Annotated in this window: 50 protein-coding genes, 1 other RNA gene and 1 riboswitch (1 of these 52 running past the window's edge); of the genes, 50 read left to right on the plus strand and 1 reads right to left on the minus strand. The window is 32.3% G+C overall.

Features of this window, described 5'->3' with window-relative positions; translation table 11 throughout:
- Positions 1 to 189 precede the first annotated feature (189 nt).
- Positions 190 to 293: riboswitch (glycine riboswitch) on the plus strand.
- Between the two features lie 411 nt (positions 294 to 704).
- From trxB to ssrA, 26 genes are all read left to right on the plus strand, one after another.
- Positions 705 to 1,643, plus strand: a complete 939-nt coding sequence (trxB, locus tag C3E90_RS12290) for a thioredoxin-disulfide reductase (RefSeq protein WP_236915965.1) — start codon at positions 705 to 707, stop codon at positions 1,641 to 1,643.
- A 24-nt stretch (positions 1,644 to 1,667) separates the two neighbouring features.
- Complete coding sequence (trxA, locus tag C3E90_RS12295; protein WP_236915966.1) at positions 1,668 to 1,985, plus strand: thioredoxin TrxA; 318 nt, start codon at positions 1,668 to 1,670, stop codon at positions 1,983 to 1,985.
- A gap of 68 nt (positions 1,986 to 2,053) precedes the next feature.
- Entirely contained in the window at positions 2,054 to 3,340 is a 1,287-nt protein-coding gene (locus C3E90_RS12300; protein ID WP_236915967.1) for a glycine/sarcosine/betaine reductase component B subunit, read from the plus strand.
- 56 nt (positions 3,341 to 3,396) lie between these two features.
- Complete coding sequence (grdA, locus tag C3E90_RS12305) at positions 3,397 to 3,876, plus strand: glycine/sarcosine/betaine reductase complex selenoprotein A (protein ID WP_236915968.1); 480 nt, start codon at positions 3,397 to 3,399, stop codon at positions 3,874 to 3,876.
- A 32-nt stretch (positions 3,877 to 3,908) separates the two neighbouring features.
- Entirely contained in the window at positions 3,909 to 5,219 is a 1,311-nt protein-coding gene (gene grdB, locus C3E90_RS12310; protein ID WP_236915969.1) for a glycine reductase complex selenoprotein B, read from the plus strand.
- Between the two features lie 86 nt (positions 5,220 to 5,305).
- Positions 5,306 to 6,850, plus strand: a complete 1,545-nt coding sequence (gene grdC / locus C3E90_RS12315; RefSeq protein ID WP_236915970.1) for a glycine/sarcosine/betaine reductase complex component C subunit beta — start codon at positions 5,306 to 5,308, stop codon at positions 6,848 to 6,850.
- A gap of 10 nt (positions 6,851 to 6,860) precedes the next feature.
- Positions 6,861 to 8,045: a glycine/sarcosine/betaine reductase complex component C subunit alpha gene (grdD, locus tag C3E90_RS12320; protein ID WP_236915971.1), complete on the plus strand. Its 1,185-nt coding sequence runs from the start codon at positions 6,861 to 6,863 to the stop codon at positions 8,043 to 8,045.
- 264 nt (positions 8,046 to 8,309) lie between these two features.
- On the plus strand, positions 8,310 to 9,431 hold the full coding sequence (locus C3E90_RS12325; RefSeq protein ID WP_442870583.1) for a BMP family lipoprotein: 1,122 nt from the start codon (positions 8,310 to 8,312) through the stop codon (positions 9,429 to 9,431).
- Between the two features lie 138 nt (positions 9,432 to 9,569).
- Positions 9,570 to 11,117, plus strand: coding sequence for an ABC transporter ATP-binding protein (locus C3E90_RS12330; RefSeq protein ID WP_236915973.1), 1,548 nt, complete (start codon positions 9,570 to 9,572; stop codon positions 11,115 to 11,117).
- Positions 11,107 to 12,297 (plus strand): ABC transporter permease, encoded by a 1,191-nt coding sequence (locus tag C3E90_RS12335; RefSeq protein ID WP_236915974.1) that lies wholly within the window; start codon positions 11,107 to 11,109, stop codon positions 12,295 to 12,297. The genes C3E90_RS12330 and C3E90_RS12335 overlap by 11 nt, the downstream gene beginning before the upstream one ends.
- Positions 12,297 to 13,262, plus strand: coding sequence for an ABC transporter permease (locus C3E90_RS12340; RefSeq protein ID WP_236915975.1), 966 nt, complete (start codon positions 12,297 to 12,299; stop codon positions 13,260 to 13,262). Before C3E90_RS12335 ends, C3E90_RS12340 begins: the two co-directional genes overlap by 1 nt.
- Positions 13,263 to 13,487: 225 nt before the next feature.
- Complete coding sequence (rpoN, locus tag C3E90_RS12345) at positions 13,488 to 14,867, plus strand: RNA polymerase factor sigma-54 (RefSeq protein ID WP_236915976.1); 1,380 nt, start codon at positions 13,488 to 13,490, stop codon at positions 14,865 to 14,867.
- A 317-nt stretch (positions 14,868 to 15,184) separates the two neighbouring features.
- The gene (locus C3E90_RS12350) at positions 15,185 to 16,219 is read left to right on the plus strand and encodes a sugar-binding transcriptional regulator (RefSeq protein ID WP_236915977.1); all 1,035 of its coding nucleotides are present in this window, start codon (positions 15,185 to 15,187) and stop codon (positions 16,217 to 16,219) included.
- 37 nt (positions 16,220 to 16,256) lie between these two features.
- Complete coding sequence (gene gap / locus C3E90_RS12355) at positions 16,257 to 17,261, plus strand: type I glyceraldehyde-3-phosphate dehydrogenase (RefSeq protein WP_236915978.1); 1,005 nt, start codon at positions 16,257 to 16,259, stop codon at positions 17,259 to 17,261.
- 115 nt (positions 17,262 to 17,376) lie between these two features.
- Positions 17,377 to 18,573 (plus strand): phosphoglycerate kinase, encoded by a 1,197-nt coding sequence (locus C3E90_RS12360; RefSeq protein WP_336513040.1) that lies wholly within the window; start codon positions 17,377 to 17,379, stop codon positions 18,571 to 18,573.
- Positions 18,574 to 18,585: 12 nt separating this feature from the next.
- The gene (gene tpiA, locus C3E90_RS12365; RefSeq protein WP_236915980.1) at positions 18,586 to 19,332 is read left to right on the plus strand and encodes a triose-phosphate isomerase; all 747 of its coding nucleotides are present in this window, start codon (positions 18,586 to 18,588) and stop codon (positions 19,330 to 19,332) included.
- 15 nt (positions 19,333 to 19,347) lie between these two features.
- Positions 19,348 to 20,880: a 2,3-bisphosphoglycerate-independent phosphoglycerate mutase gene (gene gpmI, locus C3E90_RS12370; RefSeq protein WP_236915981.1), complete on the plus strand. Its 1,533-nt coding sequence runs from the start codon at positions 19,348 to 19,350 to the stop codon at positions 20,878 to 20,880.
- A gap of 48 nt (positions 20,881 to 20,928) precedes the next feature.
- The gene (eno, locus tag C3E90_RS12375) at positions 20,929 to 22,221 is read left to right on the plus strand and encodes a phosphopyruvate hydratase (protein ID WP_236915982.1); all 1,293 of its coding nucleotides are present in this window, start codon (positions 20,929 to 20,931) and stop codon (positions 22,219 to 22,221) included.
- A gap of 139 nt (positions 22,222 to 22,360) precedes the next feature.
- On the plus strand, positions 22,361 to 22,588 hold the full coding sequence (gene secG / locus C3E90_RS12380; RefSeq protein WP_236915983.1) for a preprotein translocase subunit SecG: 228 nt from the start codon (positions 22,361 to 22,363) through the stop codon (positions 22,586 to 22,588).
- A gap of 23 nt (positions 22,589 to 22,611) precedes the next feature.
- Positions 22,612 to 24,624, plus strand: coding sequence for a sodium-translocating pyrophosphatase (locus tag C3E90_RS12385; RefSeq protein ID WP_236915984.1), 2,013 nt, complete (start codon positions 22,612 to 22,614; stop codon positions 24,622 to 24,624).
- A gap of 245 nt (positions 24,625 to 24,869) precedes the next feature.
- Positions 24,870 to 25,631, plus strand: coding sequence for an alpha/beta fold hydrolase (locus C3E90_RS12390; RefSeq protein WP_236915985.1), 762 nt, complete (start codon positions 24,870 to 24,872; stop codon positions 25,629 to 25,631).
- A gap of 55 nt (positions 25,632 to 25,686) precedes the next feature.
- Positions 25,687 to 27,336, plus strand: a complete 1,650-nt coding sequence (locus C3E90_RS12395; protein ID WP_236915986.1) for a UDP-N-acetylmuramoyl-tripeptide--D-alanyl-D-alanine ligase — start codon at positions 25,687 to 25,689, stop codon at positions 27,334 to 27,336.
- A 17-nt stretch (positions 27,337 to 27,353) separates the two neighbouring features.
- Entirely contained in the window at positions 27,354 to 28,538 is a 1,185-nt protein-coding gene (locus C3E90_RS12400) for a D-alanine--D-alanine ligase family protein (RefSeq protein ID WP_236915987.1), read from the plus strand.
- A 31-nt stretch (positions 28,539 to 28,569) separates the two neighbouring features.
- Entirely contained in the window at positions 28,570 to 30,681 is a 2,112-nt protein-coding gene (rnr, locus tag C3E90_RS12405) for a ribonuclease R (protein ID WP_236915988.1), read from the plus strand.
- Between the two features lie 65 nt (positions 30,682 to 30,746).
- Positions 30,747 to 31,211: an SsrA-binding protein SmpB gene (gene smpB / locus C3E90_RS12410; protein ID WP_236915989.1), complete on the plus strand. Its 465-nt coding sequence runs from the start codon at positions 30,747 to 30,749 to the stop codon at positions 31,209 to 31,211.
- A 141-nt stretch (positions 31,212 to 31,352) separates the two neighbouring features.
- Positions 31,353 to 31,681, plus strand: a transfer-messenger RNA (tmRNA) gene (ssrA, locus tag C3E90_RS12415).
- Positions 31,682 to 32,007: 326 nt separating this feature from the next.
- Here the strand turns inward: ssrA and C3E90_RS12420 are convergent.
- Positions 32,008 to 32,415: an LAGLIDADG family homing endonuclease gene (locus C3E90_RS12420; RefSeq protein WP_236915990.1), complete on the minus strand. Its 408-nt coding sequence runs from the start codon at positions 32,413 to 32,415 to the stop codon at positions 32,008 to 32,010.
- A gap of 92 nt (positions 32,416 to 32,507) precedes the next feature.
- Between C3E90_RS12420 and C3E90_RS12425 the strand changes: the two genes are divergently transcribed.
- From C3E90_RS12425 to C3E90_RS12540, 24 genes are all read left to right on the plus strand, one after another.
- The gene (locus C3E90_RS12425) at positions 32,508 to 33,350 is read left to right on the plus strand and encodes a recombinase zinc beta ribbon domain-containing protein (RefSeq protein WP_236916049.1); all 843 of its coding nucleotides are present in this window, start codon (positions 32,508 to 32,510) and stop codon (positions 33,348 to 33,350) included.
- Positions 33,351 to 33,472: 122 nt separating this feature from the next.
- The gene (locus C3E90_RS12430) at positions 33,473 to 33,817 is read left to right on the plus strand and encodes a hypothetical protein (RefSeq protein ID WP_236915991.1); all 345 of its coding nucleotides are present in this window, start codon (positions 33,473 to 33,475) and stop codon (positions 33,815 to 33,817) included.
- Positions 33,799 to 34,104: an ATP-binding protein gene (locus C3E90_RS12435; protein WP_236915992.1), complete on the plus strand. Its 306-nt coding sequence runs from the start codon at positions 33,799 to 33,801 to the stop codon at positions 34,102 to 34,104. Before C3E90_RS12430 ends, C3E90_RS12435 begins: the two co-directional genes overlap by 19 nt.
- Before the next feature lie 249 nt (positions 34,105 to 34,353).
- Complete coding sequence (locus C3E90_RS13540) at positions 34,354 to 35,436, plus strand: Wadjet anti-phage system protein JetD domain-containing protein (protein WP_236915993.1); 1,083 nt, start codon at positions 34,354 to 34,356, stop codon at positions 35,434 to 35,436.
- On the plus strand, positions 35,423 to 36,922 hold the full coding sequence (locus tag C3E90_RS12445) for a hypothetical protein (RefSeq protein WP_236915994.1): 1,500 nt from the start codon (positions 35,423 to 35,425) through the stop codon (positions 36,920 to 36,922). The genes C3E90_RS13540 and C3E90_RS12445 overlap by 14 nt, the downstream gene beginning before the upstream one ends.
- Positions 36,906 to 37,667, plus strand: a complete 762-nt coding sequence (locus C3E90_RS12450; protein ID WP_236915995.1) for a DUF6063 family protein — start codon at positions 36,906 to 36,908, stop codon at positions 37,665 to 37,667. The genes C3E90_RS12445 and C3E90_RS12450 overlap by 17 nt, the downstream gene beginning before the upstream one ends.
- Complete coding sequence (locus C3E90_RS12455; protein WP_236915996.1) at positions 37,651 to 42,123, plus strand: hypothetical protein; 4,473 nt, start codon at positions 37,651 to 37,653, stop codon at positions 42,121 to 42,123. Before C3E90_RS12450 ends, C3E90_RS12455 begins: the two co-directional genes overlap by 17 nt.
- A 134-nt stretch (positions 42,124 to 42,257) precedes the next feature.
- Positions 42,258 to 43,193, plus strand: coding sequence for a carbohydrate kinase family protein (locus C3E90_RS12460; RefSeq protein WP_236915997.1), 936 nt, complete (start codon positions 42,258 to 42,260; stop codon positions 43,191 to 43,193).
- Complete coding sequence (locus C3E90_RS12465) at positions 43,187 to 44,110, plus strand: pseudouridine-5'-phosphate glycosidase (protein WP_236915998.1); 924 nt, start codon at positions 43,187 to 43,189, stop codon at positions 44,108 to 44,110. Before C3E90_RS12460 ends, C3E90_RS12465 begins: the two co-directional genes overlap by 7 nt.
- Before the next feature lie 63 nt (positions 44,111 to 44,173).
- Positions 44,174 to 44,683, plus strand: a complete 510-nt coding sequence (locus C3E90_RS12470; RefSeq protein WP_236915999.1) for a nitroreductase family protein — start codon at positions 44,174 to 44,176, stop codon at positions 44,681 to 44,683.
- A 60-nt stretch (positions 44,684 to 44,743) separates the two neighbouring features.
- A complete protein-coding gene (locus tag C3E90_RS12475; protein WP_236916000.1) occupies positions 44,744 to 45,247 on the plus strand; it encodes a gamma carbonic anhydrase family protein in 504 nt (167 codons plus the stop codon).
- Positions 45,248 to 45,781: 534 nt separating this feature from the next.
- Complete coding sequence (locus C3E90_RS12480; protein WP_236916001.1) at positions 45,782 to 45,964, plus strand: Flp family type IVb pilin; 183 nt, start codon at positions 45,782 to 45,784, stop codon at positions 45,962 to 45,964.
- Between the two features lie 120 nt (positions 45,965 to 46,084).
- Entirely contained in the window at positions 46,085 to 46,636 is a 552-nt protein-coding gene (locus C3E90_RS12485; RefSeq protein WP_236916002.1) for an A24 family peptidase, read from the plus strand.
- A gap of 10 nt (positions 46,637 to 46,646) precedes the next feature.
- The gene (locus C3E90_RS12490; RefSeq protein ID WP_236916003.1) at positions 46,647 to 47,063 is read left to right on the plus strand and encodes a TadE/TadG family type IV pilus assembly protein; all 417 of its coding nucleotides are present in this window, start codon (positions 46,647 to 46,649) and stop codon (positions 47,061 to 47,063) included.
- 32 nt (positions 47,064 to 47,095) lie between these two features.
- A complete protein-coding gene (locus C3E90_RS12495) occupies positions 47,096 to 48,130 on the plus strand; it encodes a pilus assembly protein TadG-related protein (protein WP_236916004.1) in 1,035 nt (344 codons plus the stop codon).
- A 24-nt stretch (positions 48,131 to 48,154) separates the two neighbouring features.
- The gene (gene cpaB, locus C3E90_RS12500; RefSeq protein ID WP_236916005.1) at positions 48,155 to 48,865 is read left to right on the plus strand and encodes a Flp pilus assembly protein CpaB; all 711 of its coding nucleotides are present in this window, start codon (positions 48,155 to 48,157) and stop codon (positions 48,863 to 48,865) included.
- 5 nt (positions 48,866 to 48,870) lie between these two features.
- Positions 48,871 to 50,043: a nucleotide-binding protein gene (locus C3E90_RS12505; protein ID WP_236916006.1), complete on the plus strand. Its 1,173-nt coding sequence runs from the start codon at positions 48,871 to 48,873 to the stop codon at positions 50,041 to 50,043.
- 14 nt (positions 50,044 to 50,057) lie between these two features.
- Positions 50,058 to 51,428 (plus strand): CpaF family protein, encoded by a 1,371-nt coding sequence (locus tag C3E90_RS12510; RefSeq protein WP_236916007.1) that lies wholly within the window; start codon positions 50,058 to 50,060, stop codon positions 51,426 to 51,428.
- Position 51,429: 1 nt separating this feature from the next.
- Positions 51,430 to 52,389: a type II secretion system F family protein gene (locus C3E90_RS12515; protein ID WP_236916008.1), complete on the plus strand. Its 960-nt coding sequence runs from the start codon at positions 51,430 to 51,432 to the stop codon at positions 52,387 to 52,389.
- Positions 52,390 to 52,401: 12 nt separating this feature from the next.
- Entirely contained in the window at positions 52,402 to 53,322 is a 921-nt protein-coding gene (locus C3E90_RS12520; protein WP_236916009.1) for a type II secretion system F family protein, read from the plus strand.
- Positions 53,323 to 53,337: 15 nt separating this feature from the next.
- Positions 53,338 to 55,272 (plus strand): vWA domain-containing protein, encoded by a 1,935-nt coding sequence (locus C3E90_RS12525; protein ID WP_236916010.1) that lies wholly within the window; start codon positions 53,338 to 53,340, stop codon positions 55,270 to 55,272.
- The gene (locus C3E90_RS12530) at positions 55,259 to 55,624 is read left to right on the plus strand and encodes a DUF192 domain-containing protein (RefSeq protein WP_236916011.1); all 366 of its coding nucleotides are present in this window, start codon (positions 55,259 to 55,261) and stop codon (positions 55,622 to 55,624) included. The genes C3E90_RS12525 and C3E90_RS12530 overlap by 14 nt, the downstream gene beginning before the upstream one ends.
- Positions 55,625 to 55,820: 196 nt before the next feature.
- Positions 55,821 to 56,966, plus strand: a complete 1,146-nt coding sequence (locus C3E90_RS12535) for a pyridoxal-phosphate-dependent aminotransferase family protein (RefSeq protein WP_236916012.1) — start codon at positions 55,821 to 55,823, stop codon at positions 56,964 to 56,966.
- A 97-nt stretch (positions 56,967 to 57,063) separates the two neighbouring features.
- On the plus strand, positions 57,064 to 57,671 hold the 5' portion of the coding sequence (locus tag C3E90_RS12540; RefSeq protein WP_236916013.1) for a M20 metallopeptidase family protein. It continues 577 nt past the right edge of the window; only the first 608 of its 1,185 coding nucleotides appear in the window; the start codon lies at positions 57,064 to 57,066; its stop codon lies off the right edge, out of view.

Raw genomic sequence — 57,671 nt, forward strand, 5'->3', positions numbered from 1 at the left:
CTAGTTATTTCTTTTTGAGTCATATTAAATATCTCCTCTCTCATATATGACATTTTATCAGAATGAATTTAATATGACATTATCATAGAATAATCATATTTTATAAAGAAAAGGGTTGTTTTAATTATATTTATATATTATAATGACAGTGAACTGTGAAAATAATATCAAACAATTATATATTGTCGGATGATAAATGCGGGAGAGACCAAAAAATTTGGCGCCGAAGGAATAAGTCATAAGATTTGCCATTTTATGATGACGATCTCAGGCAAAGGAACCGTGTTTTGACGAGACTCTGAAAAGCGTAGCACCGAAGGAGCAATCCATTTTATTTAGTGGGGAATCTCTCAGGTCATAAAACAGAGTAGAAGGCACGTAATATTTCCTTCTATTCTGTTTTTTTGTTATTTAAAAAAGTATTTTATGGGTAAAATATTTATGTATGAGATTAAAATAACGAAACTTGTTTTATTATGAAATTTTTATTATCATTATGGTATATAATAATTATCCAAATAATTATAAAATACCAAAACTTATCCAGAATAGAGGAAAACATTACATAATAAATGTGGGAATCTAACTTTTCAATAAACTGTGTTTAACATTACTTTTTACTTAAAAGAATATTTTTGAATTATTTTAGGCAAATTAAAGTAATGGATACCAACACAATAATCTTATCAAAAGGAGGAAAATCTATGATATATGATGTTGTCATTATAGGAGCAGGTCCTGCAGGATTAGCAGCTGGATTATATGCTTCAAGAGCTAGACTAAAAACCCTTATATTAGAAAAGGAAAAAGCTGGGGGACAAATCGTGTCAACAGCAGAAGTAGCAAATTATCCAGGTTCTATAGAAAATGCTACTGGTCCAACTTTAGTGGCTAGAATGGTAGAACAAGCAGAAGAATTTGGAGCAGAAAGAGTACTTGACACAATTAAAGAGATTGACCTAGAAGGGAAAGTAAAAGTATTAAAAGGAGAAAAAGGCGAATACCAAGCAAAAACTGTGATAATTGCAACAGGTGCCAATCCAAGACCTATTGGATGTCCTGGTGAAAAGGAACTGACAGGTAGAGGAGTTTCCTATTGTGCTACATGTGATGCTGCTTTCTTTGAAGACATGGAAGTATTTGTAGTAGGTGGTGGAGACACTGCTGTAGAAGAAGGTATGTACTTAACCAAATTTGCTAGAAAAGTAACTATTATCCATAGGAGAGATGAACTAAGAGCTGCAAAATCCATTCAAGAGAAAGCATTTAATAATGAAAAAATGGATTTCATGTGGGATTCAGTAGTAGAAGAGATAAAAGGCGATGGAATAGTTGAATCAATGGTAGTTAAAAATGTTAAAACGGGAGAATTGACTGAAATATTTGCTGATGAAGATGATGGAACATTTGGCATATTCCCATTTATTGGATTTATCCCAGCTACTGAACTATTTAAAGGGAAAATCACTTTAGAGAACGGATATATTCCAACAGATGCTGATATGAAGACCAGCCTTCCTGGAGTATTTGCTGCAGGAGATGTTAGAGTAAAATCATTAAGACAAGTTGTTACAGCAACTGCAGATGGTGCTATAGCAGCTGTTCAAGCAGAAAAATACATCAATGAAGTATTTGATGTTTAAAAAATAATTATAGGAGGGATACTTATGATAGAATTAGATAGAAAAAATTTTGAAGAAGAAGTTCTAAATGCAGAAGGATATGTTTTAGTTGATTATTGGGGTCCAACATGTGAACCATGTAAAGCATTAATGCCTCATGTTCACGAAATAGCAGAAAAATATGGTGATAAAATTAAATTTTGTTCACTAGACATTACAAAAGCTAGAAGAATGGCTATAAAACAAAAAGTGATGGGATTACCAGCGATAATAATATACAAAGATGGGGAAGAAGTTGAAAGATTAGCTGAATCTCAAGCCACAGCAACAGCTGTAGAAGAAATGGTTAAAAAATATGTTTAATTGGTTTTAATTCTGGGCTTCTGCCCAGAGTTAAGATATATGTTTTAAAATAAGGGGAGGTGAAATATATGCGTCTAGAATTAGGCCATGTGCTAATTAATGACGTTCAATTTGGTAAAGAAACCAAAATTGAGAGCGGGGTGCTTTATGTAAACAAAGAGGAATTGATAGCTTTAATTAAAGAAGATGAGCACCTTAAAGAAGTAGACGTAGAAATTGCAAAACCTGGTGAAAGCATAAGGATTACACCTGTTAAGGATGTAGTTGAACCAAGAGTTAAGGTTGATGGACCAGGAGGAATTTTCCCAGGAGTATTGTCAAAGGTTGATGTTGTAGGTAGTGGAAAAACTAATGTGCTAAAAGGTTGCGCAGTAGTTACTACAGGTAAAATTGTAGGTTTCCAAGAAGGGATTATTGATATGAAAGGACCAGGAGCAGATTATACCCCATTTTCAAAGTTAAATAATATAGTGTTAATCTGTGAACCTATAGATAATCTAAAACAACATGACCATGAAAGAGCAGTAAGATTTGCAGGTTTTAAAGCTGCTAAGTATTTAGCAGAAGCAGCTAAAGAGTTAACACCAGATAAGGTTGAAGTATATGAGACTTTGCCATTACTAGAAAGTGTATCAAAATATTCAGATTTGCCAAAAGTTGCATATGTTCAAATGCTTCAATCTCAAGGATTACTACATGACACTTATGTATATGGAGTAGACGCAAAACAAATAGTTCCAACATTGTTATATCCTACAGAAATAATGGATGGAGCTATAATAAGTGGTAACTGTGTTTCAGCTTGTGATAAGAATACAACTTATCATCATTTAAACAATCCAGTTGTTAAGGATTTATATGCTAAACACGGTAAGGAAATTAACTTCTTAGGAGTTATAATAACTAACGAAAACGTGTATCTAGCAGATAAAGAAAGATCATCAAACTGGACTGCTAAACTAGCAGAATATCTTGGATTAGATGGAGTTGTAATATCTCAAGAAGGTTTTGGAAACCCAGATACTGATTTAATAATGAACTGTAAGAAAATAGAACAAAAAGGCATTAAAACAGTTATTATTACTGACGAATATGCTGGTAGGGATGGGGCTAGCCAATCCTTAGCTGATGCAGACCCATTAGCTAATGCAGTTGTAACTGGTGGAAATGCCAACGAGGTTATAGAATTACCTCCAATGGACAAAGTAATAGGACATACAGAATTTATCGATATTATAGCTGGTGGTTTTGATGGTAGCCTTAAAGAAGATGGCTCCATAGTAGTAGAACTTCAAACTATAACAGGGGCAACAAATGAGCTAGGATTTAACAAAATGTCTGCGAAGGGATTCTAAGGATATAAAATACTTTGAAATAAAACAATGGAAATATTAAGAAAGGATGTGTAAAGATGTCGTTATTTGATGCTAACAAAAAAGTTATCATAATAGGCGATAGGGATGGTATACCAGGCCCAGCTATGGAAGAATGTATAAAGACTACAGATGCTGAAGTAGTTTTCTCATCTACTGAATGTTTTGTCTGAACTGCTGCAGGAGCTATGGACTTAGAAAATCAAAAGAGGGTTAAAGAGCTTACTGAAAAATATGGCGCAGAAAACATGATCGTATTAATAGGTGGAGCAGAAGCTGAAGCAGCTGGATTAGCAGCTGAAACAGTTACAGCAGGAGACCCAACTTTTGCAGGTCCATTAGCAGGAGTCCAGTTAGGACTTAGAGTATATCATGCAGTAGAACCAGAATTCAAAGAATCAGTAGACGCAGACGTTTATGATGAACAAATAGGTATGATGGAAATGGTTCTAGATGTTGATGATATCATAGAAGAAGTAAAAGGTATAAGAGAAGAATACGGTAAATTTAACGATTAATTCCCAACAAAAAAAGGAGAGGGGGGAAACTAATGGGGAAAATTAAAGTTGTCCATTATATAAATCAATTCTTTGCCGGAATCGGTGGAGAAGAAAAAGCACATATTAAACCAGAAGTTAGAGAAGAAATCATAGGACCAGGTATGGCAATAAATGCTGGATTCAAAGGTGAAGCTGAAATTGTTGCTACGATTATATGTGGTGACAGCTATTTTGGTGAAAACATTGAAGAAGCAAAAGCAGAAATATTAGAAATGGTTAAAAAATACAATCCAGATTTATTTATAGCAGGTCCAGCATTTAATGCAGGTAGATATGGAGTTGCATGTGGTACTATTACAGATGCAGTACAAAATGAATTAGGTATTCCATCGGTAACAGGAATGTATGAAGAAAACCCTGGAGCAGATATGTTTAAGAAGAGTGTTTATATAGTTTCTACAAAAAACTCTGCTGCAGGTATGAGAGATGCAGTTAAGAAGATGGTACCATTAGCTTTAAAAATTGCTAAAGGTGAAGAAATAGGTTCCCCAGAGGAAGAACATTATATACCAAGAGGAGTTAGAAAGAATTTCTTTGCTGATAAGAGAGGCTCAGAAAGAGCAGTTGATATGCTTATCAAAAAACTTAAAGGTGAAGAATTTGTTACTGAATTCCCAATGCCAGATTTTGATAGAGTTGATCCACAACCAGCAGTGAAGGATCTTTCAAAAGCTACAGTAGCTTTAGTAACTTCTGGTGGTATTGTACCAAAAGGAAATCCAGATCATATTGAATCTTCATCTGCTTCCAAATATGGAAAATATGACATAGAAGGATTTGAAAACTTAACAAGTGCTGACCATGAAACTGCTCATGGAGGATATGACCCAGTATATGCTAATGAAGATCCAGATAGAGTTTTACCAGTAGATGTATTAAGAGAAATGGAAAAGGAAGGTAAAATAGGTAAACTTCATAGATATTTCTATACTACAGTAGGTAATGGTACAGCAGTTGCAAGTGCTAAGAAATTTGCTGAAGAAATAGGAAAGGAATTAGTGGCTGATGGAGTAGATGCAGTTATACTAACTTCTACCTGAGGCACCTGTACACGTTGCGGTGCAACAATGGTAAAAGAAATTGAACGTGCAGGTCTACCTGTAGTTCATATGTGTACTGTAGTACCAATTTCATTAACTGTAGGAGCAAATAGAATTGTTCCAACAATTGCTATACCTCACCCACTAGGAAACCCAAACTTGGATTCTAAAGATGAAAAGGATCTAAGAAGAAAATTAGTTGAAAAGGCATTAAAAGCTTTAACAACTGAAGTTGAAGATCAAACTGTATTTGAAGATTAATAAATAAAAACTTAAAATGGGTGATGAAAATCACCCGTTTTATGTCTAAATATAAATTAATAGATATAATCAACGGAGGTGTAAGTATGAATTATCCTGTAGTAAAAGGGGCTGGCTATATTTTAGTCCATGCTGAAGATATGGTTATCCACAATGGAACAACCCAATCTACTGAAAGAGTTATAAATCCAGATTCCGAATATCTAAAAAAACTACCAAATCATTTACGTAGTTTTGATGAAGCAGTAAATTATCTACCAAACCAAGTTTATATTGGAAACTATAAACCAGAAGATTTAAAAAAGGTTGAACAACCTTGGCATAAAAGCCCATTAGAAGGTGCAGACAGATTTGGTAAATTCGGTGAAATTATGCCAGAAGATGAATTTATTGGACTTATCAAAATTGTGGATGTATTCGATTTGGTTAAATTAACTAAAGAATTTACTGGAGAAGTAAAAGCTAAATTGGAAGCTCATCCTTTGATTAAAGAAAGGAAAGATTTAATAGCTAGGCTTAAAACTGGAGATGAACTGTCTGATATTGAGAAGTTAATAGATGAACAAGGAGCTGAAGCTCTTATTACTGGCGGGAAAACTGTTGGATGTATAAAAAGAGCTCATGATGTAGATAGTAACCTAAGTGCTCATGTATTATTTGAAAATCTTGTATCCAAAGCTTCAGGAGTTTTAGCAGGCTTAAATCTTATTGCAAAAAATGATATTAATCCTGATGATGTAGAATATGTAATAGAATGTTCAGAAGAAGCTTGTGGAGATATGAATCAAAGGGGTGGCGGAAACTTCGCTAAAGCTATTGCTGAAATGGTTGGATTCAACAATGCAACTGGTTCCGATACTAGAGGATTTTGTGCAGCACCAACCCATTCTTTAATAGTTGCATCTTCTTTAGTTAAATCTGGAGCATTTAAAAATGTAGTAGTTCTAGCTGGTGGTTCAACTGCTAAACTTGGTATGAATGGTAAAAACCATGTGGAAAAAGATATGCCAATTCTTGAAGATGTAATTGGTGGATTTGCAGTATTAATATCTGAAAATGATGGTGTTAACCCAATATTAAGAACTGATTTAATAGGAAGACATACAGTAGGAACAGGTTCTTCACCACAGGCTGTAATGAGTGCTCTAGTTACAACCCCATTAGATAAAGGTAATTTAAAGATTACTGATATCGACAAATATTCAGTAGAAATGCAAAATCCAGATGTAACAAAACCAGCTGGAGCTGGAGATGTGCCAACAGCAAACTATAAGATGATTGGTGCATTAGGAGTAATGAGAAAAGACTTAGAAAGAGCACAAATTAATGATTTTATACAAGAACATGGTATGGATGGATGGGCACCAACTCAAGGTCATATTCCATCAGGAGTACCTTATCTAGGATTTGCCCGAGAAGATATGATAGAGGGCAAAGTTAATAGAGCTATGATAGTAGGAAAAGGTAGTTTATTCTTAGGAAGAATGACTAATTTATTTGATGGAGTATCCATTGTAATAGAAAAGAATCCAGGAATAGAAGATGAGGAAAAAGGTGTATCTGAAGAGGAAGTTAGGAAACTTGTAGCTGAAGCTATGAGAGATTTTGCTTCTCATCTGCTTCAGGATTAGAGGTGATAATATGGCAGAAAAAAATATTAAAAAGATGATTGGAAAAGTTTTTTCCGATATAGCAGATGCAGTAGAAACTGGTCAATTTGGTGAAAAAGTAAGAGTGGGTATAACTACTCTAGGAAGTGAACATGGTGTAGATAATCTAGTTAAGGGTGCAGAGATGGCTCAAGAAAGAGATTCTTCACTAGAAGTAGTATTAATTGGACCAAAGGTTGATTCTAAATTGACTCAAGTTATTGCAGAAACAGAAGAAGAAGGCTATAAAAAGATGGAAGAATTATTAGATAGTGGTGAAATAGACGCTTGTGTTACAATGCATTATAGCTTCCCTATTGGAGTTTCAACTGTAGGAAGAGTTGTAACACCTGGAAAAGGAAAAGAAATGATTTTAGCAACAACCACAGGAACATCTTCACCCCATAGAGTTGAAGCTATGGTTAAGAATGGTATTAGTGGAATTATTACAGCAAAAGCTATGGGAATTGAAAATCCTACAGTTGGAATATTGAATGTTGATGGTGCAAGACAAGTAGAGAGAGCTTTCAATGAATTAAGCGACAAAGGATATAAAATTAACCTTACGGAATCTATGAGAGCAGATGGCGGTAGCGTTATGAGAGGTAACGATTTACTTGCTGGGGTACCAGATATAATGGTTACAGATACATTGACAGGAAATATTTTAATGAAAGTATTTTCATCCTTTACAACAGGTGGAAGTTATGAATCTCTAGGTTATGGATATGGACCTGGAATTGGAGAAGACTATGATAGAGTAATATTGATATTATCAAGAGCTTCTGGAATACCTGTTGTTGCAAACGCTATTAGCTATGGCGCAAGTTTAATTAAAGGTAATGTAAAAGAAATAGCTAAAGCTGAATTTGTAAAAGCAAATAAAGCAGGGCTTAAGGACATACTAAAGGGATTAACAAAGGATACTAAAAAAACAGACGATGACGATGAAGAAGTAGTAGCACCACCATCAGAAACTGTAACTGGTACCATTTCCGGTATAGATATAATGGATTTAGAAGATGCGGTAAAAGTTTTATGGAAAGAAGGCATCTATGCTGAATCTGGAATGGGATGTACAGGACCGATTGTTATGGTAAATGAAGAGAGATTGGCAAAAGCTATAGAAGTACTATCAAAAGCAGGATATGTAGCAGGAGGTTCAGAACCCTGTTAAAACACTCCAAGACTCCAAGAGAACTTGGAGTGTTTTTATTGTTATCATTATTGTTCAATTGTAATTGTAGACTTTATACATTGATAAATAATACTTTGTATTATATAATATTATTATTAATACATATTCAAAATTAACAGAGTTTTATTAAAGGAATATACATGTGTGTTATTCAGAATAACGTACATGTATATGGGTATTAAATATTAAAATAAGACAAAAATGAAGGGGGAGTTAAAATTGAAAAAGCTAGTAGCTATTTCTATGGCAATAATGCTAGTAGTTTTGAGTTTAGTTGGATGTAGCGATCAAGCAGCTAGTAAGGGTCATGAAATTGCATTAATTACTGACAAGGGAAACATTGATGACAAATCCTTTAACCAAGGTGCTTGGGAAGGTGTAGTTGCTTTTGCAGAAAAAGAAAAAATCTCACATACCTATATCAAACCTGAAGAAGCTTCAGATGCAGGCTATTTAGCAGCTATTGACCTTGCTGTAGAAGGTGGAGCAAAGGTTGTTGTAACACCAGGGTTCTTGTTTGAAGTTTCAATATATGAGGCACAAACTAAATACCCAGATGTTAAGTTCATTCTTCTTGATGGAGCACCACACGATCCAGATTATACTGACTTTGTAACTAAAGAAAATGTTGCAAGTATTATGTACGCAGAGGAAGAGTCAGGATATCTTGCAGGTTACGCTGCAGTTATGGATGGAATGACTAAACTTGGGTTCATGGGCGGTATGGCTGTACCAGCTGTTCAGGCCTTTGGATATGGATATCTTCAAGGAGCTGAAGATGCAGCTACAGATCTTGGACTTCCTGATGATGCCATAGAAGTAACATACCATTATACTGGTAACTTTGAAGAAAATGATACAAATAAGGCAACTGCAAAAACTATGTACCAAGAAGGTACAGAAGTAATATTTGCATGTGGTGGATCAGTTGGTAAATCAGTTATGTCAGCAGCTAGTGAAGCAGGAGCAAAGGTTATTGGTGTTGACGTTGACCAAAGATATGATAGCGAAACTGTAATAACATCGGCAACAAAGGGTCTTGCAGCTTCTGTAATATCTGTTCTTGAAGCTATTTATAAAACAGAGAGTTGGGAAACCTATGGAGGTACAACAACATATTTCAACGCTGTTAATGACGGTGTAGGACTTCCAACTATTGTAATTGGTGATGAAAAGGCTGATGCATTTGATAGATTCGAATCCTTCGACAAGGAAGCCTATGATGAATTATTCCAAAAATTAGTAGATGGCGATGTTAAACCTATTCGTGAAATTGAAGTTGAAGATGCAACAGGATATGCTACTGCAGATGAACTTACAACTGCTTTAGATCTTGTAAAAGTTAAGGTTACTACAAGACAGTAATAGTAAATAGATTACCTGCCATATTGGCTAAGCCTTATGCAAGTAATATTCTGAAAATGGGGGAGGCTAAAATTTCCCCCCTTTTCTATATAAAAATTAATTAGAAGTAAAAAATACAATTGGTGAGAAGTGGTTAAAATGGAAAATTATATTATTGAAATGTTCAATATTACAAAAAAATTTCCGGGTATTATTGCTAATGACAATGTTACTTTAAAATTAAAAAAGGGAGAGATACATGCTCTTTTGGGAGAAAATGGGGCTGGAAAATCCACACTTATGAGTGTTCTCTTCGGTCTTTATCAACCTGAAAGTGGTGAAATAAGAAAAAATGGTGAAGTTGTTAATATTAATAATCCTAATGATGCCAATGCCTTGGGAATTGGAATGGTACATCAACACTTTAAGCTAGTGGAAATTTTTACTGTATTAGAAAATATTATTCTCGGCGTTGAGCCTAATAATATGGGTTTTCTAGAAATGAAGGAAGCTAGGGAAAAGGTTATAGAACTTAGTGAAAGATATGGGCTTATGGTTGATCCAGATGCTTATATAGAAAATATTACAGTAGGTATGCAGCAAAGAGTTGAAATTCTCAAAATGCTATATAGAGATAATGAGATTTTAATTTTTGATGAACCTACTGCTGTTTTGACTCCACAAGAGATTAAAGAAATTCTCCAGATTATGAGAGAGTTTGCTAAGGAAGGCAAATCCATACTTTTCATTACCCATAAGCTTAATGAAATTATGGAAGTTGCTGATAGATGTACAGTTCTTAGGAAGGGACAATGTGTCGGTACTGTAGATGTAAAAGATATCACCAAGGAAGAGCTTTCCAAGATGATGGTAGGCAGGGATATAAGCTTTAGTGTGGATAAAGAAGAAAGAGAACCAGGAGAAGTAGTTCTTTCAGTTAGAAATGTCACTGTAGCATCTAAAACCCACAAAAATTTTGCAGTGAAAAATGTTTCTTTTGATGTTAGAGCCGGGGAGATAGTATGTCTTGCTGGAATTGATGGGAACGGGCAGACAGAATTTGTTCATGCCCTGACTGGATTAGATAAGGTTAGTTCAGGCAGTATTACTTTATGCGGTCAGGATATAACTAAAGCATCTATTAGACAGCGTTCCATCATAGGGATGAGCCATATTCCTGAAGATAGGCATAAACATGGATTAGTATTGGATTACAAATTAGAGGAAAATCTAGTGCTTCAAAGATATTGGCAACCAGAATTTCAAAACAAAGGATTTATTAAGTTTGATTTAGTAAGAAAATATGCGGAAAAGCTTATAGATAAATATGATATTAGAGCTGGTCAAGGACCAGTAACTTTAGCAAGAAGCATGTCTGGAGGTAATCAGCAGAAGGCAATTATAGCAAGAGAAATTGACAAGGAACATGAACTTCTAGTGGCAGTACAACCTACAAGAGGTTTAGATGTAGGAGCTATAGAATATGTGCACAAACAGCTTATTGAAAGACGTGATGCAGGTAAGGCGGTATTTCTCGTATCATTAGAGCTAGAAGAAGTCATGAATATATCTGACCGCATTCTAGTCATATATGAAGGGGAGATTGTAGGGGAACTAAATCCAAAGACAACAACTGTTCAAGAGCTTGGACTTTACATGTCAGGCGCAAAACGTGATATGGTAAAGGAGATTAATAATGCAGGATAAAAACATTATATCTAATAAAAATAAGTTTGACATTAAAAAAATAACGCATAGCAGTGGGTTTTCTTCATTTACTGCAGCCCTAATGGCTATTTTTCTTGGCTTGATTTTCGGATTTCTTGTAATGATTATTGCATCACCTGGGAATGCCTTAGCAGGTTTTAGGTATATAGTTTCAGGAGGTTTCGGACGTATAGGGGATGTATTATATTTTGCAACACCCATACTAATGACAGGTCTATCTGTTGGATTTGCATTTAAGATGGGATTATTTAATATAGGAGCCTCAGGTCAATATACCATGGGGATGTTTTTTGCTCTTTATGTAGGTTTCATGTGGGACTTGCCAGGTAATATTCATTGGATTGTAGCTATATTGGCTGCTATGTTAGGAGGAATGCTTTGGGGCTTTATACCTGGAATTTTCAAAGCATTTCTAAATGTACATGAAGTAATTACATCTATAATGTTTAATTACATTGGCATGTATCTAGTGGATATGCTTATTCAAGGAAATTCTATCATGTATACATCTGAAAAGACTAGAACTAAATATTTACCAGCTGATGTACAGATACCACCTTTGGGGGTTGGAGATTCTAATGTAAACTTTGGAATTGTATTGGCAATTATAATAGGGATTATTCTATACATAGTCCTTGAAAAAACCACCTTTGGTTTCGAACTGAAAGCTTCAGGTTTTAATAAACATGCTAGTGAATATGCGGGAATGAAGGGTAAGAAAAATATCATTATTACCATGATAATCGCTGGAGGTCTTTCAGGTCTTGGAGGAGCATTTGCAATACTAGCTCCATCTGCCATAGCAGGTAGTAGCATGACCTATGAACCTATTAACATTATTGCTGCCAATGGCTTCAATGGTATAGCTGTTTCACTTTTGGGGAATTCTCATCCCATAGGAATTATTTTTTCGTCCATCTTTATTTCCCATATACAACGTGGTGGTACCCTAGCAAGTCTTGTAGGCTATAAACCAGAAATAATAGATGTGGTTATAGCTGTTATCATATATTTCTCAGCTTTTGCTATGATAATGAATACAGCATTAGCTAGATTTGTTAAGGGACGCTTTGGGAAGGGACATGAAACACAGGAAAGTGAATTGGCACCAGCTGTTTTAGATGAGGATTCTGATAATAAAACGAGGGGGGCAGAATAATGGATATTGTATATTATTTGATTCAAAATACACTTCCTGTAGCAATACCATTACTTCTTGTAGCATTAGGTGGTATGTTTAGTGAAACAAGTGGAGTTGTAAACATAGCCCTTGAGGGGATAATGCTTTTCGGGGCTTTTTTTGGAGCATTGTTTGTCTATTTTGTTCAAGACTTAGGTTTGAATCCACAAACTATTTTGATTTTAGGGATGTTGATTGCAGCAGTAGCGGGATTAATATATTCATTGCTTCTGTCTTTTGCAGCAGTTACTATGAAGACAAATCAGGTTATTACTGGTACTTCTCTTAATATGCTTATTCCAGCAGCAATTTTATTATTCTCAAAGATGTCCTTTAATAGTGATGGCATAACTACAAATGTAAACTTTTACATTAGAGAAATACCTGTTTTGGGAAGGATTCCTGTGCTGGGACAGATTTTTTTTCAGAAAACATATCTTACAGTAATAATCGGTTTAATATTTCTCGTAATAGCAATCATTATATTCTATAAGACTAGATTTGGCCTACGCCTCCGTGCATGTGGGGAGCATCCTCATGCTGCTGACTCTGTGGGTATAAATGTTCACAAAATGCGATATGTGGGTGTAAGTATTTCTGGTATTTTAGCTGGAATTGGGGGGTTTTTCTACTCCGTTGGAGTAATGGATGGAAACGTAAATGGACATACAGGGGTAGCAGGATTTGGGTTCTTAGCTTTAGCAGTAATGATTTTCGGACAATGGAGACCAGTAAGAATTCTTTTTGCAGCTTTGTTCTTTGCTTTCCTTAGAACCTTAGCATATTCAGTTTCTTTGATACCCTTTTTATACAAATTGGGAATCAATCAGACCTATTATAAGATGTTGCCATACTTAGCTACCATGGTGGTTCTTGCATTTACTTCAAAGAAATCAAGAGCACCTAAGGCAGCAGGAATTCCCTATGATAAATCCAGTAGGTAAAATATTATGAATGGGAGAATACCCATGGACAGTAGATAATAGTGTATCATATTAGAATAATTAGCATTTAATTGAACTTTTAGCCTTAAAAAAGGCTAAAAGTTTTTTATTTTAAGAATAAATGATTTTGTACTTAATCAAAGATTTTGGTATAATAATATTAGTGAGTAATAATATTAGTGAATAATAATATAAATTTTATCAAAAATAGTGGGAGTGGTTTTAATGAAATTGGGTTACAATCTAGCTCTAGAACAAGTCCAAAAATTAGTTATGACGCCAGAATTAAGACAAGCCATACAATTACTCCAATTTAATAGTCAAGAACTAAACGAATATCTAAAAGAACAAATTGAAGAAAACCCTTTGTTAGATTCAATAAGTACAGCGGTTGAATATGAAAATATTGATGACATTAGCAATGATAAGGAGGAAATTGATTGGAAAGAATATATTGAAAAATATGATGATATTAGCTATAGACCACAAAGAGATAAAAATATCAAAGAATATAGTTATGAAAATTTTATTAGTTATTCACCGACTCTAAAAGAAAACCTATTATTCCAATTAAATGTATCTGAATTAAATGAAATGGATAAAAATATTGGAGAGGTTTTAATAGAAAATATTGATGAAAATGGCTATATGATTACAGATATAAATCAAATTGCAATGGATATAAGCGTTGAACCTGAACAAGTTGAAAACGTTTTACTTACTATACAAACTTTTGACCCTTTAGGGGTAGGAGCTAGAAGTTTAAAAGAATGTTTATTAATCCAAGTACAAGTAGATAAACTAAAAGACCCATATATAGAACTGGTAATTAGAAATTATCTTGAAGATGTTGCTCATAATAGACTTCTAAAGATAGCAAAAGAATTAAATATTGAGTTGAAAGAAGTTCAAAGAATATGTGATTATATAAGAACCTTAGAGCCTAAACCGGGAAGATGCTTCAATACAAATTCAAATCAGATAAAATATATTACACCAGATGTTACAATTGAATATATAGATGGTGAATATGTTATAATTTTAAACGATGTAACTGGGCCTAGACTAAATATAAACAACTTTTATAGGGAAATGATTAGAAAAGGAAATGATTCAAAGGCAACAGAATTTTTGTCTGAAAAATTGAACTCAGCTATGTGGATTATTAGAAGTATTGAACAGAGACGTGCTACTATTTATAACGTTGTAGAATCTATACTAAAGTTTCAGAGGGAATTTTTTGAAAAAGGAGAAAAAGGTTTAAAACCATTAACTTTAAAGGAGGTAGCTGACGACATAGATATGCATGAATCCACTGTTAGTAGGGCTACCAATGGGAAATATGTTCAAACTCCAAGAGGATTGTTTGAACTTAAATATTTTTTCTCCAGTGGTCTTTCAACCAATAAAGGAGATGTATCTTCCACTAGTATCAAAGCTATTATTAAAGATATAATTGAAGAAGAAAATCCTAAAAAACCTTATAGTGATCAAAAAATATCTGATATTTTAAAGGATAAAGGTGTATGCATCTCAAGAAGAACCGTTGCAAAATATAGAGATGAACTAGAAATTCCATCATCTTCAATAAGAAAAAGATATTAAACTTATTAAACATGAGACCCTTAGCTTTTCGCTCAGGGTGACAGTTTGTCTATTTAATGGTATAATACTCTTTTAAATACTGTTAAATAAGAAGAAGCTTGTCATTCTGAACGGAGCTATTATTTAGGGGTTTTTTTTATTACTTCTTGAAAAGTAAAGATATTTATACTATAATAATGATGTATAGGGAAATACTCTATATTTTTTTGAAGAGGGTGGGACAAAATATACACACGAGGGACAAAATCAGTCCCCATTGATTATTATCAGCTATTTTTCATATACTAATGAATGATTAGGTTACAAGAGGTGTTAACATGGATTTAATAAAAATACAAAAAAAAATAGTCCCAGAAATAATTGATGTTTTGGAAATGAGATACAATATTTTAAGGAATATTTATTATAATGAACCCATTGGTAGAAGAGGACTTTCACAAAAATTAAATATTGGGGAAAGGCCTATTAGAACAGAAGTAAATATTCTTAAAGAACAAGGGTTATTGAATATTGAAAGTATGGGTATGTATGTAACTGAAGAAGGAAAGAGGATAATTGACAGCTTAAAGGATTTAATGAGGGAGTTAAAAGGTATTTCTAATTTAGAAACAAGATTAAAAGATGTATTGAAGGTAGAAAACATAATTATTGTTCCAGGCAATTGTAATGACAATAGTTTAGTATTAAAGGATATGGGCAAGACTACCTCTACATATTTGAAAAAAATAATTGAAAAAGATGCCATAATAGGGATTACTGGAGGTACAACTATGGCACAGATTGCAGAAGAAATGCCTTCAGGTAAGGTAGCAGACAATGTATTAGTAACTCCTGCAAGAGGAGGTCTAGGAAAAGATGTAGAAACTCAATCTAATAGTATTGCTGCAAAATTAGCAAAAAAATTAGAAGCTAGCTATAGGCTCCTCCATATACCTGATAATATAGACAAAACAACTTTAAAAGCAGTATTAAAGATACCAGAAGTAAAAGAGATTATAGAATTAATAGATAATATGAATATTCTAATTTTTGGAATAGGAAGAGCTGATGTTATGGCTAGAAGAAGACAATTGCCTATAGAACAAATTGAAAAATTATCTAAAGAGGGAGCTGTAGGTGAAGCCTTTGGTCATTACTTTGACATTAATGGCAATGACATATGGGAATCGATAACTGTAGGATTAACCTTAAATGGATATAAAAAAATTGATAAGGTAATAGGTGTTGCTGGCGGAGAAGATAAAGCAGAAGCCATTATTTCCGTTGCTTCTTTAAGGGAGAATATGACTATAATAACTGATGAGGGAGCAGCAAAAAAGATAATTCAAATAGCTAATAAAGCTACAAAGTAGCTTAAAATAAAAATTTAATTTTAAGGAGGAATACTTTATGACAATGAAAGTTGGACTAAGTGGATTTGGAAGAATTGGGAGAGATGTATTAAGAATTTATGCAGAAGAAAATGTAAATGATTTTGAAATAGTAGCATTAAATGCTTCAGGGGATTTAAACACACTAGCTCATCTATTTAAATACGATTCTCTTTATGGTAAGTTTAATGGAACCATAGAAGTAGTAGAAGATGGGTTTGTAATCAATGGCAAAAAGATAAAAGTAGTAGCTCATAGAGATCCAGCTGAAATTCCATGGAAAGAATTAGGAGTAGATTTGGTAGTGGACTCTACTGGAGCTTTTAGAGATAGGGAAGGATTACAAAAACATATAGACTCTGGTGCTAAGAAGGTAATTATTACTGCTCCAGCTAAAAATGAAGATATTACTATAGTAGTGGGAGTTAATGAGAAGGATTATGACCCAGAAAAACATAATATTATTTCAAATGCGTCCTGTACAACTAACTGTCTTGCACCAGCTGCAAAAGTTATCTTAGATAATTTTGGAATAAATAAAGGCTTAATGACAACAATTCATGCTTATACAAATGACCAACAAATATTGGATAAAAGACATAAAGATTTAAGAAGGGCAAGAGCAGCAGCAGAATCCATGATACCAACAACAACTGGAGCAGCCAAAGCTGTAGCCTTAGTATTACCAGAATTAAAAGGCAAATTAAATGGATTTGCCATAAGAGTACCTGTACCTACAGTCTCAATAGTAGATGTAACCTTTGAAGTAGAAAAAGCTACAACTGCAGAAGAAGTAAATGCTGCATTTAAGAAAGCATCTGAAGGTGAATTGAAAGGAATACTTGGGTATTCAGAAGAACCTTTAGTTTCAAGAGACTATCAAGGAGACTCACATTCATCAACAATTGATGCGCTTTCAACTATGGTAATAGATAATATGGTTAAAGTAGTTGCATGGTATGATAATGAATGGGGATATTCTGCAAGAGTTGTGGACCTAGTAAAATTAGTTGCAAATAAGTAATAATAGAAAAGACTCTTCGCTAACGTTCAGAGTGACTCTGTTTTGTCATTCTGAGCCCAGCGAAGAATCTTATGTTTTTATCTTAGAATACAATTAAACTTTTCCAAGAGGTGATATTATGTTAGAAAAAAAGACATTAGAGGATTTACAAGTTCAAGGAAAAAGAGTATTAGTTAGATGTGATTTTAATGTTCCTATGGATGATAATAAAAATATAACAGACGATAGAAGAATAACTAGTTCTTTACCAACAATTAAATTCTTAATAGAAAATAACGCTAAAGTTATTTTAATGTCCCACTTGGGCAGACCAAAAGGAGAACCTAATCCTAAGTATAGTTTAGCACCAGTAGCCCAAAGATTATCAGTGCTATTGAACAAAGAAGTAGTATTTGCAAGGGATGATAGGGTAGTAAGCAATGACGTTAAGAAAATAGTGTCAAAGATGAAAAATGGCGACGTAGTTCTATTAGAGAATACAAGATTTAGAAAAGAAGAAGAAAAGAATGAAGAAAACTTTGCTAAAGAATTAGCTTCTCTTGGAGACTTATATGTAAATGATGCTTTTGGTACTTCTCATAGAGCTCATACTTCAAATGTAGGTCTTTCAAACCAATTACCTTCAGCAGTAGGATATTTAGTTGAAAAAGAAATTTCTGTAATGGGTAAAGCATTGGAAAATCCAGAAAGGCCTTTTATAGCTATATTAGGTGGAGCTAAAGTTTCAGATAAAATTGGTGTAATTGAAAATTTACTCAATAAGGTTGATTCCATATTAATTGGTGGAGGTATGGCATATACCTTTTTAAAGGCTCAAGGTTATGAAATTGGAAATTCTATACTAGAAGAGGATAAAATAGATTTGGCCAATGTTTTACTTAAGAAAGCAGAAGAAAAAAATGTGAAGTTGTTATTACCAGTAGATGTTGTGGCAGCAAAGGAATTTAAAAATGATACTGAATTCAAGGCTCTTAAAATAGATAGTATTCCCAAAGATATGATGGGAATGGATATTGGAGAGGAAACAATAAAACGATTTGCAAAAGAAATTAAAGATGCAAAGACTGTAGTTTGGAATGGTCCTATGGGAGTATTTGAAATGGAGAACTTTAAAATTGGTACTGAAGCCATAGCAAAGGCAATGGCAGAATCTGAAGCTATAACCATAGTAGGTGGTGGAGACAGTGCTTCTGCCGTTGAGAAAGCAGGGTATGGTGATAAGATGACCCATATTTCAACAGGTGGTGGAGCCTCATTGGAGTTTTTAGAGGGTAAAACATTGCCAGGAATTGGGGCCATTGACGACAAATAAGGAGGTAATATAATGCGAGTACCAATAATCGCAGGGAACTGGAAGATGAATAATACTATTTCAGAATCCCTTGCATTAATTGAGAATATTAAAAAACATAGATTAAATAATAAAGTGGAAGCGGTAGTGGCGGTTCCTTTCACTAGTTTAAATGAAATGAAAAAAGCTTTAGATGGAACTGATATTAAATTAGCTGCACAAAATATGCATTGGGAAGATAAGGGAGCATTTACTGGTGAAGTATCCCCATTAATGTTAAATGAGATTGGTGTAGAGTATTGTATCATTGGTCACTCAGAGAGAAGACAATATTTCAATGAATTGGACGAAACCGTTAACAAGAAAATTAAATCAGCTTTGAAATATAAAATAAAACCTATACTCTGCGTAGGAGAAACATTAGAAGAAAGGGAAAGTGGCAAAGAAGAAATTGTTGTAAAAGAGCAAGTATTAAAAGCTTTAGAAGGCATCGACAAAGAATATATTGAAGATATTGTTATTGCCTATGAACCAATTTGGGCTATAGGAACAGGCAAAACAGCCTCCTCCGACGATGCAAATCATATGTGTGGATTTATTAGAAAAACTATTGAAGAAAAATATGATGAAGATACTGGAGAAACCATAAGGATTCAATATGGCGGAAGCGTTAAGCCTAATACTATTAAAGAGTTAATGTCAAAAGAAGAAATAGATGGGGCATTAGTTGGAGGTGCTAGTTTAATAGCAGAGGATTTTGTGAAATTAGTGAACTATTAGATGGAGGAAATAGATATGATTAAAAAGCCAGTAATGTTAATAGTATTAGATGGCTGGGGTATAGGTAAACAATATGAAGGTAATGCTATATATTTAGCAAATACGCCAAATTTTGATAGATTATTAGAAAAATATCCTAATTCAAGACTAGAAGCTAGCGGTTTAGCTGTTGGATTACCTGAGGGACAAATGGGAAATTCAGAAGTAGGACATTTAAACATTGGGTCCGGAAGGATAATCTATCAGGAACTTACTAAAATAACTAAGTCCATCAAAGATGGGGATTATTTCAAGAAAAAGGAGTTTTTAGAAGCCATAGATAATGCAAAGAGAAACCATTCAAAACTCCATATTATGGGATTAGTATCTGATGGAGGAGTCCATAGCCATAATACCCATTTATATGCTCTATTAGAATTATGCGCAAAAGAAGGTTTTAAGAATGTATATATTCATGCTTTCCTAGATGGTAGAGACGTACCTCCTACTATTGGGAAACAACATTTAATAGAACTTCAAAACAATATAGAGAAAATAGGTGTTGGAGAAATTGCTACTGTATCTGGAAGATATTATGCTATGGATAGAGATAAAAGGTGGGAGAGAACACAATTAGCCTATGATGCTATGGTTTTAGGTAAAGGAAGAGAGAATGAATCCCCTACCGATGGAGTACAGAAATCTTATGATGAGGAAATATATGATGAGTTTGTAATTCCAATGGTAATCACTGAAAAAGGAAAACCTGTAGCTACTATAGATAATGGAGACTCGATAATCTTTTTTAACTTTAGACCAGATAGAGCAAGACAGATAACAAGAGCTATTGTAGATGAAGATTTTGACGGATTTAAAAGAGATAAAAAAGTAGAAACTTTCTATGTTACTATGACCCAATACGATAAAACTATAGAAAATGTGCATATTGCCTTTAAGACTGAAAAACCAGACAATACTTTAGGTGAGTATGTAAGTAGTTTAGGACTTAGTCAGTTACGAATTGCAGAAACAGAGAAATATGCCCATGTAACCTTTTTCTTCAACGGTGGTCGAGAAGAACCTTATGAAAATGAAGATAGGGTTTTAATTCCATCACCCAAAGTAGCAACCTATGATTTAAAGCCAGAAATGAGTGCCATAGAAGTAAAAGAGGAAGTGTTAAATAGATTAAATATGGATAAATATGATTTAATTATTTTAAATTTTGCCAATCCTGATATGGTAGGACATACTGGAGTAGTAGAGGCTGCTATTAAAGCGGTAGAGACTGTGGATAGCTGCTTAGGTGAGATAATAGATTTATTATTAAAAAAAGGTGGTAAAGCATTAATTACAGCAGATCACGGAAATGCAGAAAAAATAATTAATGAAAAGGACAATAGTCCAATTACTGCCCATACAACAAATATGGTTCCACTAATATTAGTAGGTGAAGAAGATGTTAAATTGAGGGAAGGTATACTTGCAGACTTAGCACCTACCCTATTAGATATGATGGGATTAGAAAAACCTAAAGAAATGACAGGTCAAAGTCTTATAAGACTTTAATAATTGTAAATTTAAAATTTTCGCTAAGCGAATAAGGAGGATGAAAAAATGAGTTTAATTACAGATGTATATGCAAGAGAAGTACTAGATTCTAGGGGAAATCCAACAGTAGAAGTAGAAGTATGGACTGAAGAAGATGCTTACGGTAGAGCTTTAGTTCCATCAGGAGCAAGTACAGGAGCTTATGAAGCAGTAGAATTAAGAGATGGTGATAAAGAAAGATATTTAGGCAAAGGTGTTATGAAAGCTGTAGATAATGTCAATAATATAATAGCAGATGAAATTATTGGAATGGATGTATATGATCAAATAGGTATAGATAATTTGCTAATAGAATTAGATGGAACAGAAAACAAAGGAAAATTAGGAGCCAATGCTATATTAGGTGTTTCCTTAGCTGTAGCAAGAGCAGCTGCAGATGAATTAGGAATGCCTCTTTACCAATATATTGGTGGAGTAAATGCCAAAGTTATTCCTGTACCAATGATGAATATATTAAATGGTGGAGAACACGCTGATAACAATGTAGATATTCAAGAATTTATGATTATGCCTGTGGGAGCACCAAACTTTAGAGAAGCTCTTAGAATGGGGGCAGAAATATTCCACAATTTAAGAACTGTACTAAAGGCAAAAGGATTAAATACTGCCGTTGGTGATGAAGGAGGATTTGCACCAAATTTATCTAGCAATGAAGAGGCTTTAAAAACGATTGTTGAAGCTATTGAAAAGGCAGGATATAAACCAGGAGAAGATGTGTATTTAGCCTTAGATGTAGCTGCAACTGAAATGTATGATGAAGAAAGAAAAGTATATAACCTTGAAGGAGAAGGCAGAGAACTAAATGTAAATCAGATGATAGATTATTATGCAGATTTAGTAGATAAGTATCCAATAATATCCATAGAAGATGGATTAGCAGAAGACGATTGGGAAGGTTGGAAACAGCTTACCGATAAATTAGGAGATAAGATTCAATTGGTGGGAGACGATTTATTCGTAACCAATACTAAACGTCTAGAAAAAGGAATAGATATGGGAGTATCCAATTCCGTATTAGTTAAACTAAATCAAATAGGAACTTTAACTGAAACATTAAATACAATAGAAATGGCAAAAGTACACGGTTATACTGCAGTAGTATCCCATAGATCAGGCGAAACAGAAGATACTACCATAGCTGATTTAGTAGTAGCAACTAATGCAGGACAAATTAAAACTGGTGCACCTTCAAGGACTGATAGGGTAGCCAAATATAACCAATTACTAAGAATTGAAGATTTCCTTGGAATGAATAGTCAATACAAAGGAAAGAAAGCATTCTATAATATCAAGGAATAGTAAGGCTAGCCTTACTATTCCTTTTTAGTATGTCAAATTATTAACGGTATTGATTTTATCGGGTCTCTGTGTTAAAATATTCTTGTTTACTAGGTATAATAATATAGATTTTTCTAAATTCAATTTGGGAGGTGCAAATATGACAATCTTTTTTTCGATAATATTTCTCATATCAAGTATATCTTTGATTATTTCAGTAATATTACAAGAAAGCAAATCTGAAGGATTAGGAGCCATTGGTGGCGGAGGTTCTCAAGGTCTTTGGGGTAAATCAAAAATTAGATCTTTTGAAGCTATACTCAGTAGAATAACCACAATTTCAGCGATTGTGTTTATGATATCTGCATTAATTCTTGCAGCAATTTAATAAAAATTAGGAGGTATGTTTAAATGGATTTTGCAATAATAGCTGCACCAATAGTTGGTATAGTAGCTTTACTATTTGCATTATATAAAGCTAATTCTATTGAAAAAGTGAGTCCTGGAAATGATAGGATGAAAGAAATAGCTTCCTATATAGAAGAAGGGGCTATGGCTTTTTTAAAGAGAGAATATAATGCTTTATCAATATTTGTAATTGCCTTGTTTATTATATTAGGGTTGGCTATTAATTGGGCAACTGCTATATCTTTCCTATTAGGGGCAATATTTTCAGTCCTTGCAGGATATTTTGGCATGAAAGTAGCTACTAAGGCAAATGTAAGGACAGCTAACTCAGCTATGGAAGAAGGCATGACCAAAGCTTTAAATATAGCTTTTTCTGGTGGTGCAGTAATGGGAATGAGTGTTGTTGGATTAGGAATATTAGGAGTAGGTGTGTTATACATACTATTTCAAAAGCCAGCAATAATAACAGGATTTGGTTTAGGAGCTTCATCAATAGCTTTATTTGCTCGTGTTGGTGGAGGTATTTATACTAAAGCAGCTGACGTAGGGGCTGACTTAGTAGGTAAAGTAGAAGCAGGTATACCAGAAGACGACCCAAGAAACCCTGCAGTAATAGCAGATAACGTTGGAGATAACGTTGGAGACGTAGCTGGGATGGGAGCAGACTTATTTGAATCCTATGTAGGTGCTATAATATCTGCAATTACATTGGGATTGGTAGCTTATGGTGACGATGGAGTTAAATTTGCGTTAGCATTATCAGCAGTAGGAATAATAGCTTCTATAATAGGTGTTTATTTTGTAAGGGGAGATAAAGATCCTCAAAAATCATTAAATAATGGAACTTTAGTTAGTTCAATAATAACTGTAATTGTTGCATTTGTTTTGAGTAGAAGAATTTTAGATTCATATCAACCTTTTGTAGCTATCTTAGCAGGTTTAGCAGTAGGTTTGATAATTGCAAGAATAACAGAATATTATACATCAGCTGATTATAGTCCTGTAAAGAGAATAGCCTCTGAATCAGAGACAGGAGCTAGCACTAATATTATTGGTGGTTTGTCTGTAGGTATGATGTCCACAGGTGGACCAATAATTATAATAGCTATTGGTATTTTAATTGCTTTCTATGTATCAGGAGGATTAACTGATACAGCTACAGGATTATATGGTATTGCATTAGCTGCAGTAGGAATGCTTTCTACAGCAGGAATGACTATAGCTGTAGATGCCTATGGTCCAATAGCAGACAATGCTGGTGGAATTGCAGAGATGTGTGATTTACCTGAAGAAGTAAGAGATATTACAGATAAATTGGATTCAGTTGGTAATACTACAGCTGCAGTTGGTAAAGGATTTGCTATAGGCTCAGCAGCACTAACTGCTTTAGCATTATTTGCATCCTATACTCAAGCAGTAGAATTAAGTGGAATCAACTTAACAGAACCAGCAGTAATTGCAGGAATGTTCATTGGTGGTATGTTACCTTTCCTATTCTCAGCTATGACAATGGAGGCAGTTGGCAAAGCTGCATTTAGTATGATAGAGGAAGTAAGAAGACAATTTAAAGAAATTCCAGGAATAATGGAAGGGAAAGCAACCCCTGAGTACAGCACCTGTGTTGATATAAGTACAAAGGCAGCCTTAAGGGAAATGGTAATCCCTGGGATTATGGCAGTGGTAGTTCCAGTACTTGTAGGATTATTATTAGGTGCAGAAGCTTTAGGAGGATTGTTAGCAGGTGCATTAGTTACTGGAGTATTGATGGCAATATTTATGGCTAATGCAGGAGGAGCTTGGGATAATGCAAAAAAATATGTTGAAGAAGGAAACCATGGAGGAAAAGGAAGTGAAGCTCACAAGGCAGCAGTGGTTGGAGATACAGTAGGAGACCCATTCAAAGACACTTCAGGTCCTTCGTTAAACATATTGATAAAACTTATGACCATAGTATCCTTGGTATTTGCAGAGCTTTTCTTAAACTACGGTGGAATATTATTCAACCTATTTAAATAAATTAACTGGGACGGTTCTTATTGTTAGTAAACGATAAGAACCGTCAAATTGTTTGAAGTAAATTATATATTAAGGTAAGGTTTTAACTTATGTTTTTATTTGATTAATATGATATAATTTCTTATTAGCAGGAAGTTTTTAATATTATCTGTTATATTCATAGTAGGATAGTTAATAATATTTATAGTAGAGGCAGACCTATATGTCTGCCTGTTATCAGAAAAACTGATAAAGGTAGGTTAAACATGAAGGTTAATATTGAAGATACAGAAATAAACTACATATGTGAAGGAGAAGGAAAAGATCTACTGGTACTCCATGGATGGGGAGCCAATATAAATACGGTTTTATCTATAGTAAACTTATTAAAACCCTATTTCAAAGTCTATGCCGTAGATTTACCTGGGTTTGGAGCAAGTGAAGCACCAAGAGAAGTATTTGGTTCAGAGGATTATGCAAGAATCGTGAAAAAATTTCTTGATACTATGCAAATTAAAAAGGTAATATTAATTGGACATTCTTTTGGAGGCAAATTATCTATATTAATAGGAACAAACTATCCTGAAATAGTAGATAAAATAGTATTAGTTGATAGTGCTGGATTAATACCAAAAAGAGGTTTAAATTATTATTTGAAAGTTTATACTTTTAAAACATTAAAATTTCTATATAAAACTTTCTCTTTTTGGATAGATGATGATAAGAGAATGGAAAAGTTTTATAAAAAATTCGGTTCTACAGATTATAAAGAAGCAGAAGGCATTATGAGGAATATTCTTGTGAAAGTTGTTAACGAAGATTTAAAGCCAATACTTAAAAACATACAATCTCCTACATTATTAATATGGGGGGATAAGGATACAGCGACACCATTATATATGGGGGAAATAATGGAAAAAGAAATACCAGAAAGTGGATTGGTTGTACTAGAAGGTACTGGACATTATTCGTATTTAGAGGATTTTAATAGATTTGCAATAATATTAAAAGCTTTTTTGTTAGATTAAAGTTTTATACCTTAGAGAAATAATAAATGTAATAGGGATTATGGGGTGAGTAAGTTTGAATAGTAAAGTTATTTTATTTTTAATGTTAATATGGCTGTACTTAATTGTAGAGAGATCAAAATTCTTTTTACATATGATGCAATTGCAAGAATATAATGAAGAAGAATATAGAAAATGGTTACAAAAAAGTAGTAAAGCATATACTAAAAGATTGAATAAGAATTCTATATATATTCTAATAATGACTATATTATTTATAGTAGGAACTATATTATTTAATAAACATGAATGGATGAGATTATTTATTTGGGTTCTGTATAATATACTTTGGATATTTTGTATGGTGTTAACATTAAATCCCAAAGATGAAAAGGCAAAAAAACCTTTGGTATTTACAAATAGAGCTAAACGCCTTTATGCTACTAATTTAATATTGAATATTGTAATTATATCAGTGGTTTATATAGTTTATATAAAAATAACAAAGGATAGATTATTTTATTTTCCAATAATGTTGTTTACAAGCACCTTATTTTACTATTTTCAATCTGAAACTATCTATCTATCCAATATAATAATTAAACCCGTAGAAAACAACATAAATATGTATTATTTCCAACAAGCCCAAGAAAAAATAAAGTCTATGGAAAACCTCCATGTTATAGGGATTACAGGAAGTTTTGGAAAAACCAGCACAAAATTTATAACTGGGACTATATTAAAGGAAAAGTATAAAGTATTAAATACACCAGAAAGCTATAATACTCCTATGGGTTTAAGTAAGGTAATAAATAACCAATTAAACGAGAAACACCAAGTATTTATTGCAGAAATGGGTGCTAGATATATAGGAGATATTAGGGAGTTAGCAGAGTTGACTAAGCCTAAAATTGGAGTTATTACATCCATTGGACCTACACATTTAGAAACCTTCAAAAATTTAGATAATATTATGAAGACAAAATATGAATTAATTGAAGAATTACCAACAGATGGAGTAGCTATATTTAATTATGATGATGAGAATATTAAGAAACTAGCGGATAAAACTTTTAAAGAAAAAATTCTCTATGGAATAGACGAGGCTGAAGAATTAGATATATATGCTAAAGACGTAGAAGTTTCGGAGATGGGCTCTACTTTCACCATTGTGGATAAAAAAGGTAATAGCATAAGATGTACTACTAAACTATTGGGTAAACATAACATATATAATATTTTAGCAGGAGTTTGTGTGGCTATAGCCATGGGCCTAAATTTTCAAGAGATAAAGAAGGGAATTGAAAAAATCCAACCTATTCCTCACCGATTGAATATAATAAATCCGGGAACAGGAGTTATAATAATTGATGATGCTTTCAACTCTAACCCTATTGGAGCAAAAGCAGCTTTAGACGTAATATCACAGTTCAAGGAGGGACGAAAGATAATAGTAACTCCAGGCATGATAGAACTAGGTGCAATGGAAGTAGAAGCTAATAGAGAGTTAGGAGTTAATATTGGTAAGGTATGTGATTTTGTTATCCTAATAGGAGAAAATAGAACTATTCCAATTTATGAAGGTTTGATGAAAACAGGATACAATAAAGATAATATATTTGTTGTAAAGGATTTAGAGCAAGCTACAAATATAATACAGAGAATTGCAAGACCAAAGGATGTCATATTATTCGAAAATGATTTACCTGATACTTATAATGAATAGCTAGGAGGGAATTTTAAGTGAAAAAGAAAGTAGCTATTATTTTTGGCGGACGTAGTGTTGAACATGAGGTTTCTGTAATTACAGGATTACAGGTAATAGAAAATATAGATAAGGAAAAATATGATACAATTCCTATTTATATCGATAAACAAGGCAAATGGTTTACGGGAAATAGTTTAAAAGAGTTTAAAAATTACAAAGATAATAATTTTAAAGGTTTACAGGAGGTAGTACTATCTCTAAATTCTAATGACCATAATCTATATCTTCACCCTAATAGCATTGGATTGTTTAAAAACAAAGTAATAGATAAAATAGATATTGTATTTCCAACTATCCATGGTACAAATGGGGAGGATGGAACTATACAAGGGCTGTTTGAACTAATGAATATACCCTATGTAGGCGGTGGAGTTTTGGCATCTTCAGTAGGAATGGATAAAATACTTATGAAAGAAGTATTTAAAGCTAAGGGTTTACCTATTGTTGATTACAATTGGTTCTATAGAAATAAATGGATTGAAAATCAGGAAAAAATAATTGATGATATTGAAGAAAAGTTAGATTATCCACTATTTATTAAGCCTGCAAATTTAGGCTCTAGTATAGGTATTTCAAAAGCTAAAGATAGGAAGAGCCTAATAAATGCTATTGAAATAGCTATAAGATATGATAGGAAGATAATTGTTGAAAAGGCTGTTGAAAATCCAAGAGAAATCAATTGTGCTGTAATGGGATATAATGATAATGTGATAGCCTCTTTATGTGAAGAACCTTTAGGATGGGAAGAAATACTAACATTTGAGGATAAATATATTAAAAGTAATACTAAAGGGGCAGGTAAAGAAAGTAGTAGAAGGATAATCCCTGCAGATATTGAAGATGATATAAGAGAAAGAATAGAAGAACTTGCTAAAGAATCCTTTATAGCAATTGATTGCAGTGGAAATTCTAGAATAGACTTTTTATTAGATGAGAATAATAATATATTCATAAATGAAATCAACACATTACCGGGGTCCATAGCTTTTTATCTATGGGAAAAGAAAGGTTATCCATTCAATAAGTTGATAGATGAAATGATAAATATAGCTATAGAAATCCATAAAGATAAAAATGAAAACATGTACATTTATGAGGCGGATTTATTTAATAAGGTTCATTTAGGAGGTACTAAAACTACTAGTATGAAAGGGATTTAAAATTAAGAGCACTAAAGATTGGAGGGTACACATGGGGATAAAACGTAATATAATCAACTTTATGGAAGAAAAATTGTATAAACCAATGCTTAAAGAGGAATTAGCTATTAAATTTGGATTAGAAGGAAAAGAGATAAAGGCTTTCTACAAAGTTTTAGAGGAGATGGAAAAAGAAGGGGTAATAATAAAGACAAGAAATGATAGGTATGGCCTTATCCAAAGGATGAATTTAGTAGTTGGAAAGCTAGAGGGTAATGAAAAGGGATTTGGGTTCTTAGTTCCAGAGGATAAACAGAAAGAGGATATATTTATTCCTGCTGAAGAAATAAATGGAGCTCTTCATGGGGATAAAGTGGTGGTAAGAATAATTAGTAAAGGCTTAGTGGACAGGAAAGATGAAGGGGAAGTCATTAGGATATTAGAAAGAGCAAATGAGACCATAGTTGGAACCTATGAAAGCAGTAAAAATTTTGGTTTTGTAATACCAGATGATTCAAGGATTGCCTATGATGTATTCATACCAAAGGACCATGGAAATGGAGCTAAAACCAACCAAAAGGTAGTAGTAGAAATAACTAGATGGCCAGAAAAGAGAAGGAATCCAGAAGGAAAAATAATTGATATATTAGGATATGTGGGAGAAAAAGGCGTAGATATACTTTCAATAATGAAACAATATAAACCACCAGAAGAATTCCCAGAAAAAGTACAAGAACAAGCTAAAAGAATAGAGCAAGAGATAAGGGAAGAAGAAATTAAAAATAGAGTTGATTTAAGAGATTTAAATACATTTACCATAGATGGAGCAGATGCAAAGGATTTAGATGATGCAGTTTCCATTGAAAAGATAGGTGAAAACTATCGACTAGGAGTTCATATAGCTGATGTGTCCCATTATGTGACAGAAAACTCTCCTTTGGATAAAGAAGCTTACAAAAGAGGTAATAGCGTATATCTAGTTGATAGAGTAATTCCTATGCTTCCTAAAGAATTATCCAATGGTATCTGCAGCTTAAATCCTAATGTAGATAGATTGACTCTATCCGTATTTATGGAGATAGATAATAATGGTAATGTAATAGACCATGAAATAGTAGAAGGTGTAATTAAGAGTAAGGCTAGACTTATTTATGATAATGTCTCTGATTTATTAGAGAATGATTACTACGAAGCCTTTGATAATATGGATAAAATTGTAGAGGAGTTAAAGCTAATGGAAGAGTTATGCCATATATTATATGAGAAAAGAGAAAGAAGAGGAAGTATAGATTTTGATTTTCCAGAATCTAGAATAATATTAGATGAGGATGGTATTCCTACAGATATTGTTAAGGAAGATAGAAGAATAGCAAATAGTATGATAGAAGAGTTTATGTTAGTGTGTAATGAAACCATAGCTGAGTACATGTATTGGGCAGAAATGCCATTTCTATATAGAATTCATGAAGAACCAGATATGGAAAAAATCAATAGCTTTAATAAATTTATTCACAATCTTGGTTATATGATAAAAGGCACTCAAGAAGTTCATCCAAAGGATTTACAATTGTTAACTAAGGAAGTAAAAGGGAAAAAAGAAGAAATATTAATAAACACCTTATTATTAAGATCTCTCAAAAAGGCTCGATATAGTAGCGAACCAGATGTCCATTTTGGATTAGCTGCCAAATATTATTCCCATTATACTGCTCCTATTAGAAGATATCCAGACTTACAAATTCACAGGATATTAAAATCTTTTTATAAGGGGAAACTGAACTCTAAAGAACAAGCTAAATTAGAGGCAATACTACCAAGAGTAGCAGAACATACATCTATAACTGAGAGAACAGCTGAAGAAGCTGAAAGAGCAGTAGAAGATTTAAAGGTAGCTGAGTATATGTCTAAGAGGATTGGTAATATATATGAAGGAATGATTTCATCCTTAACCCACTTTGGTATGTATGTCCAGTTGGAAAATACAGTAGAAGGACTGGTTCATTTTAGCAATATGTTAGATGATTATTATGAATACGATGAAGAAAATTATTATATTATTGGTGAATTTACTAAGAAGAAATACAAATTAGGAGATACTGTAAAGATAAAAGTGATAAAGGCAGATTTGGTAAAGAGAACAGTAGACTTTATGTTAGTACCTTAAATAATTGACAGCCTTGTTAAAGCCTGATAAACTATAGTCTAGATTAAATGAGTGTGGTGATTTACATGAAAAAAGAAAATGTAAAAGTCGTTGCAACTAATAGGAAAGCAAGACATGAATACTTTATTGAAGATACAATAGAAACAGGAATAGCCTTAAAAGGAACAGAAGTGAAATCCATAAGACAGGGAAAGATAAATGTAAAGGAAAGTTATGCTGTTGTAGAAAATGGAGAAGTATTCATATATAATATGCATATTAGCCCCTATGAGCAAGGGAATATCTACAATGTAGACCCAATAAGAAAGAGAAAACTTCTATTACACAAAAGAGAAATTAGAAGATTATCATCAGCAATTATGCAAAAAGGATATACTTTGGTGCCATTGACCGTATATATTAGAGATGGACTAGTAAAAGTAGAACTGGCAATAGCAAAGGGTAAAAAATTATATGATAAAAGAGAAGATATAGCAAAAAGAGATGCAGAAAGAAGAATGCAACAGCATGCCTCAGAAAAGTATAGGTAATCATCCTGAGTGTAGCGAAGGGTCTTGCTTTTACTATCAAGGGATTTGTGATAAAAAAATCAGATTGATTGACATAATATCAATATTTTGCTATAATTATTAATGCACCAAAAAAGGTATCACAATTTCATACGGGGGCGAAAAGGTTTCGACGGGGATGTGGAATCGAGAGTAGCGAGTCGTTGACGCCAAGCAACGTTAAAAGTGGCAACTTGAATTAAACGCAAACGATAATTACGCATTTGCTGCTTAATTAAAGCAGCACGTCTTACCCGAGAATCCCACGACTTGGGATAGGGCGCCAACTTAGTGGGGAACCGAGCCTTACAAAGCTTTGAGTGAGGAACGGAAATAATGAAGCTACTAAAGCTAGAATCTTGTCAGTAGGAGTCTAGTGGAGGGAATGTCAAATTACTGACTGCACTCGGAGAAACTCTTGTGGAAATGTTTTCGGACGTGGGTTCGATTCAGAGGAGTCGCCCTATGGAGCAATCTATAGGTGAAAATCTGGCTTAATCGGTGAAGGCTAAAGGATAGACCTATGCTAATACCGAGGGGTATGTGGAGAAATCCAACAGCCCTGTATCGACTCATAGACTGCTAAGTTCAATAGGAATATGCAGTACTAGGATGGAAGGTGAAAACAATAATATACTTCCATAATACGCCAGAGGGGTCAAAGACCTAAAGACCTCAAGATATAGTCAGTGCCTTTAGGAAACTATAGGATATCATGTCCCACCGCCTCCACCATAAAGATGATAAAGCCTTGATTAGAATAAGCTAATCAAGGCCTTTATAATGCCATGAAGTCGGCATAAAATTGTTCCTTTTTTTGCTCTAGTTCCTCGGAATATTTACCATTTCTAGGAGTAACTTTTTTATAATTGTCTAAAATATGTCTTGCCCTAAGCTTTTTCTTTTCAATAACTAGATAAGTTTCGATTTCTTCTAAAAGCTTAAGAGCATCATCGTATATTACTCTATAAGTATAAGAATTTAAATGTTTCTCTTTATTATAATTCTTCTTATTAATAATCCTTCCCATTTTTGTGGTATTCTTTATCCATTCTAATAGTTCCATATCAGTAGAAGATATGGAGACACAAGGTGATGGGTATTCGTTTTTGTGAAATCGTGTAAGCATAATGCTACCTTCGCCATCAACAATGCCCGCAATATAAGCTTTTTCTGTTTCAGTCACAATAGGTCCCCCTTAAAATAAACTTATGTTCCAATTAAGATTGTATAATTTATGTATGTTATAAGCAATTATAATTTATCAAAAATAAAAGCATTTTACAAAATGAAAAATATAAAGGGGATGCACTATTACAAAAGTCTTATACAGTTGATTTTCTAACAAAGAAGAAAAAGATTAATGAAGGAGAAGTTCCACAATATTATGTAGAGAACAGCCATCCAGCTATTATTGAACCAGAAACCTTTGACCTAGTGCAACTTGAGATGAAAAAACGAAAGGAAGCTAAAGGCTATAAGACTGGTGGGAATTGTTTTTCTGGAAAAATAGTATTTGGTGAATGCGGAAGCTTTTATGTAAGTAAAGTTTGGCATTCAAATAGTAAATACAGAAGAACCATATGGCAATGTAACCACAAGTTTAAGAATGAAAAGAAGTGCAAAACTCCACATATCTATGAGGACCAGATTAAAGAAGCATTTATCAAAGCTTTTAATAGCTTAATAGAAAATAAAGAAGAAATTATAATGGGCTATGAAGTTATATTAAAAGAACTTCTAGACACAACAAAGCTTGAAAAGAAGGTAGCTAATATTCAAAATGAGATGGAAGTTGTAGAAGAATTATTTAGAAAGATAGTTGATGAGAATTCTAGAAAGGCTATGGACCAGAAGGAATACTCAAAAAAGTATAATGATTTAGTTGAAAGATACAAAAAGGCCCAAGATGAATTAAATGAAATTGAAGAAAAGCAACAAGAAAATAAGGTTAGAAAAGATAGCATAGATACCTTTATAGATAGACTTAAAAGCCAAGATTCAATATTAACAGATTTTGATGAAACTTTGTGGACATCTACCATAGATAAGGTAGTTATAGAAGATGATATTACATTTTACTTCAGGGATGGAACTAAAATTAAACAGGAACTATCATAAAAAATCAGAACCCACTGGTTTAAAGGTTATAGAGCTTTAGACTAGTGGATTATTTTTATTTCAAATAAGATTTGGTAGAAATTAGTTAATTTATTTGATAGAATAAGGGCAATCAAGGATATGTGATTAAAATAATTGATGTATATATGTGGAATATTGCTGGAGAGTTACTAGCGGATAAAAATAATTTGGATTTTTCCGGAATAGATATAGTTAGATTTGGGAGAAATATTAATCAAATTTTATACAGAGAAACAATTAGTAATAAATCCTTATTATTTCAATACGACAGGGCCATAGAGGTTTTTGAATTGTATTACCAGTACGAAGAAATAGAAGGATATAATAGATTAAAAAAGGAATTAATTCCAAAAGAGGCATTTAGGGAAGCATTGGCTAATGCAATAGTTCATAGAATTTGGGATGTAATTCATATATACAAATTTCTATGTACGATGACAGAATAGAAATAAATTCTCCAGGAGGATTACCAGAGGGTTTTTCAAAAGAAGAATATTTATATGGAAATATTTCTGTGTTAAGGAATCCTATAATAGCTAGTGCTTTTTATCGATTAGATTTAATAGAAAAGTTTGGAACTGGAATAATGAGAATAAATAATGAATATATGGATGGTATTATAAAACCAGGTTTTGATAAATCGAAAACTCTTAGAATTTTGAACAATCTCATAGATAAAAACATGATACAAAAGCTAGGGAAAGGTCCAAGCACAACTTATAGACTAAGATAAAGATAAAACTATTTGGTTTATTTATTATTTCAAGTGGATACCTTTGACAATAAAAGAGGGAAAATTATATTTATATAGAATATATTATCATGAAAGCTACATGGATGGATGTTAGCATTATGTGATAGAATATAAGGAGATATATTACCATGAAAAGGACTTCCCAAAGCATTATTTCTGCCATAATCGGCATCCTATTAGTCTATTATTGATATGGATATGTTTAATTAATATTTTGGTGGTGGAATTGTGTATAAGGATATAGTTAAATTTATAAAAATCTATACAAATACCAACAATAGAAAACGATTTGAACTTGAAGAATTGGAAAACCATCTCATCCATATATATAAGGGGAAAAGTGGATATGAAAAAAATGGTGGTTATAGAGGATTATATAATGGACTTACAAAAGCAGTAGAAGAAGGAATAGTTAAAGAGATAATAAGTTCAGATTATAATGGAATGAATCCTCCACTTAGAGTTAAATGGAGGATAATAACTCAGGAGAAGATTGGGAAATGGGATAAAAGTGAAATGATGAAAATGTCCGATTTACTTGATTTTGGATACTATGAAAGACATTTAGAATGTCAAAATGAAATGGAATGGAAATATATAAAAAATATTTATAATTTTTTAAAGACAATAGACAATAGAGAATGGGCAAGTTTAGAAGAAAGATCTTTGGAACTTTTTTATGATGAGAAATTTTTGTATTCTAGAAGAAAACGAAAAATTGATAACAAAGTACTTACAAGACTAAATATTACATATGAAGATTTAAAAATGAAAAAATATGGAGAAATGTTTATATACTGGAAAAGGGGAATAGAAAATATAGAAAAGGTAATAATCCTTGAGAATCATTCTACTTTCTTTTCTTATAAAAGAGCTTGTGAAAGTGGAATAGATATTTTTGGGGTTGTACCTGATTTACTTATATTTGGTCAAGGAAAAAAGATAATAAACAGCTTCTCCTTTATAGAAGAATTAGTTTCACCATTTAAATTAGAAATACTATATTTTGGAGATATTGATCCTGAAGGTTTCATGATATATAGAAGTTTTAAAAGGAAGTATAGTAATTTAAATATAAAATTACATCTTAAAGCATTTATACAGCTTTTAGAAATTGCAAATAAGCATCCTTGTATTGGTCAGAACAAAAATATTTTGGATTTAAATTTTGTATTAAGTGAATTGGCTAGTCATTCTCTTGAAAATTATGGAGAAGTATTGAAAGAGTTGTGGACAAAGGATTTAAGGATTCCCCAGGAGTATATTACTTATGAATACATACTGAAAGGTGATAAATTTGGGAGTAATTGAAAGTGGATTTTTTGATAGAATGAAAAAAATCGAACCAATAAGAATGTTGGGGACAGGCATGGATGTAGGAGAACTCAATGAATTTTCCCATGAAATATGTTTTCTTATTCTATTAAATATATTTAGAAGAGAATTAACGGACAATCCAAATAGAACCAGGATGGATATTATTCATATTGCAGAAGAGATAGTAAGAGATATGCAAATAGAAACATCGAAAGAGAATATTGATAGAATTGTAGATGGTACCTTATGGTATAGAGAACCAAGCAGGCAAGAAAATTTTAAATCTACTATTTACAATGAGCAAACCCAAAATAGAGAAGAATATGTATTTAGGTATTTGAAAGAAGATAGGGAACACAGTCATTGGGAAGAAGGTGGCTCTACAGTTTACATGCTTACTGAAGAATCCCAAGAGATGATTTTCATTACGAGGGAGATATTAGAGGAATTTGGCTTCGATGTAGAACAATTCTATACCCTTCAATTAATAAAAACAGGAAATTTCACCAAGGCAAAGGGTAGTGTAGATAATCTCATCGCTAGAGTTAGAACATTAATCAAAAGAGAAAAGGATCGTAGACAGGACATGATAAGAGATCCTCAAGTCATCTTTTTTGACAAGCAGAGAAACGCAAGAAAAACAGAAGAGGAAATAAGAAAACAATTTGAAGATGAGCAAAGCGTATTTGAAGATATGTTTTCATGGAAGAGTAGATATGAATCACTCCCTGATGAAAAAAAATACGAAGCAGAAATGATGTTTGAAAATTTAGAAAAGGCTAGGATACTTCATGACAATTTAGCTAAGATAGTTATGGAAAATATAGCTTATGAGATGGAAGTAAGGGTTAAATATCCAGAGAGTTTTTGGAAGACTTCAAATGTAAGTTTTAAAAAAGATATTTGGCAAAATACCATAGTGAAAAATGGACTTAAAAATTTTAACCAACTAGAACTTATATTGTCACCCCTTTTTTCTCCTCAAGTTGACTTTATATATCCACTAAATTGGGCTTGGGAAGAGCAGCTGGTGAAGACTTATACACAAGAGATAATAGAATATGGTGAAGAGGAAGAAGAGGAAAACTGGTTTACCGAAGGAACCGATTGGGAACTTATAGTTGAGTTATGGAGTAATATATTTGATTCACTTTTAGAAAATGGTCGGTTTTCTATAGGAGAATTAAATGAGATAAGTAATGAGAGCAAAGAAAAATGGCTTCGTCAACGAGAGAACATTGAACTTTTCATGATGTTTGCCATATCGGAAGTAGTTTTAGTTGAGAATTTTGAAGGAATAGACGAGAGATTAAATCTTTTCAGTCTTTTATGTGAAAGTGATGGAAAATATAAAGCTCTTCATGAGAAAAAAATTAAGAGTAAAATCCAAATAGATAAAGAACCTCTTTTGTGGAGAGAAATACATATATCTCCTTATACTATATATGTGGAGGATGGGAACGATGAGTTATTCAAATGAAAACATACAAAAAGCTTCTAAAGTTTTTTTCTATCTATTAAAAAACAAAATAGTATCTATTAATGATACACTGGGAAATGAGTATATTGAAAATTTAGAAGTAAGGGAAATTGTCAAAACTATGGCTGATGAAGGAGGACTTATAGTTTTTCATGTTGGTGGCAATATACATTTAGTTAGTAATTCCTATGATTCCATGTTTGCCACTTCCTACACACATATGAAGACTAAATATAAAGGACTTAAGAAAAAGAAATATTTTTATTTAGCAAACATCATCATTTGTATATTCTTATCAGTAATTGACAAAGAAAAGTTTGTGCGGCTTAGGGCAGAGGAAGAGGGTATATCCTATTACAAATTAGAAGAGATTATAACTAAGATTATCGAATCTTGGGAAAAAAGAACCCACGAAGAAGAAAATTTTTCAAAGGATTGGGCTCTAGCTATTGAGGATATTTATACATTATGGACAATAGAACTTTCCCATTCAAAACCATCAAAGAGTGAAGAACTTCCATTTAGCACTTCCGTTGAGACAAGACTAGGATTTATCCATGAAGCATTAAGGCCTCTAAAAGATGAAGGACTCATTATAGATATGATAAAAGAATCTAGAATAATACCTAAAGATGAATTATATGAAAGATTGAATTATCTATATCATAGGCAAGAAAGGTATGAAGAGATAATGAGTCTTATAGAGGACACAAAGGAGGAATTTTTAGATGCCGAGGATTTCTAAAATCAGATTGGTTGGATGTAAGTATGATGGTTTCAAAAAAGAGCATGAAAACTCTATCTATAATCTTACGAGAAATATAGAACCAGATCATACCCTTTTTACATTGAAAAATGGTGGTGGAAAAGGTGTTATGATGCAGCTTCTATTTCAAATAATGATGCCTGAAACTAGATGGGGAAAGAATAATGGAAACAAAGTTATTTCTATGTTTTATGATCAAAAAGGTAGATTGCATCCATATACCTTGCATGTACTATTAGAATGGAAATTAGATACATTACCAGAAAAATGGCTTATTACAGGAATCTGCATGAAAGCATATAAGAGAGGCACATCAAAAAATGATGAAGAGGAAGAAAAGACAGGGCTTAATTATTTTTTATATACTTATGAACATGAAAACAATGGCTTTTATACCTTAGAAAATATTCCAGTCTATGACAAGGATAAGGGTGAATCTGTTGATTATGAAATGTTTGAAAAATTTATTGCTGACAATGGAAGGGATTTTGTAAGATATTCTCAATCTAGTGTAAAAAGACTTGATTCTAATTTTTATGAATATATGAGGAGATTAGGGGTTTATAAATCTGAATGGGAAATTTTAAAGGTTATAAACAAAGTAGAAGGTGGAGTTGGAGATTATTTTGAAAGAGCCACTGACAATAAAGCAATATTTGATAATTTAATACTTCCTGCTATATCTGAAAATATGAAAAACTATGATAATGAAAGTGATAGTTTAAAGGAAATGTTCAAGAGCAATTTATATATCACTCAAAACTTACCTATTTTGCTGAAAAGAGAAGGAGATTTTAGAGATTTAATAATAGCTCTTAATCCTCTAATAGAAAATGCAGATATAGGTACAAAGTTTTTGGATATGAAAGAAAGATGTATTATTGATGGCAATGATTTATATTTCATTATTAAGGATGAAGAAAAAAATGCAGAAAATGAAATAGAAAAGTGGGAAAATGAAATAAAAAAAGGCAAAGCAAAAGAGGAAGAACTATCATTTCAAAGAGCTAATTTAGAATATGCTGAAGTAAATAAAGAGATAAGGGAAATTGAAGAAAAAAATGTAGAATTGATTAACAGTATAAATGAAAAACAAAGCAGTATTGATCAATTAAAGAAAGAAAATAAATTGTATGAGATAAACAGAATATTAGTGGATATGAATATGCATAATGACTCTTTAGAAGAAAAGCTAGATGAAAAGATGAGGCTAATAAAAGCCTTGGAGTTAGATGATGCCAGAAAAAGAGTAGAGGAATTAGATGAAATAATTAAAGAAAAGTGGAATTCATTGAAGATAAAATGGGAGGATATTTCCGTTAATTATTCAGGGTATAAAAATTATCTAGAAAGAAAGTTGGAAAATAAAGATATAAATAGAGACAAGGTATTACAAGTGGAGAGGGACCTTAAAGATATAATAAATAGATTTTTAATTAAAAAGGAAGAATTAGATGAAGAGTTTAAAAAACTATCAAGTATATTTGATCCTTTTAGTATGAGTTTTCCAGAAAAACTTCTAGAAGATATGAAGAATGAATTTAACCAAAAAGAGGAAAAAATTAAAGAACTTGAATCTAATATTGAAGGGAAAACAGAGGATATCAATGAATTAAAATTTAAGAAAAATAAAATTGAAATAGAAATTAATAATAAAAAGGATAAACTTAAAGAACTGAAGAAATTATTAGATGATGTGGAAAAACTAGAAATAGATTTGAAACGGAGAATATGTTGGGAGCTGGGAATTGATAGTACTAGAGAAGAGATGAGTCCAAGTTGGATTGGTGAGAAATTATACAAGATTAAAGAGTTACTAGAGGAAAAGGAAAGTAGATTAGAGGAATTACAAAAGAATCTTTGGGAAAACAATATTGATAAGTCCCTAAATAGGGATAGAAATTACTGGATACCTAACAAGGACGTACTAAATCTTAAGGAAAAAATAATAGAAATTGGAATAAATGTTCAAACAGGCATGGAGTTTTTAAATAGTTTAGACCATGAAGAAATAGAGAATATACTTACTATAAATCCTTCTTTTATTTATGGATTGGTTATCGGAAATGAAGAAGATTGGAGAGCCATAGAAAAAAGTATAGAAAAAGATTTTTTACTTCACAGTTTAATTCCAATATATTTAAGAAAAAACATGAATAAAGATTATGATAAGGAATTTGAATCAGTGCATAACAAAGGCTATGATTTCATAAATAATCAAAAATACATGGAATGGATTAATGAAATAGATAAGGAATATAGCCATATAAAAGAGGCAATTAATAGTATAAAGGGTGGAGTAAATAATTTAAATAGATTAATCAATGATATTAAAAATTGGGAGAATAATGCCAGCTCATTTGATGTTTTAAAGGAAATTAGTGAACATGAAAATGTTCTTAAAGCATTAGAAAGAGAAGAAACAACGATAAAGGCTACAATATATGAAGAAGAGAGTCAACTGGTTATAATTAAAAACACATTGAAAGTTTTAAAAATTGAAGGGGAAAAAAGAAAAGACAATTTAGGGAAATTAGAAAAATATGTAGAGAGAACATTATCCCTTGATGAAGAAGAAATTATTTATATGGAAAATACAAATAAATTAGAGGAAATTAAGATTAAACTTAAAGAAATAGATATGGAAATTCACCGAATTAGGAAAAGGAAGGAATCTAATGAATTAGAATTTAAAAAATGGAATCTGGAAATAAAAGAGAAGTTGAAAGAAATAAAAGAGGTATTACCTGATGCAAGGGTGAGTTTAGCACAATCTAAGGATTTGGAAATTTTGGCTATGCCATCTTATGTAATAAGTGAAGATGCTATATTTATTGATTTAAATGAAAGAAGAGCATTGGTTAGTGATTTTGAAAGGAAAAATTCTCAAATTATTGTTATTCAAAAAGACATAGATTATTTTCAAGAAAAAATAGAGAATTGTAGGATAGATTTAGATAAAATAGATGTACTTTGGGAGAATTATGAAAATTTAAATCTACCCTTAAATGAAATAAATATCATTATTGGAGAAATAGAAAAGAAACTAAAAGCCATTGAAAAAGAATTGGATAGTTTAAAATCGGATAAAGACAAATTATCAGGAAGCTTAGAAGAGAAGAAAAATTCAGTTGTGAAAATTAATAATAAGATTAGAAAAAGATTCAATAGAGCACCCCAACTATGGCAGGATTTAGATTTGTTACAAAAAAATATTAATATTGAAAATGATTATAAGGATAATGAGAAATTTTTAAATGAGGCGGAAAAAATACTTAAGGGAATAAATGATTATAAATATGGTTTAAATGAATATATTATTACTTTGAAAGCTAATAAGGAATTGGATTTTCATAAGGGTAAGATGAATAAAATATTGAAACAAAAAGTTGTTAAAAATCCAAGGGCTGAAGTGGAAGAGTGGTTCAAAAGATATAATAGAATTGAAGATGATTTAAATAGGGAAATAGCTAATGGAGAAGAATATTTAAAAGCTTTTGAGGATAATGTTGAAACTAAAGTACATGATGAATTGCTAAGGGATAGAATACTGAATGAAATTCAAAAGGTGAAAGTGGATAGATTTAGAAGGAATTTAGAGTCCTTCAGTAGTATGAAGAACCATTTTCAAATAGAGTTAAATACATTATCTAGTGATAAGGAAAAGGCAGAACAAGCAAGGAATCAATGGTCCATTAGGGCTTCAAAGAGGGTAATAAAGATAGTGGAATCACTTAAAGAAATGGTTGCGGGTATGGTATATATAAATGAAAATAATTATTCTTTTCCCCTTGTTAAATTAAAAGGAGAAGAAAAGCTACCAAGGGATGAGGAAGATGTGCTATTTTTATTGAAAGAATACTTCGTTGAAGCTATAGAAAAGGTAATTGAAGAAAATGAAAATATAGAGGATATTGATGATAGAAAACTAAGAGAGTTAATGGATGATAAGGCTATATTTTCTAAAGCCCTTCAAGGGAGATATCCAGTTTTAATGGTTTATAAGATGACTGAAAAAAATGAATTTAAATATGCAAAACCAAGGGATTATTATTATACTACTTGGGAAGCTATTAACAAGGGAGAAGGAGACATGCCAGAAGGAAGTGGAGGACAGACTCTTTCAATAAATACCTTTGTAATAATGATGCTTATGAATTATAGGAAAAGACATGTTGGAAATGAAAGACCTTGGACAGTTCTTATACTTGATAATCCTTTTGGGAAGGCTTCAGCAAAACATATATTAGATCCTGTGTTTGAAATTGCAGATAAGTTGAATTTTCAAATAATAGCTTTTGCTGCTCCTGAAATTATAAAGGTAGAAATCAGTGAGAGATTCCCAGTATTTTGGGAGTTGAGGATTGGAGAAGGAGCTAAAGACAGCTTAATTACAGGAAAAGTTATGTATGGAGGAAGAAAGAGGATGGTATAAAAACATTTATTGGAAAGTTAGCTAGGAGTTGTGACCTTAATTCCGAGGCTTGGTAACACCTATGAACTTATCGAATTACTAATCTAGTTAATAAGTTAGTGCCAAGCTTAGATATTTTGGGGGGAGGATATAATTTGAGGAAAAGCAAACCTTATATTACCATAGTAGGTGGAGCTAATATTGATATTATCGGTTCACCCTATAAAAAACTCAGGCTGAAGGATTCCAATCCAGGAAAAACCACCATATCCTTAGGTGGAGTTGGAAGGAATATAGGAGAGAATTTAAGTCGGTTGGGAATAGATACTAGACTAATAACTGTTTTAGGGAATGATACATATGGAAAACTTATAGTAGAAGAAGGCAAAAAGATAGGATTAGATATGTCTCAATCATTAATTCTTCAAGATGAAGATACTTCTACCTATATAGCTATATTAGATGAAACAGGAGATATGAATGTGGCTCTTTCATCTATGGATATATTTGAGAAGATGACCATATCTTTTATTCAGGATAAAAAGGAAATCATAGAGAATTCCGCCCTATGTATAGTAGATACTAATATACCCATTGAGGTACTAAAATATATGGTGTCTAATTTTAAGGTGGATTTCTTTTTAGATACCGTATCCACAACAAAAGCAGAAAAAGTTAAAGATATATTAGGCTATTTTCATACAATAAAACCAAATAAATTAGAGGCAGAAATACTATCAGGCATGGAGATATTTGAGGAACGAGATATAAAAAAGGTGGCAAATCATTTTATAAACCAAGGGTTGAAAAAAGTATTTATAACCTTAGGTGAAGAAGGAGTATATTATTTTGATAATCAAAATGAAATGCATTTAAAATCACCTAAAATAAGAATAAAAAATGCTACTGGGGCAGGAGATGCGTTTTTTGCAGCATTAGCTTATTCTTATTTCAAGGGATTGGATATAGAAAATACTTTAAAGTTTTCCATAGGAGCATCTATAATAACCTTAGAGGATGAAAATACTATAAACCCAAATATATCAGTAGAAAATATTGAAAATAGAATAAAGGAGATAGGATTATGGTAAGAAAATATATGGATATGAAAGAAGACGTAAAAAAAGCTATAGAAGAAAGAAAACCAGTAGTAGCTTTAGAGTCTACAATTATTTCCCATGGAATGCCTTATCCTCAAAATGTAAAAACTGCCTTAGAAGTGGAAAAGATAATTAAGGATAGAGGAGCAATTCCAGCTACTATTGCCATATTAAATGGGAGGATTAAGGTAGGATTAGAGGAAGAAGAAATCGAATATTTAGGAAAGACAAAGGATGTTAAGAAGGTGAGTAGAAGGGATTTGCCCTTTATTATATCTAAAGGATTAAATGGTGCTACCACTGTAGCTTCTACCATGATAATAGCTAATTTAGCAGGTATTAAAGTCTTCGTTACAGGAGGCATAGGAGGAGTCCATAGAGGTGCAGAAGAGACATTTGATATATCAGCTGATTTACAAGAATTAGCTCATACCGGTGTGGCAGTAGTTTGTGCAGGAGCTAAATCCATATTGGATATAGGCCTTACATTAGAATACTTAGAAACCTTTGGGGTACCTGTTGTAGGATTTAAAACCCAAGAGTTTCCTTCATTTTTTACTAGGAAAAGCGGCTTTGGTGTAGATTATCAGGTAGATGATGAAGAGGAGCTGGCTAAGGCAATAAAAACAAAATGGGCTCTAGGTCTAGATGGAGGAATTGTTGTGGCAAATCCAATACCCAGAGAATATGAAATGGACCCAAGAATAATAAATCAAGCTATAAAAGATGCCATAAGTAAAGCTGAAACTATGGGTATAAAAGGTAAAGAAGTAACCCCATTTTTATTAGACAAGGTAAAGGAGATTACAGGGGGAAAGAGTCTCGAGTCCAATATAAAGCTAGTATATAATAATGCAATTCTTGGAGCAAATTTAGCTATAGAATTGGAGAAGTTATATAGGATTTAAAGTTTTGATATAATATAAATAAAATGACTATTAATTTTATTATTTGATAGGAGGGAATACATAATGGATGTTTTATCTGCAATAGAAGGTAGGAGAAGTATAAGAAAGTATAGCAGTAAGCCTGTAGAAGAGGAAAAATTATTAAAGGTTTTGGAAGCAGCTAGACTTTCTCCTTCTGCAAAGAATAGACAAGAGTGGAAGTTTGTAGTTGCAAGGGACCCAGAAATAAGGGAAAAACTTACTGAGGCAATAGGTCAACCCTTTGTTGGAGAAGCTCCAATAATTTTAGTTTGCTGCGGTACAGAAACTGAGGGGATTATGAAATGTGGACAACCACGATATACTGTTGATTTATCCATTGCTACTGCATATATGATACTAGAAGCCTATGAACAGGGATTAGGTACTTGTTGGCTTGGTAGTTTTGATGAAAATATGGTAAAGGATGTACTGGATATTCCAGAAGAAGTGAGAGTAGTCTCAATAACTCCATTGGGATATCCTGATGAATCACCATCTCCAAGACCAAGAAAAAGTTTAGACCAAATTGTTTGTTATGATAAATATAAATAATGGGTACATATTCTTAATATAGAGAAAATAATAAATAAAATTTGAAAAGGAGAATTGCATATGATAAGAGAACTAAAAGGTATTGAACCAGATATTCATGAGGATACTTTTATAGCAGATACTGCTATGGTCATAGGAGATGTAAATATTGGGGAAGGTACAAGCATTTGGTATGGTGCTGTTGTAAGAGGAGATATTGAAAATATAACCATAGGTAAATACTCAAATATTCAAGATAACGCTACAGTCCATACGGAAACAAATAAACCTACTAAAGTTGGAGATTATACTGTAGTTGGACATAATGCAATTGTCCATGGTTGTACCATAGGAGATAATTGCCTAATAGGCATGGGTGCTATAATAATGAATAGGGCGGTTATAGGAGATAATTGTATAATTGGAGCTGGAACTGTAGTAACAGAAGGCAAGCATATACCTCCCAACTCTTTAGTATTAGGAATGCCAGGCAAAGTCATTAGACAGGTTACTGATGAAGAGATTGAAGGCGTAAGACAAAATGCTATAAGATATAATAAATTATATAAAAAACATATAGATTAGTGAAATGGTAAATATCACCTAAAAAGGGTGATATTTTTTTATGCTTTCATACTTTTTAGGTGTAGATAAACTATATATTCTAAACTATATTAAAGTAAATGAGATGACAATATTATTTTACCTATAGCCTTTTATATAATTGAATAGGTTTTATCCCACGGATGCGAAGTACTATGGGTTAAATTTGGACGTCTCACTCATAGGAAGCAAGTGACGTAACCTGCCGTAACAGATTATTCTGCTATGGCACTTTTTATTAGACATTTTTCGCATTATGAAATCAATATGAAGCTATTATGAAATCAAAAAGGAGCTACAACGAATCAATGGTGAAGCCTTCATAAGGTATGTATTATATAGTAGGGATAAATTCCAATTCAACTTAGTTCCTCATGGATATAAAAGCATTATTATATTCCAGAGGGACAATAAATCGCTGTAAAACTACAGTGATTTAAAGCGTTACTAGTTATTATAAACGCTATATATCATAAAGTCTAGGACTAAAAATTATTTAAAAGGAGGAATAAAAAAATGTTAAACATCTTCAAAAGGTTAATTAAGGAAGAAGAAGGGCAAGGGATGGTAGAGTATGGGTTGATACTTGCATTAGTAGCCTTGGCTGCTGTACTTGCATTAACAGGTCTTGGTACTGCAATAAAAGATAAGTTTACAGAAATAGTTACAAAATTAGATGGTACTGTTCCTACAGAATAGGCTGTACTATTTAATAATAGAAAGTAACTAATTAACTAACTAACACAACATCTGCCCCTTCGGGGGCAGAAATTCCCTTACATAATGAAAGCTTTATTCATCTTTATAAAGGAGAATATTATGAATTTAATTATAAATGATTATATATTGTTAATTTTAATATTTCTATCCATGTATTTTGATTTAACTAAGAAAAAAATCCCCAATCTCATTACCTTTCCTGCAATGCTTTGGGGTTTAGTTATATATAGTGTATTTTTTGGAATAGAAGGATTTAAATTTAGTTTAATTGGATTTTTAGTTGGTTTAGGTGTTTTTCTTATCCCTTTTATCCTAGGAGGTATGGGGGGAGGAGATGTAAAACTAATGGCAGCCATTGGTGCGTTAAAAGGTTGGGAGTTTGTATTATATAATACGGTTTATGCTGGTTTAGTCGGTGGAATTATAGTTATTATATTTTTAATCTATAAGAAAAAACTTTGGATTACTCTAAAGAAAGCCTTTGGAATGATTATAAGACCTATTTTATTCATACTTAATATTACCTTTGATAACCAAAGATTAAAAAAAATAAATGATTATTTTTTAAATTTGGAATCCATAAAGGAAAAACATTATATACCTTATGGAGTTGCTATAGGATTAGGTACGTTGCTTGTATATTTCATATGAGGTGGTAAATATGTCAGGTTTATTTAAATTTAAAAAAGACCAAAAGGGGCAGTCTGTTGTTGAGTTTGCAATACTATTGCCTATATTACTACTTTTATTAATGGGGATTATTCAATTTGGAATTATTTTTAGTGCCCAAATAGCTTTGACAAATGCTGCTAGAGAAGGGGCTAGGGCTGCATCTGTTGGCAAAACTGAAGCAGAAGTGAAAAAGAGAGTAATAGATGCCATTGAAGGTCATAAAACATTGGATTTGGTGGAGGGTAATATTACTGTAGATTATCCAGATAGTGTTGGGAAGGAAGTAAAAGTTATTATTAATGATGCCAGTATAAATTTAATAGTTCCAGTTCCCGATGTTTTTGTTCCTGGAAATAGTATAAATATAGGTGCTAAAGCATCTATGAGATCAGAAGTACTACCCTAAATTATTTGCCTTAATAGGAGAGGGTGTAATTTATGTTTAAAAAAATAAAATTCTTATTCAAAGATGATAGGGGACAGTCGTTAATAATGGTAGCCCTAATGATGATTGTATTATTAGGGGTTACTGCTTTAACAGTTGATTATGGATTCTTAGCATGGCAAAGAAGAAGCCTCCAAAACGCAGCAGATGCAGGGGCATTAGCCGCTGCATGGGAATTACCCGATGGAGATATTGATGGAATAGCTGAAATTTATACTAATGAACATGTTGAAGATAGTTTTGATAAAGCCATTAAAATCAATGATGATAGGGCTGTCCAAGTAGATGTAAATAAGGAATATAATAGGTTCTTTGGGAGAATATTTGGAGATGAAGATTATATTGTAACTGCTACTGCAACAGCGGAGAAAACCTCATGGTATACAGGAATATTGCCATTTGGGTTAAGGGATAATTATGATGGAGAATTAGATGAATTATCACTTAGTGAATATGTAGAACATATGAAAAATCTTAAAGATACAGCAATGAATATATGGGGAAAAGACGATGAATCTCATCTAAAATTTGGATTAATAAAATTAGGTCCCTTTAGTAGGGATAAAAATGGTCAATATAAGGAGAATACATCTCCTAAAGATGTTATTGAAAATGGTGTTGATAAAAGTATTTATGGAAGATCAATAAATATAGAGGAAGGTAAGGAAAATTCTATTGAACAAAGCAAAAATTCACTATCTGATTTTTTGCAAAAAAGCGGAAACAAGGCTTATCTCATCGGAATTTTACCAGGAAGAGCTTCTTATATTAACAGTAACGGAAAAAGTGGCATCGAAGGGAATGGGCAGGGAGATATAAATAATAGTGGTAATGATAATACAACTGCTTATTGGGGTGAATATGTAATTCTATATTTTGAAAACATAGTGCTTTCTATGGAAAATGATGATGAAGGGAAAGAAAAAGTAAATTTATTAGGTACTTTAAAAGAGGTCTACAATATTTATGAAGATGAATTTCCAAAAGAGAATTTTTATAAAGGAAGAAGTAGTAGACTTATTAAATAACCAATAAAAAGGTAGGTGCTGTCTATGAAAGTAAATAAACGGATTTTATTAATCGGGGTAATTCTTGGTCTAATTACTGTATTTTTATTAAATAGATATATTAATACTATAAAGAAAACTGAAGATGTAGGGGTTACAACCTCCTATTCGGAAGTAGTTGTAGCCCAAACATCTATACCTGCTCATATTAGAATTACTGAAGAGATGGTAAAATTATCTTCAATCCCTACAGATGGTATACACCCAGATGCAGTAACCGATTTAGAAAAAGTAATTGGAAAAATCTCTAAGGCAGAAATTATTAATGAAGAGCAGATATTAGCAGGTAGAGTTGCTATGGAAGATTTAGATGAGATTTTATCCTATAGGATACCAGAAGATATGAGGGCTATTACCATACCTGTCAATGAAGTTTCAGGGGTGGCAAACTATATATCCGTAGGGGACAAAATCGATATACTAGCTACCTATGATATAGAAGAATCAAAAACTTATACTCAACTTCAAAACATAGAGGTATTGGAATTAGGTAGTTTAAAAAGTTCTGTGGAATCTGAAACCACTCAACAACCTAATACCATAACTATTTTAGTCAACCCAGAGCAAGCTGAGGTTATAGCTTTTGCCACTATAAATGGAGAATTTCATTTAACATTAAGAAATCCAATTGATATTAATAATATTGAGTTGGACCATTATGGTTTCGATAATTTCGAATCCTTTAGAATGAGGTGATAGATTTGGAAAAAATAAAAGTATTAATAGTTGAAGTTCAGGAAGAAGAGAGAAGACTAGTATCTGATACCCTTTCTAAGGTGGATTATATTACTTTAGTAGGTGAAACAGAGGATTTAGAAGAAACAAATTATACAATAGAGGAATACAGCCCAAATGTAATCCTATTAGGAGATAATTTAGAATTTGATAAATATTCTTTTGCAAGGTCCTTATCTAAGGAGTATCCAGAAATTGCAATAATAATAATAGAAGATGAGTTAAGAGAAGATACAGTATATAAAGCCATGTTTGCTGGGGCAAAGGATGTTGTTATAACACCTATTAATTCTGCAAAGCTAATTGATTCCATATATAGGTCTTATGAATTAGTTAAGGACAAAAGGATTGTCCACAGGGATAGACCTATTAGTACTAAAAGGAAATCTAGAAGAGGCCATGTTATTACCGTTTTTAGCACCAAGGGTGGAGTAGGTAAAACCTTTATATCTACAAATTTAGCTGCTTCCTTGGCAAAGAATACTGAAAAAAGAGTATGCTTAGTAGATTTGGATTTAGATTTTGGAAATGTTGCTTTAGCATTAAATATTATACCCAGGTATACAATTTTAGATATTGTAGATGATATTAGAAATATTGACCAAGATTTAATTGAATCCTATCTAATTCCCCATGAATCGGGAATAAAAGTCCTTCCTGCCAATGCAAAACCCCAAATAAATGAGTTTGTAAACGCTGAACATATAGAAATAATTCTTCGTGCATTACAAGGGACTTTTGATTATATTGTAGTAGATATGCCTGCTAGATTTTATGAACCTATTAATCCCGCATTTCAATTTGCAGATATACTACTGATGATTACTACCCCAGAGATTTCTACTCTGAGAAATGTAAAAGCGTCAATTCTTACATTACATGAATTCAATTTTCCAAAATCCAAGATTAAGGTAGTATTAAATAGAGCAGATAATAAGGGGCAAATAAGGCCTAAGGATGTAGAGAGTACTTTAAGTGAAAACCTATTTGGAATAATTGATGCTGATTATAAATTGGCAATTCTTTCGTTAAATAATGGGAATCCAATAGTACTAGATAAACCTAGGTCTTCAATAAGTAAATCTATTGTAAATTTAGTTAAGAATATAAACTCTGAATTTCAGATTGAACAGAAATAATTGGAGGTGAAGTAATGGCCAAAGACTCTTTTGATTTTAATAGATTGTCAGGTAATGGAAATGGAAGCAAACTTATTGCTGGAACATCTGAATTAGTATCTAGGAAGAAAAAGGAATTAGAAGAAATAGCCAATGAAACTCTGTCGAAAGTCATAGAAATTATAACTGGTAGTCCTGAAAACCATAATGATTTACAGAAGAAATTTGTCCTTGATGAAACCAATAGAATAATTAATGAAATTTTATTTGAAAGTAAAAGGAATTTATCCTTTGGAGATAAGCAAAAAATTGCCAACTATGTAATGGACGAAGTATTTGGATATGGGCCTATTACTTCCCTTATTGGAGACCCTACTATAACAGAAATTATGGTCAATGGTCCAGAGGATATCTATATTGAACGGAAAGGAAGAATTATTAAAGTAGAAAATTCTTTTAGAGATGATAACCATATAATGCATACAATTGATAAAATTATATCCCCTTTAGGAAGAAGAGTTGATGAAAGTTCTCCCATGGTAGACGGTAGACTTCCTGATGGATCAAGGGTCAATGTTATTATTCCTCCCCTCTCTGTAAAGGGACCAACTATTACTATACGTAAATTTGCTGTAGAACCATATACCTTAGAGGATTTAATTACTTTTGGAACCCTTAATCAGGATTTGGCAAGAATTTTAAAGGCAAGCGTAAGAGGAAGAATCAACATTATCGTATCAGGAGGTACAGGTAGTGGCAAAACCACATTATTAAATGTAATTTCTGGATTCATTCCTAATGCAGAGAGAATCGTTACCATAGAAGACGCTGCTGAACTGCAACTTCAACAAGAGCATGTAGTTTCATTAGAAAGTAGGCCTCCTAATATTGAAGGTAAGGGTCAAATTACCATTAGGGATTTGGTTATTAACTCATTGCGTATGAGACCAGATAGGATTATAGTGGGTGAAGTAAGGGGAGGAGAAGCCTTAGACATGCTTCAAGCTATGAATACAGGCCACGATGGTTCCATAACCACTATCCATGCTAATAGCGCAAGGGATACCTTAGCTCGCCTTGAGACTATGGTTATGATGTCTGGAATGGAACTTCCATCTAGGGCTATTAGGGAACAAATTTCATCTGCAATTAATTTAATCGTATATTGCTCTAGATTTAATGATGGTTCTAGAAAAATAGTTAAAGTTACAGAAATAGTAGGAATGGAAGGGGATACTGTTACATTACAGGATTTATATGTATTTAGGCATGAAGGTTTTGATGAAGGTGGCACTGTATTAGGTAAACATGTGCCAACAGGTATAGTACCAAAATTCTTAGAAAAGATAAAAGCGTATGGTGAGAGCATTTCAGCCTCTGTATTCTCTGCTGATAGGAGGTTTTAATATGCTTTTTGTGAGTCTTTTACTAGTATTTTTATCCGTAGTTTTTATAGTATTAGGTTTATATAATATGATATTTGCAAAACGAAGGAGTATAATAAATAGATTAGAGGTTTACACTACAGAAAATTATAGCTATAATGCAGATTTTAATATAAGTCTAAGACAATTCATATTGAATATTATTGGATTAGTAGTTAGAAAAATGTCCAGAAGAAATTATATGGATATAAAGCAAAAAAAACTTAATCAAGCCTATGTTTTTATGAAAGCTGAGGAGTTTTTAGGTATTTCTATACTATTTGGTATTCTTGGTTTTCTTTTAATTTATTTTGTAACTAAACTTTGGTATTTGGGATTAATTGGTATGCTAATTGGGTTTAAAATTCCAGACATTTATGTGGGAAATCTTAAAAAACAAAGGATGAAAAAATTAAACTCCCAGCTTCCAGAGGCCTTATCCATTTTATCTAATGGTCTTAGAGCAGGTTTTAGTTTTGTTCAATCAATGTCAGTTGCAACTAATGAATTGGAGACACCTATTAAAGATGAATTCTTAAGAATAGTTAGGGATAATACCATAGGAAAACCGTTAGAAGAAGCTTTATTGGATTTTTCAGAGAGAGTTGATGATGAAGATGTGGATATGTTAGTAACAGCCTTGATTATACAGAGGAAGGTTGGAGGAAATTTGGCTGAAATCCTTGATACCATAGCTGATACTATTAGAGATAGAATGAGAATTCGTGGTGAAATTAAGACATTGACTGCTCAAAGTAAATTATCAGCTATAATAATATCCATATTACCCTTTGTAGTGGCTATAATGATATTTATAATGAATCCTAGCTATATAAAAGAGCTCTTTCAAAGTAATGTTGGAATTTTTATGGCAATAGGTGGATTGATTATGCAGGTTCTAGGCATATTCATTATGATGAAGTTAGCTGATGTGGAAATTTAGAGAGGTGAAGCTATGAAATACTTAATCTATTTTCTAGTTATAATAACCGTTGCCTTTATATTTACGATTATATATTATATTTTATTCAGTAGGAGAAAAGAAGTAAAAAAAAGACTAGATGATGTGAAAGATTTATTTAAAGACCACCAAGAAGAAACGATTTTATCCCAACCATTTAATGATAGAATTATTAAACCCCTTTATCAAAAAGTCGTTGGACTTATTGGTAAAGTTACCCCCTATCAGGTAAACCATAGTTTACAAAAAATTATTGCTTATGCTGGCGAACCTAATAATATTACGGTGAATAGGTTTATTGCTATTCAGATTATGTTAGCTATAATAATCCCCGCAACAACCTATATTTTGTATAATACTTTTGGTAATAATAAAAATAAAATATTATTAATATTATTAAGTATAGTTGGTTTTATTATCCCAATATATATCCTAAGAATAAAAGCTAAGGATAGACAGATGAAAATTCAAAAATCCTTACCAGATATGTTGGATTTGTTGTTTGTTAGTGTAGAAGCTGGTTTAGGATTTGATATGGCATTGAAGAGAACTACAGAAAAAATGCCAGGACCTTTATCTGAAGAATTTAATAGGGCTTTGGATGAGATAAATAAGGGAAGAAAAAGAGAAAATGCATTGAGAGCTGTAGCTCACCGAACAGGAGTAAATGATTTGTCTACTTTTATTTCTGCAGTCATCCAATCGGAACAATTAGGAAGCAATATAGCCAATATGTTAAGAATTCAATCTTCTTCAATGAGGCAGAAAAGGCGACAAAGAGCAGAAGAGCTAGCAATGAAAGTACCAATAAAGATGTTATTTCCACTTGTTTTTTTTATGTTACCAGCATTGTTTATTGTAATATTAGGTCCAGCAGTTATTAGAATAGTAAGCATTTTCGGGGAAATATTCTAAATTTGGGGTGATATGATGAAAAGACACAATAGACTTATAATTATATTTATTCTAGTCCTTCTTTTGATTTTCCAAAATATATTTATTAATGCTGAGAATGGTGAGGATTTACTGGCCATTTCATTAATTATAGATACTTCTGGTAGTATGAAAGAGACAGACCCCCAAAGACTCCGTGAAAAAGCAGCTAATGTATTTATTGATTTATTAGCTCAGGATGACTTTCTGGGCATTATTACTTTTGATAACTATGTTAATTTAGTAATTCCAATGGAACAACTAAAGGATAACAGTGTTAGGCAATCCTTCAAAGAAAGGTTAGCCCCTCATTTAGAAGCAGGAGGAGATACTAATTATACAGCTGCTTTTATTAAAGCTAATGAGGAACTTTCAAAATTAGAAGCTCTAAGTTCACGAAAGGTAATTGTATTATTGACTGATGGAAAACCAACTATTAATAATTCAGAATCTATGTGGAAAGTAGTTACAGATTTAAGTTTAAATGACTATCCTGTTTATTCCATTGGATTTAGCGATGATGTAGATGTAGATATATTAAATAGAATTGCTGAAGAAACTAAAGGTAATGTTAGAATATTTAAAGATGATATAGATTTAGACAAAAATTTAATTCAATTGCTAAAATCAAGAGAGATAATTGCAGAACAATTACTAACCCCTAAAGAAGATCTATTAAGCAATATGCTTTCTTTATCTACTGGTTTTTGGATGAAGAGGGAAGGATATAGAAATGGAGAGGAAGCTATAGTATCAGCAACCTTAAATTTAGGTACTAATAGGCTTCAAAGGGGAATAGATTTAAAAATTGATAAATTCAATCTTAATATTTATTATGATGACGGGACGGATTTAATCATTCCTCTATTAGATGATGGAGAAGTAAGCCATGGGGATATTATGGTAGATGATGGAATATGGTCTAATAAAATAGTTTTTGATAAAAATGGTAAAGGGAAGGCTAGTATAATAGTTTCTGGTATATATAAAAATGAACCATTTATGATTACAAAATCAATTGGAGAATATGTAGTAGCGAAACCTGGAAATGTTTTCATAACCTCCTATGAAAAAAACTTATTGGCCCGGAAGGGTAAAACATTATCCATTCCTCTTTCCTTTAATAATGTATCACCCTTTAAGGAAGTTGTATTTATTGATATTGATGAAAAAATAGGCAGTTCTAGTATTAAGCAGATTGGATTAGAACCAAATTCAAAAGTAGATTTAGATTTATTAATAGATTTAAATTCCAATTTAGATAATGGAAACTATGATTTAACAATTGGCTTTAAGCCATTAAACGAATTTACTACTATTGGTTATACTAAATTGAATTATAAAATTGAGGTAATATCTTATTTTGAAAATTTATCAAGAAATATAAAAACTAGATATGAACCGGTTATAGCTTTTGCAGGAATTGTTATTGGCATTTTATTATTTATATATATTATTGGTATATTATTATATATATTAATTGTTAGACCCCAGGTGAATATTAAGGGAGTATTAACCTATTGGGACGGAAATAACTTTGAAGATTGTAAGAGTATAGATTTAACCAATAAAAAGAAAAAGGAGATAATAATTACTTTTAATCCTGAAAAAGATGGAGATTTTTATATACCAGGTAGCAAATTTAATTATGATATAGTAATTACAAAGGAATTTATTGAGAAAAGAAGGAATTTTATATTAGGCTGGAAAACACTTTTTACTCGTAACGCAGATATTATTCAGATCCTTAGATGTACTAAGCCTGGAATTATTATATATGAAAGTGATATATATACTTCTATTACATTAAACCATGACAAGGAATTTTCATCTGGTGGATTTGATTTTCATTTTACCAAATACCAACCAAAATGGATTAAAGAGGCCGTAGAAGGAAGAAACATATTGGAGGATAGACATGATACAATATAAGATTTTGAATTTATCCAAAGGTACTGTTTTTCTAGAGGATGTAATTATAGCAAAAAGCTTTTTTGCTAGACTTAAGGGTCTTTTAGGGAAAGATAATCTAGAAGAAGATGAGGGAATAATAATTAAACCTTGTAATTCTGTCCACACCATAGGTATGAAATTAACCATAGATGTAGCCTTTGTAGATAAGAATAATAAGGTAATTCATATAATATCTGAAATGCCACCAGGGAAACTTAGTCCTATTATAAGGGGAGGAGTTTATGCAATAGAAGCTAGGGCAGGAACCATTGAAAGAAAACAATTGAATATAGGAGACAAATTGGAGATTATAGAATCTGGATTGAAATAGCCTTAATTAGAATATATTCTATTTAAGGCTATAATTATCTCCAATATATTATTATCTGGAAGATTAATTGACATTTACCAATAAAAAGGATAAAATGATTTAACAAAACTAGATGTAAATTTATGTAACGAAAAGTTTTTTCTATTGGACAAGTTAATATTAATTATTATAGAAAAAATATAGGGGGTAGATTGAAGTGAAAAACAGAAAGCTTGTAATGATACCAGGACCTACACCCGTTGTAAGGTCGATACAAGACCAAATGGGTAGAGAAACCGTTGCTTTTGGGGACCCTGATTTTATCAAGGATTTTAAAGAAGTAATAGAAGATTTGAAAACAATATTTAAAACAAAAGGAGAGGCTTTTGTTGTAGCAGGAACTGGTACTCTAGCTATGGAAATGGGAATAGCTAATGTAACTAAAGAAGGAGACAATGTATTAGTAGTGTCTCATGGATATTTTGGAGATCGTTATGTAGAACTATGCGAAAGAAAAGGTTTAAAGGTTGATGTTATTTCATCTGAATGGGGAACTATTGTACCTGTAGAAGATATTGAAAAGAAACTAAAAGAAAAGAATTACAAAGCTATAACTGTTACCCATGTAGATACTTCAACAGGAGTATGTGCACCAGTAGCTGAAATAGGACAATTGGTGAAAAAATATGAAGACACTATATTAGTAGTTGATGGAGTATGTGCTACTGCAGCAGAACCTGAGTATTTAGATGAAATGGGTATAGATGTACTTATAACCGGGTCTCAAAAAGCATTTGGGGTAGCCCCAGGCCTTGCAATTGTACTAGCTGGACCTAAAGCATTAGAAAGAAGAAAATCCTTAGGAACCATTAGAGATTACTATATAGATTTTGAAAAATGGATGCCAATAATGAAAGATCCAGGAAAATATTTTGGAACTCCACCAGTAAATATGATATGGGCTCTGCAAGAATCTTTAAGAATTATTAAAGAAGAAGGCATTGAAAATAGATATGAAAGGCATATTAAAGTAGCAAAAGCTATGCAAGAAGCATTAGAGGATTTAGGGTTTAAAATATTAGCAGAAAAGGAATATAGAGCGGTTACCCTTTCAAATGTTTTATATATGGATGGAATAGATGATGGAGAGTTTAGAAAGAAACTTGCAGAAGAAGGTGCAGTAGTAGCAGGTGGATTAGGAGATTATGCAGGAAAGATGTTCAGGTTAGGGCATATGGGTAATATAGATACCCATGATTTAGTATCAACTATTTCCGCAATTGAAAGAACCCTATATAGATTAGGGAAAAAGGATGTTTTAGGAAAAGGCTTAGGAACTTTGACAAAAGAATTCATGAGATAATAGCTTGATATAGCAAGATAGTTTCCAATGGGAGACTATCTTATTTTTTTTACCACTATATGTTATAATAATTAAAAGCATATCAAGGGGTGAACCTATGGGAAAAGCTGATGATTTAGAATCCAAGGCGATGGAGATAAAAGACTGGGTAATAGATATAAGAAGAGATTTTCATCAATATCCAGAACTAGGATTAGAAGAGTATAGGACAAAAGATAAGATTGTTAGATATTTAGATGAGATGGGTATTGAAAATATGATAGTAGCCAATACTGGTGTAGTAGGTATAATAAGGGGAAAGAGTCAAGGTAAAACAGTAGCTCTTAGGGCTGATATGGATGCTTTACCTATGGAAGACAAAAAGGATGTTTCTTATAAATCTAAAATTAAAGGGAAAATGCATTCCTGTGGTCATGATGCTCATATGGCTATTTTACTAGGTGCTGCTAGGATATTAAATAATATGAAGGACAATATAAAGGGGAATGTTAAGCTCCTATTTCAACCAGCAGAAGAAACTGTTGGTGGAGCTTTACCTATGATAGAGGAAGGGGTATTAGAAAATCCTTATATAGATGGAGTTTTTGGTCTCCATGTAGATAATAGTCTTTCCACTGGCCAGATTGGTATTAAATATGGACAGATGAAGGCAGCTTCCGATATGATTAAAATATTGATTCACGGGAAAAATAGTCATGGGGCTTA

It is taken from the genome of Clostridium sp. Cult2, from assembly GCF_021655075.1.
Lineage (GTDB): Bacteria > Bacillota > Clostridia > Tissierellales > Tepidimicrobiaceae > Schnuerera.

What these genes read in the sequence shown, in the direction of transcription:
- trxB (WP_236915965.1), top strand. Translation starts at nt 705, where the DNA reads ATGATATATGATGTTGTCATTATAGGAGCAGGTCCTGCAGGATTAGCA.
- trxA (WP_236915966.1), top strand. Translation starts at nt 1,668, where the DNA reads ATGATAGAATTAGATAGAAAAAATTTTGAAGAAGAAGTTCTAAATGCA.
- C3E90_RS12300 (WP_236915967.1), top strand. Translation starts at nt 2,054, where the DNA reads ATGCGTCTAGAATTAGGCCATGTGCTAATTAATGACGTTCAATTTGGT.
- grdC (WP_236915970.1), top strand. Translation starts at nt 5,306, where the DNA reads ATGAATTATCCTGTAGTAAAAGGGGCTGGCTATATTTTAGTCCATGCT.
- grdD (WP_236915971.1), top strand. Translation starts at nt 6,861, where the DNA reads ATGGCAGAAAAAAATATTAAAAAGATGATTGGAAAAGTTTTTTCCGAT.
- C3E90_RS12325 (WP_442870583.1), top strand. Translation starts at nt 8,310, where the DNA reads ATGGCAATAATGCTAGTAGTTTTGAGTTTAGTTGGATGTAGCGATCAA.
- C3E90_RS12330 (WP_236915973.1), top strand. Translation starts at nt 9,570, where the DNA reads ATGGAAAATTATATTATTGAAATGTTCAATATTACAAAAAAATTTCCG.
- C3E90_RS12335 (WP_236915974.1), top strand. Translation starts at nt 11,107, where the DNA reads ATGCAGGATAAAAACATTATATCTAATAAAAATAAGTTTGACATTAAA.
- C3E90_RS12340 (WP_236915975.1), top strand. Translation starts at nt 12,297, where the DNA reads ATGGATATTGTATATTATTTGATTCAAAATACACTTCCTGTAGCAATA.
- rpoN (WP_236915976.1), top strand. Translation starts at nt 13,488, where the DNA reads ATGAAATTGGGTTACAATCTAGCTCTAGAACAAGTCCAAAAATTAGTT.
- C3E90_RS12350 (WP_236915977.1), top strand. Translation starts at nt 15,185, where the DNA reads ATGGATTTAATAAAAATACAAAAAAAAATAGTCCCAGAAATAATTGAT.
- gap (WP_236915978.1), top strand. Translation starts at nt 16,257, where the DNA reads ATGACAATGAAAGTTGGACTAAGTGGATTTGGAAGAATTGGGAGAGAT.
- tpiA (WP_236915980.1), top strand. Translation starts at nt 18,586, where the DNA reads ATGCGAGTACCAATAATCGCAGGGAACTGGAAGATGAATAATACTATT.
- gpmI (WP_236915981.1), top strand. Translation starts at nt 19,348, where the DNA reads ATGATTAAAAAGCCAGTAATGTTAATAGTATTAGATGGCTGGGGTATA.
- eno (WP_236915982.1), top strand. Translation starts at nt 20,929, where the DNA reads ATGAGTTTAATTACAGATGTATATGCAAGAGAAGTACTAGATTCTAGG.
- secG (WP_236915983.1), top strand. Translation starts at nt 22,361, where the DNA reads ATGACAATCTTTTTTTCGATAATATTTCTCATATCAAGTATATCTTTG.
- C3E90_RS12385 (WP_236915984.1), top strand. Translation starts at nt 22,612, where the DNA reads ATGGATTTTGCAATAATAGCTGCACCAATAGTTGGTATAGTAGCTTTA.
- C3E90_RS12390 (WP_236915985.1), top strand. Translation starts at nt 24,870, where the DNA reads ATGAAGGTTAATATTGAAGATACAGAAATAAACTACATATGTGAAGGA.
- rnr (WP_236915988.1), top strand. Translation starts at nt 28,570, where the DNA reads ATGGGGATAAAACGTAATATAATCAACTTTATGGAAGAAAAATTGTAT.
- smpB (WP_236915989.1), top strand. Translation starts at nt 30,747, where the DNA reads ATGAAAAAAGAAAATGTAAAAGTCGTTGCAACTAATAGGAAAGCAAGA.
- C3E90_RS12435 (WP_236915992.1), top strand. Translation starts at nt 33,799, where the DNA reads ATGTACGATGACAGAATAGAAATAAATTCTCCAGGAGGATTACCAGAG.
- C3E90_RS12450 (WP_236915995.1), top strand. Translation starts at nt 36,906, where the DNA reads ATGAGTTATTCAAATGAAAACATACAAAAAGCTTCTAAAGTTTTTTTC.
- C3E90_RS12455 (WP_236915996.1), top strand. Translation starts at nt 37,651, where the DNA reads ATGCCGAGGATTTCTAAAATCAGATTGGTTGGATGTAAGTATGATGGT.
- C3E90_RS12465 (WP_236915998.1), top strand. Translation starts at nt 43,187, where the DNA reads ATGGTAAGAAAATATATGGATATGAAAGAAGACGTAAAAAAAGCTATA.
- C3E90_RS12470 (WP_236915999.1), top strand. Translation starts at nt 44,174, where the DNA reads ATGGATGTTTTATCTGCAATAGAAGGTAGGAGAAGTATAAGAAAGTAT.
- C3E90_RS12475 (WP_236916000.1), top strand. Translation starts at nt 44,744, where the DNA reads ATGATAAGAGAACTAAAAGGTATTGAACCAGATATTCATGAGGATACT.
- C3E90_RS12480 (WP_236916001.1), top strand. Translation starts at nt 45,782, where the DNA reads ATGTTAAACATCTTCAAAAGGTTAATTAAGGAAGAAGAAGGGCAAGGG.
- C3E90_RS12485 (WP_236916002.1), top strand. Translation starts at nt 46,085, where the DNA reads ATGAATTTAATTATAAATGATTATATATTGTTAATTTTAATATTTCTA.
- C3E90_RS12490 (WP_236916003.1), top strand. Translation starts at nt 46,647, where the DNA reads ATGTCAGGTTTATTTAAATTTAAAAAAGACCAAAAGGGGCAGTCTGTT.
- C3E90_RS12495 (WP_236916004.1), top strand. Translation starts at nt 47,096, where the DNA reads ATGTTTAAAAAAATAAAATTCTTATTCAAAGATGATAGGGGACAGTCG.
- cpaB (WP_236916005.1), top strand. Translation starts at nt 48,155, where the DNA reads ATGAAAGTAAATAAACGGATTTTATTAATCGGGGTAATTCTTGGTCTA.
- C3E90_RS12510 (WP_236916007.1), top strand. Translation starts at nt 50,058, where the DNA reads ATGGCCAAAGACTCTTTTGATTTTAATAGATTGTCAGGTAATGGAAAT.
- C3E90_RS12515 (WP_236916008.1), top strand. Translation starts at nt 51,430, where the DNA reads ATGCTTTTTGTGAGTCTTTTACTAGTATTTTTATCCGTAGTTTTTATA.
- C3E90_RS12520 (WP_236916009.1), top strand. Translation starts at nt 52,402, where the DNA reads ATGAAATACTTAATCTATTTTCTAGTTATAATAACCGTTGCCTTTATA.
- C3E90_RS12525 (WP_236916010.1), top strand. Translation starts at nt 53,338, where the DNA reads ATGAAAAGACACAATAGACTTATAATTATATTTATTCTAGTCCTTCTT.
- C3E90_RS12530 (WP_236916011.1), top strand. Translation starts at nt 55,259, where the DNA reads ATGATACAATATAAGATTTTGAATTTATCCAAAGGTACTGTTTTTCTA.